Below are 45,585 nucleotides of genomic sequence, written 5' to 3' on the forward strand. Positions count from 1 at the left end.
AAGACCGATCCGCTCCATGGCCACGCCGTGCTCGGCAAACCAGGCGATCAGCGCATCGGGCTCGCTCAGTACCTTTGCTTCACGCACGATGCGGCCATCTGCATCCACCACGCACACACTTGAATATTCCAACGAGACATCGATTCCGGCATACTGCTTCATGGTCGTCTCTCCGTGATGCTATGGAGCAGGCCACTCCTGACTCCGCGAAACCATCATTGTGAGGGACGACCACCAGCCTTTCAAACCTCGCTGGCCGAGCTCCGCCCGTTACACCATCTAGGTTCAGACACAGGAGCAGACATAGAAGTTCACCGTGAGCTCATTCATGCTCAGGCACGAATAGACGCTCGGCATAGCCCCCGCCAGATGGGGTTGTTTCACCGCTTACATAGTATCTTAAACTGCCGTCAATTGACCTTCGCGTGGCACGTCAGTGGCGGATGATCTCCTGCTATTGGCGACATTGAGTGCGTTTCGGGAGGCGGGACAAGGCAAGTTCCTGTCCCGCCACCGCCGAGGCCCTACCTCTTAACCGGTGCCGCGACAGCACGAGTTATCGCGTCGGTCTATCCAAAGTCCTAGCACCCGCATCAACGAGGTCGCTTTGGCGATCATGGCAGCGACGTAAAAAGCCAAATGACATGTTGAACCCAACAGATGGCGGCGCTTGCGTGAGAAACGACTGAAGGTGTTTCATAGTGGGGGTATGCCGCAGTCGATCCTTCGCGTACGAAGGTACCGAACCGGTAATCTCTTATCTAACGCGCAAATCTCTGTTCGAATCCCATCAAGACCGGCACTTTTACAAGTCTCCGTGCTATCAGGCCCCCGCAACCAAAACAAACTTGTAAATTCTTCCCCAAAATTCTCCTTACCGGCGCACCACAAGACGTCTTTCGGAAACCACGCCATGCTCGTCTGGAGCAGGTTCTCGATGCTTATCTTGATCGTGGCGCGTCGATGTTGGTTTGTGGAAAATAGTGCTTAGTGCACCATGGCAGGGCGCCGTCCAGTCTCTTCATGCGATGGCCGCAAGGCGAAACGACATAACAGTGGTATTGCGGGTGACGGCGTCATCGACGCCGTCACCCGTGAGTAAGGAAGTCAAGCAGCAGCCCGAGGCGACGGCGTTCACCGTAGGCTCGCGACAGCCGGGCTGAAAACCAATAGGCTCAGGATCTCGAACAATACCTGCGCACCAGCCTGTGCGGTGTTGGTGGTATTGTCATACTGCGGAGCCACCTCCACGACATCGCCACCGACGAAATTGAGACCTTTGAGGCCGCGCAGCAGTTCCAGCGCCTCACGGCTCGTCAGGCCACCAATTTCTGGCGTCCCGGTGCCCGGCGCGAACGCAGGATCGAGACTGTCGATATCGAAGGACAGATAGGTCGGGCCATCCCCGACGATCTTTCGGGCCTTCTGGATGATGGCGGGGATACCCATGCCACCGACCTCTTCGGCGTGGATGACCGTCATTCCGGACTCGTAGGAAAACTCCCAGAGATATTCGGAAGGCCCCCTAATGCCGATCTGGATGGTGCGGGTCGGATCGAGGACGCCGTCCAGAACGGCGTTGCGCATCGGGCCGCCGTGATGGAATTTCGTCTGGTCGAACGGGCCCCCCGTGTCGCAGTGGGCATCGATATGGATGAGGCCGACGGGCTCTCTGGCGCCGACTGCCTTGAGGATCGGGTATGTGATTGAATGGTCGCCGCCGACGGAGAGCGGAATGACGCCGGCTTCGACGATCTTGCGGATCGCTGCCTCAATATTCTCGTGGCATTGCTCCAACCGATAGCGGCTCCCGAACGGGATATCACCGATATCGGCAGCGCGTAGATCATAGGCCGGTGCGCAATCGAGCACGTGATTGTAGGGACCGATGCGTTCGATACCGCGCACAGCCCTCGGTCCAAATCGCGAACCCGGCCGATTGCTGACGCCGAGATCCATCGGAATGCCGACTGCCGCGACCTGCAGGTCGCCGAAGTCAGGGGCCGCGAAATTGACCTCCCTGTAGGGCAAGCCTGCGAAGGTCGAAATGCCCGAATAAGGTGCAGCGCGTGTGCCGCCCCTAAAGATCTTCTCGGCCACACGGCGGAAGCGCGGATCGAAGAACTCGGCGCTATCGGCGAACTTCTTGCGTAGATCCTCAAGGTGCTTCTTCAACTCAACCATCGTTTTTGTCTTTCCTATGAAATTTCCCGGCAATACGACCAAGGGGCGCAGACCCGGGCAAAAAGCGTTGTGGGCGGTTCCGATCGTCGCCTCAGGGCTGCGGCGAAAGGTGCTCGTGGATCGCCAGCCATTCTCCGCTCGCCTGTTTCTCGAAGACGATCGTCTCGCGTTCGGTGCTTGTCGACGGCTCACCGTTGAAAGCAAGATCCGTCTCGACGGAATGAGTGAATATGGCGACGGAGCCGGCAATCTGAACATCCTGGTCACTGGAACGGCAGGCCCGCACACGAAATCCGTCGCGCGTTTCCCACAATGCCCATTCGGCCTCATATTCCGCACGCGTATGAAGGCGGCGGTCGAGATTGTGAAATATGAAGGTGGCGGCGGGCGCAAAGGCCGCGAAGTAGCTATCACGATCATGCCTGCCAAAGGCTTCGACGAGGCGATCCGCTGCGGCAAGCACAGCTTGTTGCTGGTGTTCCATCCCTGATGTTCCCTGCTATTGAATTTTGGGGCTGCTGATTAAGACGGCAAGCGGCCGGTTCTGCCGTGCTACGCGTTCCTTGAGCCTATCCGGCGTCATCGCTTCGTCTTTGACGAACTCAAGGAACATCATGTTGAGGTTATTGAAGACCATCTGGCCCACCGCAATCGCATCGATCCCAGGCATGACAGCGCCGCGAAGCTGCAATTTCTGGACCAGCGTCGAAACCTGATCGCACAGGCGCCCGTCGAGTTCGGTATATCGACGGCTGAATGGGCTCTCGGGTTGCTGGATGGAGATCGCCATGGCCGTACGCCACATCTCCTTGCTGAGATAGACCAGCGAATGGTCAAAATACTGGTCGATCAGTACTTGCAGGGCTTCGAGCGTAGTGGTCGGCGGATTTTCAACGATGTCCTTGCCGGAAGCCAACACTTCCTCGACTTCCATCGAAACGGTGGCGACGAGAATGTCGCCCTTGTTTTCGTAGTAGTTGTAGAACGTGCCAACCGACACTTCCGCGCGCTCGGCAATGTCTTCGATGCGGGCGCTGTCATATCCGACCTCCCGGAAAAGGCTCGTCGCCGCCTCCAGTATGCGGCGATTGCGATCGGCTTTCTGCTTGGCGCGCAGTCCCGTCATATGCGACTCTCTCAAATAATGAATGTCCTCAAAAATCATATTGACTAAAAAAATGAACTCATTCAATCTTTTTCATGAAGGCGCCGAAATGAGCGTCACCGACAGAGGGCCACATGATGATTGATATTACTGAAGGCGCTTTTGCGCGCAGACTCCTCGCCTCCGCTGCCATCCTCGCATTGGGTGCCGCAACAATAACGATCACCCCGGCGCCGGTACTGGCGCAGGAGGAATTGAATGCGCTTGTCTGGTGCGATCACACCGATCCCGCACTGATCGAGCCCTTCGAGCAGGCGAACAACGTAAAGGTCAATTTGAAGGAATATGAGGGTACCGGTGCGGGTCTCTCCATCATCGACCAGTCGCGCCCGGGAGACTGGGATGTGCTTGTTATCGATGGCGTCGACGTGCAACGCGCGGTCGACAAGGGCATTCTTGCGGAGATGCCGGCCGACGCGCTTCCTAATGCAGATATCTTCCCTGAAGTTCGCATGGAACCCAACAACACCCGCGACGGCAAGACCTATGCGGTCACCGAAAAGTTCGGCTACAACACGGTTTCCTATGACAAGACAAAAGTCGATCCGGCCGACATGAAGGATATGTCGAAGCTCTGGTCCGACAAATACAAGGGACGCATCGCGGTCTATGACTACTACCTGCCGATGATCGGCCTGACCGGTATCGATTTGGGCAAGGCAACGGCGAGCCTGACGGACGCCGACCTGCCGGCAATCAAGGACAAGCTGTTTGCTCTCAAGGCCAACGCCAAGCAGGTGAGCGACGTCGTCTCGTCGCAAACGGCACTTGCGACGGGCGAGGTTGATATCGTCTTTGGCGGAGGCGAGTGGCTGACGGCCGGTCTGGTGAAAGACAAACCCAACCTCGATTGGGTCATCCCTGAGCAGGGCGCAGTGCGCTGGGCACAGTCGATCGGCGTTATGAAGGACTCCACGAAAAAGGACCTCGCCCTCAAATTCGTGCAGTACATTGTAAGCCCGGAAGGGCAGGCGCGACTTGCGACGTCCTCTTGCTATTGGGCGATGCCCGCAAATGCCAGGGCCGGCGAGAAGCTGAGTGCCGAACAGAAAACCGCTTTGCGCTGGGACGAGCAGGCCGACTATCTCAAGCGCACGCAGCTTTACCCGATCCCAAGCGCGGAACTGGACGCAAAGATGCAGGACGCCTGGACCGAAATGCTGCAAAACTGACAGCTTCGACCCTTCTATACTGAATCTCTATACTGAATCACAAGACCCTCTCCCCGTAGATGGGAGAGGGAGGTCGGAGACTTGCCTGTGGCTGCTCATTCACTTGAAGATGCCGAACGTCGAAAGGCCTGGGGTTTCGTGGCACCGGCGCTCGTCTGGACGATCGTCTTCTTCGTTGCTCCTTTTCTGTTCATGGCGGCAATGAGCCTCTGGGCGCAACAGGGCGGCTCGATCGTCCGCGTTTGGAACCTTGGCAACTACATCGCCTTCTTCGAGAAGGATGCGCTGTTCCGCGGGCTGACGAATTCCCTCGAGATCACCGCGATCGTGACGGCCCTCTCCATCCTGCTCGCCTATCCCCTGGCCTGGATCATTGCAGAGCGGGTGCCGCAAAGGTTCCAGCGAACGGCGTTAATTCTTGCGGTCCTGCCATTCTGGACCTCTTATGTTGTCCGTTCCTATTCGTGGCTGCTCGTGCTGTCGCGCAATGGCGTCATCAATCAGACACTCATGAACATCGGCGTGATCAGCGAGCCGCTGGAGCTTGCCAGCAACCGTACGGCGACCGTTATCGGCTTCGTCCACTTCTTCGTCATGCTTTTGACGCTGACGATCTACGCAAACCTTGTGCAGCTCTCGCCAAATTACCGCCGCGCTGCTGCCGACCTCGGCGCAAATGCATTTCAGACGTTCTGGCACGTCATTTTGCCCCTGACCATGCCGGGCATCATGACGGGAGCCTTCCTCACCTTCGTGCTCTGCATCGGCGACTATGTCACGCCGCAGATCCTGGGCGGCAACAACGAACTTGTCTTGCCTCAGATCATCATGCTGCAACTTGGTCGCCGCGCGGACTTTCCGATGGCCGCGGCGCTCTCGATCATTCTGATGCTAGCGGTCACCGCAGCCTATGTCGCTTGCGCGCGCTGGCTGAAGATTGAGAGAACGTGATGATACGCAACCGGATCACCAGTATCGCCTGCAGCGCCTACGCGGTTCTGATCTTCGGCTTCATCTTTTTGCCTGTTATCGTGCTGGTGCTATTTTCGTTCCAGGATGGGCGCCTGCCGGTACCGCCATTCAATGGCTTTTCCCTGCAATGGTATGAAGCAGTCTTTGCCGATCGCAAGCTGATGTCGGCACTGCTGCACTCCTTCTTGGTGGCGACGATATCGTCGTTCGTCGCGTGTCTCCTCGGCTTCCTGGCGGCCTACGCGCTGGCCCGCTTCAAGCTGCCGGGCTCGGCCTGGCAGCGCGGCTTGCTGATCGCGCCAATGACAGTCAGCTACCTCATCATTGCGCTCGGGCTCTTGACCGTCCTCAACGCGTTCGGAATTGGCCTGTCGCTATGGACGGTCGGCATCGGTCACGTGGTGATTAATCTGCCGCTGTGCTTTGCGATCATCTACTCGTCGATGGGGGACCATCACATCAACATTGAACGCGCCGCACGCGATCTCGGCGCCAGCGATATCAAGGTGATGGTGCTGGTGACCGCGCCAATGCTGCTGCCGTCGCTGCTCGCCTCCTTCTTCCTGTCGATGACGTTTAGCTGGGATGAATTCATCATCGCTTTTCTGCTGTCGCGCTTCGAGGTCACGCTCCCGGTCGAAATCTGGAGCCTGCTTCGTTCGGGCCTCAATCCTAAGACCAATGCCATCGGATCGCTGGTGTTCCTCGTTTCTGTCACCTTGCTGATCATGCTGGAACTGTTCCTGTTCAAAAGGACGAAAAAATCATGACCGCTCCGGTTTTAATCGAAAACGCGACGAAGACTTTCGGCAGTTCCACCGCTCTCGACGATGTCTCTCTCGACATTGCTGCAGGCGAATTCATTGTTCTGCTGGGACCGTCCGGCTGTGGCAAGACCACGCTTCTGTCCATTCTCGGAGGCTTTCTGTCGCCGAGTAGCGGTCGAATTGCCATCGGCGGCAAGGAAATGACCCACGTTCCACCGGCAAGACGTCCAACGACGACGATGTTCCAGGACTACGCGCTGTTCCCGCACATGAAGCTAAAGGACAATGTCGGGTTTGGCCTCAGAATGCGCGGCATCGGCAGGGCCGAGCGCGAGGAGCGCGCAAAGAGCTTTCTCGACCTCGTTGGGCTCAAGGCTTCGGCGGACAAGAAACCACATGAGCTTTCGGGTGGGCAACGCCAGCGTGTTGCACTTGCCCGGGCCCTCGCCGTCGACCCTGACGTCCTGTTGCTCGACGAACCGCTCGGCGCGCTTGATCTCAAGCTTCGCCGGCAGATGCAGGATGAGCTGAAAGCCATCCAGAAGCGTGTCGGCACGACGTTCGTCCACGTAACCCACGATCAGGAAGAGGCCATGGCAATTGCCGATCGGATCGTGGTGATGAACCAGGGTAAAATCGAAGACTTCGGACCACCGTCGGAAATCTACATGCGGCCACGCTCGTTGTTTGCGGCAGGCTTTATGGGCGAGGTCAACTTCGTTCCCGGCAAGATCAGAGATATCGACGGCACCGGGGCGGTCGTCGAAACAGCGCTGGGGAAGGTCACATTGCCAAAAGCCTGCTTCACGGCTGGCTCGCCGTCCGCCGGGCAGGGGACAATGCTCTGCATCCGGCCGGAACATTTCCGCCGTGCAGGCGAAGGCGATGGCGCCGTTACGGCGCTCGGGCAGGCCACGGTGTCTAACAGCGCCTTCTTCGGAACCCACTATCGATGCCATCTGGCGCCCAATGGCGCTCCTGATATCAGCATCGTCGCGCATATGCCGCAATCAACCGTCGTCGCCGAAGGCCAACTGCTCACGCTTGCGGTCAACGTTGGTGATATCGTCGCCCTGCCGTCGAAACAGGCATAGGCGCAGACGATGGAACGGATCGCTGCGCACAGATGGTATGAGCTGAAGCGGCTGGCCGACGATGTCACGCAGATTTCCGAGCCCTTCATTCAGGAGTTCTATCGCTGCAACGTCTGGCATGTGCGCGGACGGGATCGGGATATGCTGGTCGACAGCGGCATGGGGGTCGTTTCGCTGCGCGAATGGGTGCCGCTCGTCACCGAGCGGGATCTGATTGCCGTCGCGAGCCACACCCATTTCGACCATATCGGTTGCCATCACGAGTTTGAATGCCGGGCCGTCCATTCGGCGGAGGCCGATCTGCTCGCCGACCCTACCCGGCAAAACACGCTTGCTGATCCTTACGTGACCGACGATATCTTCGACGCGCTGCCGCCCGAGCCCTATTGCTCGAAGTGCTATGGCGTGAAAAAGGCGCCGGCCACGCGCATTCTGGAGGATGGCGATGTGATCGATCTCGGCGACCGTAGGTTCGAGGTTATCCACACGCCGGGTCACTCACCGGGCGGAATCGCGTTGTGGGAAGCCGAAACAGAAACGCTGTTTTCGGGAGACATCCTCTACGACGGGCCGTTGATCGAGGACACCTACCACTCGAACGCCGATGATTACCTCGCATCGATGGAGCGGCTCCTGGGAATTCCGGCCAGAACGGTACACGGCGGCCATTTTCCAAGTTTCAGCGGCGAGAAGTATCGCCGCCTGGTCACGGACTGGCTGAACGCAAAACAGAACAAAGTATGACGGGAGTAACGACATGCTCGACAAGCGCAAATTCTATATCAATGGCGAATGGGTAGCGCCGCTTGCTGCCAACGATCTGGAGGTTATCAATCCGGCGACCGAGAAGCCGGTCGCGGTGATTTCCATGGGCACGCCCGCCGATATCGATCGTGCGGTTGCTGCCGCGAAGACTGCGTTTGCCACGTACAGTCGCACGAGCGTGGAGGAACGACTTGCGCTTCTCGAAAGGCTGCTTGAGATCTACAAGCGCCGCTACGAGGAGATGGCACAGACGATCACACTCGAACTCGGCGCGCCGATCACCATGAGCCGCGAGCAGCAGGCTGATGTTGGCGTAGGTCACCTGCAGGGCTTCATCGATGCACTGAAGCAATTGAAGGTGCGCGACGTGTTGTCGAACGGCGACGTGCTCTTGCGGGAGCCGATCGGTGTCTGCGGCCTCATTACCCCCTGGAACTGGCCGATCAACCAGATCGCGCTGAAGGTGGTTCCGGCGTTGGCAACAGGCTCGACCTGCGTGCTGAAGCCCTCCGAGTTCACTCCGCTCAACGCCATGCTCTATGCGGAGATGGTACATGAGGCGGGCTTCCCAGCCGGCACCTTCAACCTCGTCAATGGCGACGGTGTTAATGCCGGCGCCGCCCTTTCGAGGCACAGGGACGTCGACATGATGTCCTTCACCGGATCGACGCGTGCTGGCATCGCCGTCAGCAAGGACGCAGCGGATACCGTCAAGCGTGTCACCTTGGAACTCGGCGGCAAATCTCCCAATCTCGTCTTTGAGGACGCCGATCTCGAAGACCGCGTCACTGGCAGCGTCCTCGAATGTTTCAACAATTCCGGACAATCCTGCGACGCGCCAACTCGTCTACTGGTACAGAAATCGGTCTACGACAGGGCCGTCGAGATCGCTCAGCGCGTTGGCGGCAGTGCCACCGTGGGAAACCCCGCGGAGGAAGGTGGCCACATCGGGCCGCTTGTCAGCGACGTCCAGTATGGCCGCGTGCAGGCATTGATCGAGGCCGGCATCGCGGAGGGCGCGCGCCTCCTCGTCGGTGGTGCCGGCAAGCCGTCGGGCTTCGAAACCGGCTATTTCGTCAAGCCGACGATTTTTGCCGACGTCAACAACTCCATGCGGATTGCCCGGGAGGAAGTGTTTGGTCCGGTCTTGGCTATCATGCCGTTTGAGACCGAAGAGGAGGCGATCGCAAACGCCAACGATACCAGCTACGGGCTGGCGGCATACGTGCAGACCAGCGATCCAGCCCGCGCCGAGCGTGTGGCAGGACGACTGCGCGCCGGCATGGTTCATATCAACGGCGCGCCCCATCGCTATGGGAGTCCGTTCGGCGGCTACAAGCAGTCGGGCAACGGCCGCGAAGGCGGGGTATTCGGATTGGAAGATTTTCTAGAGGTGAAAACACTTCACCGTCCCGACGCTGCTTAATCTAATGGCTGGCTCAGTCGTGAACTCGGCCGTGACTGAGCTGGCTTGCCGATCACTGCGTAAGCTGCTGATGGGTGCGAGCTCATGCGTCCAGCCAGTTCGCGGCCATTTGTGTGATTTTGGAAAGCATGTCGCGTAAAAATTGCAGGCACGGATGGCAATAAGGTAGCCCGATTAAGACGCCTTGGGTCGATCATCGGTAATGATCAATCCAATTTACAAGTCTCTGTGGCTTCAGGCCCTGCAACCAACAAAACTCGCAAATTCTCACACTGCGGATATTTGCACAGAAGCTCCTCTGCGTAAGCGTCGAGGAGCTTTTTCTTTTTGGACTCCGTGTCGATCTCGCCGGCCTCCAACTTGTCGATGAGATCCGCGTGCACTTCGGTGACGAAGCGGGTTGATTTCGTAATAGAGTTTCTGTCTAATTGTAAGAATAGTAAGTATATTCCAAATATTGAAGTATATTTGTTGGATAAGGTGCTTGGGTGGATGGTATGCGCATATTTTCGGACGAGAACCTTGAGGTGATACATCGTCCAGGGTCATCTCCATATTTTCTGGTCACCTTTAATGAGATGGAAATGACGGCGAACGGGAGCCGGTTCTGGGCGCAGCGATTCTGCGAGAAAGCCAATATTTCGGCGCTGGGCTTCATCAGTCGACGACCGAACTGGTTTCCGGCGGCGAGCGTCGTCAAGGCAGTCGAAGCTGCCGCACCCATTCTTCGTGCGGCACCGGAGCGAATACTTTACGGGCACTCGCAGGGCGGTTACGCGGCGTTGCGCTACCGTGGGCGCTTCAACGCCTCCGTTGCCATCGCCTTTTGCCCGCAAGTTTCGATAGATCCGAAGGTCGCTCCCTTCGACGGGCGGTTCACACGGCATTTCTCGCCCGACCTGCACGCCAATATGGGGATCGCGCCCGATCACGCGGCTGGGCGCGCCTATCTCTTCTTCGATCCGTTCCACGCCGTTGACCACCGGCACGCCGCGCGGATTGCGACGCTGCAGGAGAGGACGCACCTCGTGCCGGTCCACATGACCGGCCATGGCACCGTTCGGGCTTTTACCGGAACCGAGCGCGCGCTGTCGTTGATCGAGGCCTGCCGCGGAGACGATCTTCGGGGGCTACGCGCTCTGGCCCGAGCTGCCCGCGTGGTGGCGCCGATGCGACCCTATCAGATCGCGGTGACGGCGATAGCCCGCCATCCTGCGTGGGCCGACCGATTTCATGCGCGCTTCGGTTCGTCGTTTTCTTCGGTCGAGCGAGCAAACTTCCTCTATCATCGGGCCAACCGCCATATTCGAGACGGTGAGCTTGCGACAGCGCGGACCATGCTTGTGGACGCCATGACGTGTCAGCCGGAAAATGCTGGCTTCGCCGGCCGGCTTACGGAACTGGACGGCCGTATTGCACGTAGCCGCAGGGCGGATGGCACCGCGCTTTCGTGATCGAAATGTTGCCTCGCGGTGGGTGAAGCCCATCTCCGTTCCACCCGCGGGCTGGCCGTCTGACCAATGCGGGTCTGCCAAAGGAGTACACTGGTTTTTGGAACTACGAGGAAAACAAGTGCAAAGGCCGGAAGCAGATCCCGTGATCCGTCTCACGCGACGTCTTTCCAATGCGCTGTTCAGGTGACCGACCACCCAGCGGCGAGGGGCTCGATCTCCACGCTGACGGAGGAACCGACGTCGGCGCGGGTGAGCCTGGTCAAAGCGCGTGCGAGAGAAGCGCAGGATTTTCCGCCATGGCCGCATCGCGTTTCTGCCGCAGCAGCGTGCGGTAGAGCTTGAAGTGGTCGCGCGCGCAACCGAGGTGGTCGGCGGGTTGTCGCATGGACGCGCGTAGCCGATCCCAGGTTTGGTTGTCGCCCAATACTTCAACGATGCGGTCCGCGAGATCCTGGCTGCTTCCTGCGCGGAAGTGCAGGCCGTCCTGTCCATTCCGCACCTTCTCGGCCATCCCGCCGATGTCGGAGCAGATCATCGGCCTGCGATGTAGCAGGGCCTCCTGGATCACAACGGGCGAATTTTCCCACCAGACGGACGGTAGAACCACCCAGTCGACCGAACGCATCAGGCGCGGCACGTCCGCGTTCTGGTAAGCACCATAGAATCGGACGCGCTGGCCCGCGTCTGCAATAAGCTTCTTCATCCGTTCCTGGAATTCGACCGGCTGTCGCTCGAGGTTGCCGCCGAAGATCATCAGGCAGGAGTCGTCGCCCCATATGTCCTTCGGGATGCGCAAAATAGCGTCAATCAGAACGTCGACACCCTTGAATGGGGTCATCTGGCCGAAATAGGCAAAGCGGTTGCGACGCGGCTTGAGACCTTGCAGTTCGCGCGCGGGGGCAACAGCTTCCAAAGCGATCCCGTTTTCGATCACGCAGAGCTTGTCCTTATCAATGCCCCATTTGATGTAGCGCTCTGCAAGAAACCGGCTGGGCGAAACGAAGGCGTCGGCAAGGCCAAGCATCCCGCGTGCAAACAACTCCCGCTTCAGGAAATGCGAGACAGGGATGTCGGGAAAACAGCCGTGGCAGGCGATGGGGGAGGCCGTTTCGCAGAGTTGGCCGGAAGGTCGCTTCACCATTTGCCCGTGATTGTGGCAGATCGAAAGGTATTCGTGGAATGTGACCAGTATGGCCGCGTGAGGAAATGCCTCTCTAAGGGCATAGAGCGCTTCGAGACCAATACCGAGAACATGATGGAAATGCACGACATGGGGCCTGAGATCCCGCGCGAAGCGCAACAGGTCCCGAGTGATCGCCTGCGTATCGCCATTGGACAACAAGAAGTGGTCGTAGTCGTCCGTGTGAAATAGTAACTCATCTTCGGCAAGGCGATAGCTCATCAGCGCGGACGCGGCATGCCGGGGTACCGGGTGGCCGACCCGGGCCAGATAAACCGACCTGACGTCCGGCAATGCGTTCAGGCCACGATGCAGGTTGTGCGAAGCGATTTCTGCGCCGCCGAGCGACACTGTCGGGTGAGCATGCGAGACGACAAGGACACGAAGCTGCTCGTTCATGCGGGTCTCTTTTCTGGGCGTTTTTCACCTACGAGGACAGGCGACCATTGGCTCTTGAAGATCTTTTGATCTATCTCTGCCACCAGAGCCGCCATTGCCGGACTGTTCCAGTCGCATGCGTCGTCGCAGCCCCATAACTGCACCGATGGCAGCAAATAGGAGTTGATGCCGGACCGACTGAGACGGAGACCGAGATCCAGGCCTTTCTCCTGCACGCCCAGATAGCCACCGGAAAAACCGCCCAAGCGTGTCAGGGCGTCGCGGGGCGTGACGCAGCATTCGAGCGAGGCCGCCGCGATGCGGATCAGTTTCATTTCGGTCACTGCTTTGAGCGGATATCCGGCATAGCGACCCACAACTTGCCGATCGCCGTTGTCAACATCGATCCAGTTTCCCGCCCAGCGAACGGAATGGTCCTCGTAAGCCAGGACAGGCGAGATGATGCTTCCTTTCACGGTCAAAGCCGTGGCCAAGAGCTTGCCGTACCAGCCTGTCCCGCGCGGGACCAGTGAGGCGGAAAGCGACACGACCGTTTCACAGGAGAGTGCCTGCGTGCCTGCTTCAAGCATGTCGTAAAAGTCGCCTGCGCCCTTGACCGATACGAACCTGGCCGAGAGGCCATAGAATCGTACGAGTTCCTTGAGGCGGGCGGCTTGTCTGCGAAAGCGATCGGCAGGCATGGCGATCACGATCGGCGCGCGTCGGGTCTCCGGATCCAGCGCGAGCAAGGCCAGCAGCGGGGCGATGTTCTCCTCTCCCTCCCCAGCGCCGATGACGATCGGCGGGCTGCTCTCCTGATCGAAGGCGCCAGCGTCCAGGACGGCGTCGGTGACCGGCGTCGACCGTCCGGATTCGCTGAGGAACGGTACAATTTGTGCGTCGACGATCGCAGGCAACGCACAGTTCGTCGGATCGATGGAACCGATCTGGCGCAATGCCGCCAGGCGCGCCGAAACCCGCGTTGGTTTGACTGGCAAGAACGCACGACGCGAATCGCGTAGCGTCAGTTCGAAGTAGAGAGGCGCACCATGATCTTCACTCGGCAAATGGGCGTGGGCGATGAACCCATGGGCACGCTGTTCACCTCGAATGCTCGGCGCGAAGTGCTGCTGGTCATTGAAACTGTCGGTGACATCGGGGCGATCGAGGCGCGTCCAGCGTTCGTCGAGGCAAGCCGCGCCGTCACCCCTACGAAGTCTTACCGCCGTGACGTGGGCGTCGGGATCATAAAGCCAACCGGAGACGAGGAGCTTTCCTCCATCAGCCTCAAACATATTGTCTATTCCCATCCGGACGGGAAGCGGCAGGCTGGAGACGGTTTCTTTGCCATCAAAGCTGTTAGCGGTCGCTCGCAGGGATAGGAGCATGTCTGGCGCACCGTGTGCGCGCGGCAGGATTGACCTGACGTGTTCGGGCGTCTCCAGCGGGCCGAGGATGCGCTTTCGGGGGTGGACTGGGGCATACCTCCAGCCAGCGCGCCCCCGAAAGGCCAGACCTTCGATGTCGTGCGCGCGGACATCCTTGGTTGCCGCGAGAAGACCGACAAAACCCGGGGCGCCATCGGGCACATCCTGGCGGGAAAAGACGGCGATGCCGCACTCCGTTGTAAACGGTGTCGCGTTGCCAACCACCGATACTCGGCAAGGGCCGGGCACCATGCCGCGGCTCCAGCCCTGCAGGAACGTCGCGCCTTCATGGCTTTCACCAATCAACTCGATGAAACCATCGTTTGCGTGGGCTGCCTGTAGAAGCGTGGTGATGGAAAGAAGTCCACGGCGGTTAGGGTTGCCGGCCATCATAACGTCCACAAGGCGGTCAATGACGGCGGCTGACTGAGGTCCAGCGGTTTCGGCCACGATCGCGGCTGCTTCCTCCGCGGAGGCAAGTCGGGGCGCAAAGATATAGCGTATGCCCGTTTCCTCCTCGCCGAACCGTGTCGCAGTCATGGCGCGGTCTGTGCCCTCGGTCTTCAGGAGCGCCGCGAAGCCGTGCTTTGCCCTTGGGGAAGGAGCGGCCAGTCGCCATTCCGAGACAAACGCGCTTCGCGTGCCCGTTTGATCGCCGTCGACGCCGACTATCACTTCGCCAGCCATCGCTTCGCCTGCCAGGACACGACCGAGACCGATGATCAGCAAGGTGGTCTCGTCTACGCGGCAGCCAATGACCTTTCCAGGGCGCAACATCCTGCTGGCGCCATGCTTGAGCGCCATGGGGTTCGCGGGGGACTGTTCTGTAACAAGCACGCCTTAAACTCCCCGTGTCAGATCCTGGCAATCAGCGCGAGGCCGGCGCCCGCGGTAAATCCCACAAGAGCGAACAGCAACAGCAGCAAGGGTTTCAACTCGCCGTTCTTGCGCTTCTGCAACGCGCTCAGGTTCTTCTCCAATCCCGCCACCACACCATCCAGCCGCATCACGTGGACATCGAGATCATTCAGCCGTTGGCCGATATTCACCCAGAGACTTTCGACGGCATTTCTGACGTCGGTCAGGCCGGTCTCAGTCTGGTCCACATCAGGTGCGCGCTGTAGAGCGCGCTGCGAGACTTGCAGTTGCCGCTGCGACGCCATCAATAGGTCGAGCTTGTCGAGCACTTTCGCCAGCGGCGCGGCGATCAGGGCTTCGGCCGCCTGCTCGTCCGGTTGGGGAACGCGCAAGGGCTGCTCGGAACCGCTTCCGTTTCGCGCCACCACCACGAGATCGTTCGCGCGCGACTGGACGGGATCCGGTAGCGCTATTTCAAATGCGTGATTGCCGTCGCCAATACCGTTGCGCCGCAGGTCGGGTCGATTGCGATCGGCAACCGTTTCGGCAATCATCTTTCCATCGAGCAGGACACGGATGGTCAGTCGTTGGTCCGGCGAAACCGGGTCGAACGCCCAGCCGAAGATCCGGCCCATGTCGATGGCATCCACCCGGCCGTTCATCGGCTTGGCGTTGCCCTGTTCGGATGCGGCATCCGGTCGTTCAGCGGGACTTGCCATGAGTTCTCCTATGCCGGAAGCAGTGCCGGCTCGATCCGCTTGAGGTAGCGGCGGGCGGTCGTATCGATGTCGTCGGGCTTGCGAGCGTTTTCGGCGAACTGGCGCAGCAGGTTCGGCTGTTCCAATATGCTCCGCATAGCCGCGGCGAGTGCTCGCGCATCGTTGGGTGGCACAGTCAGGCCGTTGACGCCGTGCTCGATCATTTCAGCCATGCCCCCGATATTGCTGGCGATGACCGGACGCCCCTGAGCCTGGGCTTCCTGAATGACCAACGGCGCGTTCTCCCACCAGATGGAAGGAACAATGGTGCAATCGACCGCGGCCACCAGGTCGCCGATATCTTCTCGTCGATAAGGACCCCGGGGCTGAACGCATTCCGCCGTTTCGGCGAAGCGGCGATCGACCTCGTCGACGAAGGTCTTGCTCTGGAAGGGCGCGCCGCCATGGACGCGCAGCTCGAATTCGTGGCCATCGGCCAGAAGCTGGCGCGCGGCGTCGAGCAATACGGTCACCCCTTTCCAGGGATTGAGATTTCCGAAATAGCCGAAGATAGGCCGCCCGCCTTCGAGCAGCTCCCGTTGCGCGCCGGCCTTTCGGACGGGGATGCCATTCGGAATGACGCTGACCGCATCTTTGTCCAATCCCCACTGCACGAAGCGATCCTTTAGAAAAGCGCTTGGTGATACGAAGTGGTCAATCGTGCTCATGAGGGCCTTCAGGTGCCGTTCGCGCAGGACAAAGCGATCGATGGGAATGTCCTTGAAGCAGGCATGGCAGCGGTCCGGGCTGGCTTGATGGCAAAGCTCCTTGCTGCCGGTGCGCACCATCAGCCCGTCATGATGGCAAATCGGGTAGTAGTCATGGAGCGTCATGACGATCTGGCAGTGGGGCAGGGTGCGGCGGATAATGTGAGGAAATTCAGCGCCAAGCAGCAGCAGGTGGTGGATGTGGACCACATCCGGCCGGAATTCGCGCAGCAACTCCGTAATGTCGGGCACTACGCCATAGAGGTCGATCTGGCTCATGAAAAAATGGTCGAAGTGTCCCGACCATAGCAGGACCTCGTCTCCTGCCGGGCCGATGCCCTGAAAGCTCGTGCCCGGCCTCGCCTCGCGATGGATCTGGTTCGTGGCACCGAGAAACAGAGCCTCATTGCCCGCGCGCTGGTAGGCGCGAAACAAGTCGTGGGCGAATATCTCCGTTCCACCCGGATGGAGCGACGGATGGTTATGGGCGGCCACCAGAATGCGCTTGCTCATCGACCATTTCCCCGGCGCTTCGCCACGATGAAGTCCTGATGGTGGCCAGCGCTTGTGCCGCGCCAACGGCCAAGCGATTTGAGCGCGACGGAGAGGCCGGCCCGTTCCAGCGCCTTGTCCAGAAAGCCATCTTCGAAGCCGATCGCGGCTAGTGGTGGCTGGTTGGGTACGAACCAGCATGGGCTTTCGCGATAGCGACGGAAAGCGAGACGCGGATCGCGCCGTTCGTTCTCGTTTGCCGCGGCGATGCCGTCGACCACGAACGCGGTCATGAACAAGCGCCCCCCGGGTGAAAGCACTCTGCGGACCTCGGCGAGATAGACAAGCACCTCAGCGGGCGGCAAATGAGTGACCACGGACGTCATGATGACGAAGTCGAAGTGACGATCGGGAAAGGGCAAAGCCAATGCCCTTCCGTTGATCTTGCCGTTCGGGTTGTAGAGTTCGTGCGCGATATCCAGTCGCTGAAAGGCGAAATTGGGGTAGACGGGCGTGATCGTCCGCTGGCACCAGCCGATGCCGCCCTCGACCGGATCGATGCCATCGTAGCGGCTCCCTTGCGGATCGAGATACTGGGTGAGCGGCACGGCCATCCGGCCGATACCGCAACCGATGTCGAGCACGCGGCTGTCTTCGCGCAAGCCGCCCATGCGAATGAAGTAACCGAGGAACTCCGACCCTATCGTGCGAAAATCACCGTCTCCGACGACGACGTCGGTCGAATCCGGTTGCGGCAGAAAACGATTGCACCGAATGGATTCGAGGAGCCAGCGAACACGGTCTTCATCGATCAGCCGCGCCGGCGTGGGATGCATGAGTGCCACTTGCGTCATGCCGCGTTCCTCTCCCGGATTCTCCCACCCGCGGTGGCGGGTTGATCCGGGTCTTTGCCAAATTGGTTCGCCATCAGCTCGGTGATGTCATCATCCCACCGCTGGGTATGCAGCCACGAATTGTATTGGCTTGCCACGCCGCGCATGTAGTCCTGGCTGCGGCGGATCGAGCGACGCTCGAAATGATAAAGGCACGCTGCGGGCTCATAGACGATCTGGAGCCCGAGGCGACGGATCTTAAGGCACAGATCGCTGTCTTCATAGTCGCCGATCACGTAGTCTTCGGTGTAACCGCCAACGCTCTCGTAAGTGTCCCTGCGGCTCACGAGGCAGGCACCGGTGACGCCAGGAACCTCGCGGGCATGTTGCGCCGGCGCGTAGTCGCGTGGCATGCCCTTGTGGAAATGGTGGTTCAGCCAGATCCCGCGCTGGTCGCGGCCGAAGTAGAGCCCGGCATGCTGCAGCGATCCGTCTTCGAAAATCAGCTTCGGGCCGATCGCGCCCAGTTTTGGCCTTTCCAGCAACGGACGCGACAACACCTGCAGCCAGCCTGGCGCGGATGGCACGACATCCGAATTGAGCATCACCAGAATGGCGCCACGTGCAAAACGTGCGCCGGCATTGCAAGCGCGCGCGTAGCCGCCGTTGCGGTTCATCACCACGAACGTCATCGCTAGCCCGTGCAACAGGTGCAGGCCACCCAGCAGGTGCTCCGTCTCGTCCTGAATTTCCGGGGAATCAAGGACGTAGATGATCTCTGCGTTCTCGGCGAGCCATGGATCCGTCGCCATCCCGGATAGCTGGAAACGCAGGAAGTCGAGGACCCGGTACAGAGGGACTACGATGGAAACGAGCGGCGCACGTTTTGGAGTGCCGTAGTCTTTGGTGCGGTCGACCTCGATGGTCTTGCCCAATCGGGCCTCGACGGTCTGCAAGGCGGGGGCGAGGATTGTCCGGAAGGCGCGGTCGACCGCATGCTGTGGGGGCACGGCGCGCAGGACGTGGTTTCGTTGCATTGCGGCCTCGAAGGCCTGTGGATTCGGCACAAGAGGCCTTGCTGCTCCGGAAGCGAGGCGCATCTGAAATCGGGGCTGCAGGAGCGGCCCCGGCGATTCCGTCAGAGGGACCCAGGCAACGAAACCGGTCACATCGGTCTTGCTCTTTTCATCGGTCCTTTGCGCCCAAGCCGGAAATTCGTAGCTGTTCCCGTCGAGGGGCACGGCCGTACCGTCCTCTTTGACGTAATCGATGCCGGCGAACGCGGTTGACGGCGCATGGAACCAGCCGCCGGCCAGCAGGCCGCCGTCGAGCGCCAGAGCAAGATCGACCTCTCCGGACGGATGCATCGATGACTTGGCGATCCGGCTTGGCTTCAGCGGTGCGCGAACTTGCAGGTCGATCGCCGTGGCGGCGCCGCCTTCCGGCAACGTGGCGAGCCGACGGACAATCATTTCGCGCAACTCGACCGCCTGCAGGTTTTTATCCCACCAACTCTGGAGGCCGGAATAGCGAGACTTGCTGTCGGCGAGCTGGCGGATGGCAACGCCATTCTTGCTCAGAAGGACGATGAGAAACGGAGGGGAGGGGGACGGCGCCTCAGTGATGAAATGGCACGACCGAGAGCCGTGTTTCCCATTCCGCCCCAGGACGATCCTTACGGCCAAGCGTGTGATCGACGCTGCGCCGACGGCATAGATTGCTGTAATGTCGCCCAGATCCGGATTGATGGTCGTCTCGATCAGATGGCGCCCTTGCACAACCTGGCACACGATGCTGGCGGGTTGCGGTTCGGGTACGAGCAGGTGAAGGGCGTCTTCAACCACCATGCTGAACAGATCGTCGCTGGCAATGCGGAAGGCGCTTCGCCACACAGTCAGGAGGTTGTTGACGAACTTGATGCGAGCATCTGGCGCGAGATCAGCGAACAATGCCTCAATATCGAGTGGCGCAAGTGTGCGCGCGGGCGGCATCACGATAGTATCAATGGTGCAGCCGTCTTCAGTGCAGATATCCACGTTCGCCGGCTGGTTTCCCGGCCTCATCGCCCAGAACATGCGTTGCCTCCCGTTGCGAAGCGGGAGCGTCATGCTGACCAGCGGTACCGGTGACTGGTCCATGGACAACAGGCACCTTGTGGCGGCGGGAAGGGCTGGGGGGAGATCCGAGATAAGGACGGCCAGGTCGGCGCCGAGCCGAAAAATCTCCGCATTCCTGAAATCGCCCGTGGCGTCTATCGATACGTCGAACGTCACACGCTATCCTCTGTATTGGAATGGCGCGCCCCACGGGAGGAAGCAGGGCGCGCGGTTCACGCTCAGTGAACTGTGAAGTAGTGCTCGGGATTTGCCTGGATGTCGTCGGCATCGACATTGACCAGAGTAAGCGTATCGCCATGTCCGAGATCCACGACGACATTGCCGCCGACCTGGGTGATGCGCGAGGCCAGGTCGTCGGGCGAAGACACGTCGAGGCCATTGATGCCCTTCGAGATCTGCAGCAGATCCTCGCCCGCGGTAAAGTCGAGAATGACGTCATTGCCGCCGCCGCCGTCGAAGACGAAGACGTCATGGCCAGCACCGCCTGCCAACACATCGTTGCCGGCGCCGCCGTCGAGGATGTCGGCACCGTCACCGCCATAGAGGATGTCGTTGCCCTTGCCGCCGGACAGAAGGTCGCTTCCGTGTCCGCCGAACAGGGTATCGTGTCCCTTGTCGCCGTAAAGAAGGTCATCACCCCAGCCGCCGACGAGAGTGTCGTTGCCGTCTTCACCGTTCAGCAGGTCGCTGCCTTCGCCGCCGAACAGGGTATCGTGTCCCTTTCCGCCGAACAGCAGGTCGTCACCATCATCACCGAACACGATGTCGTGTCCGTTGCCGCCGCTCACGAAATCATCGCCCCCATGGGCGCGAATGAAGTCGTTGAAACGGGAGCCGAACAGGGCGTCGTTGTATGCACCGCCTTCCAATGTTGCCATCTGCCTCTCCTCTTCGGGTTTCTATGCACGCGTTGCTCGCACGGGTGCGACAATTGCGCGCCAGGAATGTGCATTGCAACAAAGAACAACGCAAGCGTCCCATGAAGAGAAAACGTCTATTTTTGAGAAATAAATTTCTGATTTTACGTCATACTGGTACATTGTTTCGTAAATACCGGAGTTTATGAAGTAAAAATTCAGCAATTTAATTGGAAACAACTTCAAAAATTGAAACAAAATACATGCGATTTGTCCGGAATTTAATTTCAGTTCCTAATCTTCTCTGAAGGCGCGATTGAAACTCTCGACGACGGGAGAGGTAAGGTACTCGATTGCAAGGCGTGACTTGTGGATGATCAGCACCTCCGCGGGCATGCCTGGATAGAGGCGGACATCGGGGTTGGCCTTGAACGATGCCGTGTCGATTTTGGCGCGCGCGACGAAAAACGCCGAATTTGACTTCTCATCGACCGACTGGTCCGCGGCCACATATGTGATTGCGCCTTCCATGGGCAGGCGGGAACGTTGATTGTAGGCTGTCAACCGGATCTGCGTTTTGGAGCCCACGGCGATGCTGTCGATGTCACGAGGATTGACGCGCATTTCGATCAGGAGGGGCTCATTTTCCGGAACGATCTCGAGCAGAGCCTGACCGGGCGTGACCGCGCTGCCAGGGGTGCGCAGGAAGATGTTGCTGATGATCCCGTCTTGCGGAGAGCGGATCTCAAGACGCCGCAGCACGTCGTTTGAAGCCGTGATCTGCTCTTCGACATCCGCGAGCTCGACACGCGCCGTCGTAATTTCGCCGGCAATCGTCGACTGAAACTCGCTTTCTATTCCGGTCAGCGCAAGCTGTGCGCCCGCTCCGGCCTTTTCCGCCCGGGCCCTGTCGCCTGCGAGTTCGCCCCGCTCGCGTGTCACCCCGCTGAGCCGGGCCTCGATCTCGATGAGTTGCGTGCGGGAAACGGCGCCTTTTTTCTCCAATGTCACCATCGCCGCGCGCTGCTCGTCAAGCAGGCCGAGCTGCTGGTCGGTCGCCTGGATTTGAACGCCAAGTGACTTCGCCTGTTCGAGGTGCTCCTCGATGGTCTTTCTCTGGACCTCTATCCGCCCCGCCTGCATCTCGCGCCGCTTTTCGAAAAACACCGTTTCCGCCCTGATGGCGTCATCGACGGCGACGTCCTTTGCATCGCCAAGTTCCTGGGGAAAGGTGACCCGCGGCATGTTGGTCTGTTCGTCCTTCAATCGCGCCAGTTTGGCAATCAGGCCGATGCGCCGGATCTGGAGTGACCGCAGGCTGGAACGGGCGCGTGTATCCTCCAGCTCGATCAGGGGCTGGCCGGCGGACACCTTGTCGCCCTCCTGAACCAGCAACCGGCTCATGACGCCGCCTTCAAAATGGCTGACGGTCTTTCGCTTCGAATCGACGATGACCGTGCCGCTGGCGACTGTCGCGCTGCTGAGTTCTGTTGAAAGTGCCCAGGCAAAAAATCCACCGAAGGACAAAAGGATCGTGGCTATCCCTGCGATGACAAGGCGGCGGAGCGGCGAGCGGCTATCAAATGGCTCGAATTCCAGGTGCGGAGGGCTGACACTTAGCGGCACGGGCTGATGCGTCTGTAGACGACGTTCGGAAAGGTCGGGGCGGGCTGCAAACGGCTTTTTCTCCGTCATTTCGCGGCCACCTCGCGTACTTCGCCCGGCGTTGGGACTGGGATCACGTCCGTTCGCGGTCCGAACTGAGCGACGCGGCCGTTTTCAAGCACGAGCAGTTTGTCGGCGACCTGCATGATGGCTGGTCTGTGAGCGATTATGATGACGATGGCGCCGTCGTCGCGCGCGTACTGGATCGCGCGGATGAGAGCCCGCTCGCCAATCGCGTCCAGATTTGCGTTGGGCTCGTCGAGGACGATGAGGCGAGGCCGGTTGTATAGGCAACGCGCCAACGCTATGCGCTGCCGCTGTCCTCCGGAAAGCGTCAGGTGGCCGTCGCCGACAGGCGTATCGTAGCCGAGTGGCAGGCGTCCGATCATGTCGTGGATGTCGGCCAATCGCGCCGCCTCGAGCACCTTGTATGGATCGCTGTCCGCCATCCGCCCGATGTTTTCTCGAATCGTGCCCTCCAGAAGGGAGACGGATTGCGGAAGATATCCGACCACTTGGCCGAACGAGCTGCGCTCCCAGAGATAGGTGTTGTTGCCGTCGAGGAAGACGCCGCCGGACGTGGGGCGCAAGATTCCGACGAGCAGTCGGGCGAGGGTAGATTTGCCCGCCGCGGAGGGACCAACCACACCCAGGACCTCGCCCGGAGAGAGGGAGAACGAAATGCCCTTGATGATCGGTACATCCAAACCAGGGGCTGCGTATACCAGTTTGTCGACGACGATGTCGCCCGACGAGTGGGGCGTCGGCATCGTTTGGCGGATGGCAAGATCGGCCTTGAGGGTGGCTTGAAGGCGACGCCAGCCTGCGATCGCCAGCACCCATTGCCGCCAATTGTCGATGACCGAATCGAAAGGGATCAGGAGGCGTCCGACAAGGATGCTCGATGCCATCATCGCGCCGGGCGTGATTGCCTGCTCCAGCACCAAGAACGCTCCCGCCGCCAGGGTGATGATCTGGATGCAATAGCGGAGGCTGCGGGTGATGGACGACATCGCCTTGCTCCTGCTCCCGCTCGCTTCAAAGCCGTCGAGAGCCTGCATTTGCAGGGCGCGCCAACGATTTGCCAGCGCCGGCAGCATGCCCATTGCCTCGATAGCCTCGGCATGCCGGAGTGATGCGCCAATCTTCGAGATGGCTTCGACATTTGTCTGGTTCGCTTCCTTCGTGAGTTGGCGCGTCAGCATGTCGGTGATCAGACCGCCGCAAAGGAGCAGCGCCGCCGAGACGGCCCCGATGAGGCCGAATAGCGGATGCAGAACGAAAAGAGCGCCGAGAAAAATCGGCGACCAGGCTGCGTCGAGAGGCGCCGTCACCGCTGACGAGGTCAGGAAGCTTCGCAGTTCCGTGATGTCCCGAAGCGATTGGGTCGCGCGCGACAGTCCCTGGTCGACCGAGGCCTGAACGGCGGCGGCAAGGACTGGCATGTTCAAACGGCGCACGAGTGCGCCACCGATGGCTTGGAAAGAGAGGGCGCGGATGAATTCCAGGACGCCGAGCACCACAAGCGCGCCGATCGCCAAAATCATGAGCATGACCAGCGTCTCCATGCTCTGACTGTTGAGTACCCTGTCATGAACCTGCAGCATGAACAGAGGCATCGTAAGTTGTAGCAGATTCAGGCACACGCTTAGCGCCGCCGCATAAATTAGCCCGGACAGGAATACCCGCTTTGCTTGAGCGATCAGCAAGCCTGGGTTGTTTTTGTCGTTGCCTCCCAATATTTGACCCTTGCTTCTTGTCTCATTTTGAACAGTATCACGCATGGCGATTTGCCTCGAATTAACGTTATGGCTATCTGCTGGAGGACGGAATTGGTTATAACCGGGCGGGAGTGTAGTATTGCTTCGGCCAATCTGGCATAGAAGGGCGGGGGTGTGCAAGGTCACGCTAATTGGGGTCGATGGACATATTTGAAGATTACTTCTAATTTTGAAGTATTTTTGCCAACGCGGAGAATATAGTGAACGACGATAGTGTGCTTAATCTTTCCGATCTGAATGACGATCTGAGAATTGGAAATAGGGGGCGGGCTGTGCAAGCAGATCCCGGGCATGCTCAAGATCTCGAGTTCGGTGACCTCCGGCAGATTACGTATTTCGAGCTCGCTCGCCTGATGGAGCGAGCAAGTCGACGGTTTTCGGGCTTGATCCGAGCGGAGCTCACCAAGCTTCGTGTAGATGATGTTGGGCCGGCACAGGCGATGATACTGCTCGCAATCGGCGATTCAGAGCTTTCGGTCGCCGAGCTTCTGGAACGTGGGCATTATGTTGGTTCCAATGTTTCCTACTATTTGAAGCAGCTTGCCGACGGCGACTACATTGATCGCGTTGCCTCCCAGCGCGACAAGCGGTCCGCACGCATCAAGCTGACGGAGAAGGGAAGGCAGCTTAGGGCAAATCTCCGCGACGCGGCGATGGCCTACGAGCGTGCGGTAAAACGTGGTGATCAGGATCAACGGATGCTTGAGACGGCCTTCCAGACGCTGCACGAGCTTGAACTGGCCTGGGCCAACGCTTCACGGTTCGGCGTCTAAGCGGTGAGTGGTACCGCGGGACAGGCCAAAGCGGACTAGACGCGATGCATGTGGCGTTTGTCCATCGCAGGGGCTTCGGCCAGTTCGCTGCCCTGGCCGCTCAACTCGCGCAGGCGGGCAACGAGGTCAGCCTTATCACCGAGGCCATAGACAGGAAGATACCATCCGTTCGGGTCGTTCGACATCGAACGGAACCAGGCCCGCGCGCAAATCCGCACATGGCCCGGCACATGGGTATTCCGGATCACCACGCGCGAATCGGCCATCGTGTTGCCGAAACGCTCGATGCCATGGTGCGGCAAGGGCTGGCGCCGGACGTTGTCGTCGGCCATATCGGCTGGGGCAGCATGATGTTCTTGAAAGACGTGCTGCCACAGGTGCCCGCATTGGGATATTGCGAGTTCTTCTACCGGCCGGAAGGCGCCGACATCGGGTTTTCGCCCGACGATCGGCCTGATCTGGAGACGCGCAAGAGGCTGCGCCTGCGCAACATCGCGCAGCTCTTGTCCCTCGAGGCCATTGAGGCGGGTATCAGCCCCACCCATTGGCAGAAAAGCCTGTATCCCGTCGATGCCCAGGGCCGCATTTCAGTGTGCCACGAGGGTATCGATACGGTGCGGTTTCGACCGGATCCGACAGCATCGGTGACGCTTCCGGATGGACGCGTGCTCACTGCAGGCGGGCCTCCCATTGTCACCTTCGTCGCGCGCGACCTCGAGCCATACCGCGGATTTCCACAGGCTTTGGAGGCTGCCGCCAAGGTTGCGCGGCAGTGTCGCGATGCGCTCTTCGTTTTCGTCGGCGGAGATGGCGTCAGCTATGGTGTGCCCCCGCCAGGCGGTGGGGCTTGGAAGGACCATCTCCTGGAGACGCTGGATATGCCACGGGAGAATATTCTCTTCCCTGGCGTGGTGCCGCATTCCGTTTTGCGGCGGCTTTACCAGATTTCGTCCGCGCACCTCTACCTGACCTATCCATTCGTTTTGTCTTGGTCGGTGCTTGAGGCAATGGCGTGCGGAGCCCTGGTCATCGGGTCGGATACCGCTCCTGTCCAGGAAGTCATACGCGACGGCCGGAACGGCCTGTTGGTGCCATTTTTTGACACAGACGCGCTTGCCAAGGCCATTCTCGACGCCCTGAAGGAGCCGGAACGCTATTTCGGGATACGCGCAGCGGCGCGCCGGACGGTCGAAAATCGCTTCCGGCTGACGGACTGCCTCGATCGGCAATGGGGTATACTCGAAGAGATGATTGGAAAATCGTTTATCCGTCGCTCATGAATAGAAAGTAATCAATTATTACTTCGATTTTTAAAGTATATATGAAGTTCTTTTCTTATTCGGCGCCGCTTTTTCTTATTGTGCACCGCAATCGTAGTTGTTAGATTCTTGCTCGTGACGCCGCGGTGATTTGAAAAAGAAGCTGATTGTCTGGTGTCTTTGGTTTTTGTTCCGAAACAATTCTTCAGAGGTCGTAAGTGCGAGAGTTGATGTCCTCCGGCATTGGAAAACGACTGGCGACGAGAAAGCTGATAGCAGCATCGAATCGGGATCGGTCATGCTTCGAAGGTAGCGATATCGAGCATCTGATCGTTCACCTCGAGAATGGCCACTCTTCAGCGACATTGCAGAATGCATTTCCATTGATCGCCGTCGCCTTTTCCGACGATGGCGAGGCGGATCTGCAGGAGCGTCTGGCGCTGCTTGGATCGCTGGGGACGGTCCCTGCGGTTCCCCTCCAGCGGCTTGATCCCGTCAACAAGTCGGACAGTTTCGCGCTTCTGCGGACGCTGGCCGAGGGCGGCGTCGGGCGGCTCGCCCAGTACAGCGCCTCGATCACCTCGGAGCTCGCGATCCTGCGCCGGGAGCGCGAAACGCTGCTGGAAAACTACCGGGCCCTTGAAGATGCGTTTCAGGCGCGAAACTGGGAGCCGGTTTCCGAGATTTTTTCCCACGATCCCTATGCCGATCCAAAGGACGACGGGATCGGGCAGCTGCTTGCCACCGCCTTTGTCGAGCAGCTGCTGCCGGTATCCAGCCTTGGCGTGGCCGGTTTTGCTCTTCACCTGCATTCGGTGCCCAGGGTCAGTGGAGAGCTCGTCGTCGCGCTGAGCTACCTCGAAAGCGGCGAAGGGGTGGCCGAGTGGACCGTGCCCTATGCGCAACTCGTGCCGAACTGGAATTTCTTCTCGTTGCCCCGTGCCTGCGGAGGCGCAGCGCGCACGCTTCGGCTGCGAATCTCCGCGACCGGACCCGAGACCGTCGGCGTTTCGCTCGGCTATCCGATTGCCGGCGAGCGCTATTCGGCGCGATCGGAACTTCCGCATCCGGATCTCGACCTGCGCCCGCTGGCGTTCAAGGTGTTTACGGGACTGCCCGGCGTCAAGCCCGCCAACGCACTCAACATGATTGCGCCGAGCAATCTGCTAGAAGGTCAGTTCATCATCGATTATCGTTTGCCGGTCGACACATTGAGCCAGATCGCAGACGTTTCGGTCACGCCCATCGTCCCGGAATTCCAGACCGTGCGCTTCCTTGAGCATGAGCATGCGATCGTCTGCCACCCGTTGCCGAGCGGCATATCCGCGGGCGCGGTCAGCCGCGCCATCGAGCCCGGAACGATATCCTTCTCGGCAAGCGCGGTCATTGATCATCCGCAAGGTCAGCCCGCGGCGGTCAGCTTCCTGCTCGCCCCGGCGAATTCGAATGCGCGTTCCGAAGTGGCCGAGCTCGCGCGAAAGGGCGTGGCCAGGCCATCAGCATTCTTCAGCGGATGGCGCGAAGTCACGTCAAATCAGGTCGTCAACATCAACATCCAGCTGGAGCAGCCGGTCCGCGGACCGATGGATCTCATGATCCTCAGCCGCGCAGTGACGGATTCGGTCGATTTCTCCTGGCTCAAGGTGTCCGGCTTCAGGCTGGTCAAGCAATCGATGGAAGCCGCCGATGTCCGGTAACAAGGAGCTCCCCGAACTGATCGCCGTGGCTATGCCCCTCTATGGTCACGCGGCACTCGCCCTGGAGGCGATAGAGTCCGTCCTTGCCTCGAATCTGAGTAGCTGCCGGGTCGTCATTGTCATCTCGGTCGACGGCGATCCGCGGCATGAGACCTTCGACCAGCTGTTGCTCTATGCCGCTGCCCATCCTTGCGTCCATGTCGTGATCGGCCAGAACGCCGGTCCGGGCGGCGCACGCAATCGCGCCATCGAATACGTTCTCGAGTGTTTTCCCGAGGCGAAGGCCGTCTATTTCCTGGATGCCGACAATCGCGTCCTTCCCGGCACCATCCAGACGCTTTACCGGCAGCTCCAAGCCAGTGGTTGCGGGTGGGTCTACACCAATATCGATACGTTTTCTGTCAGCTGGCGCGCCCACTACGGCAACCGCTATTCACGGTTGGTCCACTGCATAACCGACAATATCTGCGACACGGGATCGATGATCTCGATCGACGTCTTCCAGTCGGGCGTCCGCTTCAACGACGACAGGCAGAACGGCTTCGAGGATTGGGAGTTCTGGCTGTCCTGCATCGAGCATGGCTTCGTCGGCACGCCGTGCCATGACACGGTCTTCGAATACAGGCTACGGGCGGAGAGCCGTTTCAAGGAGGCGAACCGAGACCGCGCCACGTCGGTGAGCTTCCTGCGCAAGCGCCACAAATCACTATTCCAGCGACCGATGCTGGTGGATTTCGAGCATGAGGAGTGCCCGCGCTACCTGTTTGCGCGAACGGAAGATACTGCGATCTCCTTCTTCACCGATCCCACCAAGCCACCGGCGATGCTTCGCCTCGACGACATCATCCCGGCGTTCTGGGCCAATATCGGCGAACCCGACAATGAACACTTCCCGCCGTTCATGGTCGCCGGAAGCGGCGCGGCGCTCGACCTGCTCCGGCGTTCGCGCATGTTGCCGAACGTGCTTGCCCATCTTGAGCGCCTGAGCGAGAGCAGCAACGTCGTCTTCGTCCAACTTGCCAACGATGCCGCCCAGCGCAAGATCGAGCCGATCGTTCATGGAGCGGGCGCAGAACGGATCGGCTCCGCCGATCTCATCTTCCTTTCGACCCGGCTCATCCAAGACGTGGTCCAGAACAACGCGGTGGACTGGTTCGCTTCGATTGGCAGCCAGCAAGTATGGCCGACATCGACTGTACTGAAAGTGCGCTTCCCGTTTCCAAGAAGTCTCCCGCGCCGGTCTCTGATCACGCCTCAGCAGGTGATGATCAATTGCGTCAACGCGATTGCCGCGAGCCCCCTGCGCGAGACGGCGGGCAGGCGGTGGACCTGGCGCCCAGCACGGCTCGTGCCCTACGCCGATCTGCACAAGGCGCTGCGCAAGGAAGTTGGGGGATCACCGGTTCTACCGCTCGGACACAGCGACGGCAAGCGGACCGTAGCACTACTCGTGCCGAACGCCTCGTTCGGCGGGGCCGAGAAAGTCGTCTACGCGGCAGGCCGGGAGTTGAAGGCGGCCGGTTACGAAACCCATCTGTTCGTGCTCGGCACGTCTCGGATGGATGTGATCGATGAGTTCGATTCCAGCTTCGACTACATTCACTTCTGGGACGCGGGAATTCCGGCCTGGGGAGGCTCGGGTTCCTTCCTGGGGCAAGACTTTATCGCAGAGGGGCACTCGGTCGATTGGGAGGCGCTGAAGGGACAGCTTTCCGGGTTCGACCTGGTCATCAACAACCACGTGATGGCCGTCCATCCCCTCATCGCACGACTGCGCGCCGAAGGCACGCGCACTGCCTGCTATCTGCACGTTGTCGACAATACGGCCTTCAAGAGGCCCGCCGGGCAGCCCTTCGCGGCGATTGCCCACGAACATTGCTACGATGCCTTCCTGACCTGCTCCGAACAACTCAAGATCTATCTGCACAGCTACGGCGTCCCGCATGAGAAAGTTTTCGCCGTTGCCAATGGGGCGAGTTTCACGGTGCCGCCCAAAGCCCTGGCGGAGGTTCTGGCGGTCAGGCGGATCGAGCGCAAGGACGACCGGTTGCGGCTTCTCTACATGGGGCGGCTCGATCAGCAGAAGGGCATCGATCGACTGGCGTCGACGCTCGCGGAACTGCGGGCCTCCAACGTCTCCTTCGACGCCCGGGCCATTGGAGGGGAAATCCTTGCCGATTCCAGCTTGTCTTGGAGCGAACGATTGAAGGACCTCGGCGTCGACGTGCGTCCGCCCGTCTTCGCCAGCAAGGATCTGATCAAGGCGCTGGGCTGGGCCGACATTCTCGTCATGCCGTCACGCTGGGAGGGCGCGCCGCTGATGATCGCCGAGGCGCAACAGCTCGGTTGCGTGCCAATCGCGACTGCGGTCGGCGCCGTGGACGAACTCATTTCCGACGGCGAGGACGGCATACTCGTCAACGCGGCTTCCGATCCTCTGGTGGTGAGGGAGATGGCGCGGATCATCGAAGAGGTCGCGCACAATCGCGAGAGGCTCGCGCCCCTCATGGAGGGCTGCCTCCGGACTGCAGCGCGCCGGTCATGGGCTTCCTCCTTCTCGGACTTCATCGCGTGGAGCGATCGCTCTGTGAATAACTCATCACTGTCCCGCGCCGCAGTCTTTCGCGAGCCGCCAGTGACAAATCCCGTGGTTGCGGCGATCGGCTGATTGCCGGGCCGCCCCCTTGAAACAGAAAGGTCTAGTCGAATGCGTCCACGAATTCTCGTGACGGGTATTCCTGGTCACTACACACGCCTTGCCAATGGCGCCCATGGCTTGTCCGTCTCCTATGCAGAGCGACAGAAGCAGCCGGAATCGAAAGATGATTTCCTGCAGGAGCTGCGCAACATCAGCAACACCGGCAACTACCTCATCGGCGAGGGCGCTCTGCGCGCACTTGCGCCGCATGCGAAGCAGGTTCCCTTCTGGCATCTCTACAATTTGAGCAAGAGCGGCGGCGGGTTCGACGAGTTCAACGCCAACTTCGACATCTGCGTCTTTACCTGCGCAAACCTGTTGCGCAAGGGGCTCTCCGCGGACGCCGAGGCGGAGGTCCTCAGCCGGCTCAACATGCCGATCGTCATGCTGGGCATCGGCCTGCAAAACCGCAAGGACCTGGAGAACAATCTTCCTGAAGGAACCAAGCGGCTCCTGGCCATCCTGAAGGAGCGGGAGCACTACTTCCTGACGCGCGGCCACGAATCGGCCGGCTTCCTGAAGGACCAGGGCTTCTCCTTCGTGCGCCCGACCGGCTGCCCTTCCGTCTATTTCATGCCGGACAACATGCGCCGGTCCATGACGAAGCTGTCGAGCGTAAAGATCGGCAAGGCGCGGACGATCTTTTCAGGCTACCTCGGCGGCAATCAGGATGCGATCCTCGACGCCAATGCGCTGGCCCCACAGGACACAGTTCCGCAATACGTCGTTCAGGACGAGTTTCTCCACTTCGACATGAAGGTGGAGCCCAACGAAGAGGGTCGCGTGTATGATTCCGCATCGGGCCTGATGATCGGCGATCTGGCGTACCCCGGCACGGAGCGGGAGAAGCAGCGGTTCGAGGTTCGTACTTTCTACGACACCAACCAGTGGCGCGCCTGGGCCTCGTCGATGGACTTCAATCTCGGCCGTCGTTTCCACGGATCGATCATCGCCATGCAGGCGGCGGTGCCAAGCCTGATGGTGGCGGTGGACGACCGCATGCGTGAGATGCTCGGCTTCACCGGCCTGCCTGCCGTCGACATCAACGAGATCGACAAGGCGGAGAACCGCGCCGAGTTCGTGGCCGATCATCTGGCAAAGCTCAACACGAGCGAACTTGTCGACCGGTACTCCGATCGTGAACGCGCCTTCCGCACCACGCTACGTGAAATCGGCATCGGACACTAGCGGCCCCAAGGCCATCTCTTTTCGGTTCAGAGGACAGCTATGCGTATCTTGCTTACGGGAATCCCATCCTACCTGCAGCGGACGATTGCGGACGTCTCCGGCACGACCGTCATCCATCGGCCCTATTTCGACGAGGCCAGGACCAGGAAAGGCCTGATCGCGCAGGTCAGGAAGATCGCCAACACCGGCAACTACCTGATCGGCGAAGGCGCGGCCGAAAGCCTGCGCGGCCATGACGTTACCTATCTGCCGTTCTGGCATCTCGCCAACAATCGGGATTCGAACGAGCTTTACGAACGCGTGAACCGCGAATTCGACTTGTGTGTCTTCGCCTCCGCCAATCTCCTGCGGCCGGGTTATTCCGCCGATCTCGAAGCGGAGATCTTCGCCAAGCTGAAGATGCCGGTCGTGGTGATGGGCATCGGCATTCAGCGCAAGGAGGGCCTCAAGGAGCAGCTGCCGGCTGGCACGCTAAAGTTCCTGGAGGTCTTGAGAAACAAGGAAAGCTTCTTTCTCACGCGGGGCTATTTCACCGCCGAGTTCCTGAGGGAGCAGGGAATGAAGTTCGTCAAGCCAACCGGCTGCCCGTCGCTCTACTTCTCGCCGAACGACATGAAGCGCTCGCTCTCGGCGCTTGCCGATCCGGGACTGTCTGAAGCCCAGAAAATCACCTTTGGCGGCTATCTCGGCAGCGTCGCCGATACGATCGTCGATGCCCACGCGCTTCTCAAACCCGACAGCGTCGCAAGCTATGTCGTCCAGGACGAAGTGGTTGCTTACAATCTCTCTCTGACCGGCGACGACAACGACATCGTCTATGACCGGGCGAGCGGGCGTATCACCGGGGGGACCGAATACAAGCATTCGGAGAAATGGCAGCGGAAACACGAGCTGCTGGTCTATTTCGACACGAACCAGTGGCGAACCGCGATGTCCGCGCGCGATTTCTGCTTCGGTCGCCGTTTCCACGGCTGCATTATCGGCATGCAGGCCGGTACCCCCGCGCTCATGATCGCGGTCGATGACCGAATGCGGGAAATGCTGGAGTTCATCGGCTTCCCCTATATCGAGGCGGCCACTTGGAACAGGGAGGTGGACAAGCGCGCTTATCTCGCCAATTTCCTCGGCAAGATCGACACGCAGGCCGTGATTGACCGCTATTCCGCCTGCGAGGCGAATTTCCGAAATGCTCTGGGGCAGATCGGACTTTGAGCAGATGACGGCGAGGCTGCGCTTGCGCGCGCTACTCGCTTGCGCGCTGGCACCGCTCTGGACCCTAGCCCCGGCGCGGCCGGCGGACGCGGACGATGCGCTCGCCGGTCGCATCGGCATTAACCGGGTAAACCTTGCCTGGCTTTCCCGCGCCGATCAGGAGCGGGTGCTGAAGGAGATAGCGGCAAGCGGCATCACCCATGTCCGACTTTCACTGTCGAGACCGGTGGGCAAAAGCATCGAAGCGCTCGAAATTGCGGATCGGCTCGGGCTGAAGATCCTCCTCGAGATCCAGCTCGGGAACAAGGACTACTATCCGCCAGAGACGCGCCCTCGGACCGGTTTCGGCCGCGTTTGGGACGTTAAACGGCTTTCGGATCTCGACCTCGATCTTTACCGTGCGCACCTGCGCGCGGCGCTTCGCCGTATCGACGGCATGGGCATCCGCATCGACGCCGTCGAGCCCGGAAACGAGATAAATTACAGCGCCTACAATGGCGACCTCGTGGTCTACGAAAAACCCGGACGGCGCACGCCGCGCAGGGTTTCGGAAGTCGCAAATCGCTCGGCCTTCGAGCGCGGCCTCGACGCCTATATCGGCACCGTCCGCGTGACCCGGGAAGAATTGCGGGCGACGGTCCACAGCGGCGACGCGCTTTTGATTTCAGCCGGGCTTTCCGATGTCGGCACTGCCGAGGCAGATCGCCGTGGCATGGAACGGCTCGATCCCTCCGCGGTTATATCGCTGCTGCGGGGGCGGGGGATCGACGCGCTGGTCGATGGCTACGGCATCCATGTTTACCCAGGGCGCAAAGGTGACGCGGCGCTTGCGCGCTACGTGACGACGGTCCTTGATTTTTGCCAGCCCGAAGGGCAGGGCAGGCCCTGCTGGGTGACCGAATGGGGCATTGCCAACACCGCGCTGTCCTGCCCGCTCGACGACCGTGAGCGGGAAGAGGCGGTCCGTGCCGTGCGTCGCGCCTTCTCTGAGATGATGGAGGAAGGGAGGCTGGAATCAGCCTTCTACTACGACTGGGACACGCAACCGGTCTACAGCGTTTGGCGCTGCGGCGTCTTAGGCCCAGCCGGAGTCGCGGCCACCGAAACGAATGCCGGCGGTGGGGTGGCAAGAGGATCGCCGTAGCCGGGAACCGGGCCAAGTCGCCTCGCTTTGACTCGCGTTATTTACGCGCCAGGGCGGTTGCCGAGGCGGCGAACCGTCTCGCCCAAAACTCCGCGGCGCGCTGTCGACAGACTGTAAACCCGAATATGCCCGGCGGCCCGAAAGCCCTCTCACGAAAACAACTCTCGGAAAAAGAGGGGGCCAGCCTCTTCCTCCTCGAGGGCCGCGCTGTTGGCAGCCTCGCTGAGTGCCTGGAAGGCGGATTGGTCCCCGACCCTGGTGCCGCCAAACCGCACCGTCACGGATATCTGCCGCTCTTGTCCGGCTATGAAGGTGGTTTCGTATACCCGAGCGCGGATGCGCTCGCAGATTTTGTCGACATTTTCCATTGTTGCGCTTGGCAGATAGATCCCGACTTCGTCGGAGGCAACGCGGGCGACGAGATCACCATGGCGCACGGAAGAATGGACGATCCAAGCAATCGATTGAAGCAGCGTATCTGCCCATTGCGGTCCATAGCGACGACCGATCTCATCGAAGTTGCCGACCCTGACAACGAGAATGACGCCATCCGGGTTTTCCCCGGTGCTCACGCGCCTGCGGTCTATCGCATGCTCGACGGGGGTCGCAAATGAGTCGGCGCACAGTGTAACTATGATGGGATCATGGTGGAGGGCGTCTTGAAGTTCTTTCTGGAGATCACGAAGCGCTTTTTTGCGTCGTTGAAGCGCAAATTGCAGCGGAAATGTAACAGCCACCGATATCAACGCCACAGCCGTTAATTCTACCCAAAACGGACGTTCGGGAACAAGCAGGCTTAACAAGCAGACGACCGCGGTCATCCCAGCCGCCGAGGTAAGGGCGCCGAGCGTTGCGCTCTTGATATGCGCGACAATTGCGGCTGGGCGAAATCGAAATTGCAGGGTCATCGGTAAAAACGGAGCCATTACAGTGGTCGCTATATTTGACAGATTCGCCGAAAATAGCAGGTGAATAAATCCGACGGCATTTTAGCTTTAGCCACCCAAAATTTCATGGTCACGCCAACCCGATCGATCGCGGTCTGACAGGCCAAGGCATATGCGCTCGTTCAAAATGCCCGTTCGCACTTCGACGTTGGCATCCTGAATGTTTGCTCCTAGCACATGAATCCGTGGAGCCCCCATCGAGCGACTTTAGCACCTCGCCCACCACGGCGTCGTGCTCGATCATGCCATCGGCATATTCCGTCCGCGCAGTGAGTCTAAGCTTATTACGATGCTCTTCGCGGACTTGTGTCCGCGAATGCATGCGCGTGGTGTTGAACCAGGTGGAGAAGCCTTCCCTTCACATGCTGACGCTTTATGAAGTCTATGCGGCACAGCCGCAAATTTGCGCCAGCTTCATGCGTTCGGACGCATTCCAACCATCGATCGGATCGGAACGACTTGGCAACTATAGGGAGAGCAATGACTTGGCATGAACATGCGGCACTGCTAATAAAACACCAGGGCACACCACAATCAGCAGGTAACAATGGATAAAGACCATATTACGCGCCGGAGCCTACTCTTGAGCTGTCTGGCGATGATGGCGACCTCGTGCAGCACGTCGAATTCTTCAGTCCGGAATCCCTATGCCTCAAGAACTTCCCCTATTCAACGACGGGAGGTTGCGTATTCGGGCGGCGAGGCGCCGGGCAGTATCGTCGTCAACACCTACGAACGTTACCTCTACTACGTTGAGGATGAAGGCCGCGCGACACGCTATGGCGTGGCAGTCGGCGAGGAAGGTCTTACTCTGAAGGGCAATGCCGTTGTCGGGCGGAAGGCCGAGTGGCCATCGTGGACGCCGACGGCCAGCATGATCGAACGCAAGCCCCGGTTGGCTGAGTACGCTGGAGGCGTTCCAGGAGGGGAGAACAATCCGCTCGGTGCAGCTGCGCTTTATCTCTACCGCGGTGGACAGGATACGTACTTCCGGATCCACGGCACAAACGAACCCTGGCTGATCGGACAGGCGGTGTCGAATGGTTGCATTCGCATGACCAATGAAGACATTCTTCATCTTTACGGCAGGGCACCCGTAGGAACCCACGTCTTGGTCATATGATGCTCGTATCCCTCAGTGAGGGCATCGCCCTCACAAACTGTACTAGCGACGGTAGGGAGCGTGCCTTAACCAAGTGTCACTCCCTATCGGGGCGAACCTTCCCGCCGTGGTCATCGAGATTTCCGAGGGCGCGGGCACTTGCGAGTGTTCAAACCATCGATCCGCCCATGCCGTTGGACTGTGCTGTCAGGTTAACTGGTGATGAAGCTTCTGGCTAATATTCGGCCGTCATGATTGAGCCCTCCGCCAGTTACAAGCGTCATCGTGATCCGCCGTCCGTCATTAGCTACGCAGTCTGGCTGTGTTTTCGATTTCCGCTGAGCCTGCGTCTGCTGGAGCGTGGTATCATTGTTTTTCACGAGACGAACCGATGCTGGGCGACGAAGTTCGGCCCGGACTACGCCCGCCGTTTGCGGCGCAAAGCGCCGAGCCCAAACGATGTGTGGCATCTGGACGAGGTGGTCGTGATGATCGGCGGCCAAAAACACTGGCTGTGGCGCGCAGTCGACCAGGATGGTTACTCGACGAGATCATCCAGACCCGCCGCCCACCAGTGGGTGAGGCGATCCCGGTCAGTATATTTAACCCAAACAATGATGCTGGATCACAAGTTGTAAGGAGGGTATGATCTCTGCGCGCTCCTTTAAGCGTCCGAGAACCCCGAGAACGGTTGAAATTGCATACCGGTATCAGGAGAAGGACGTCGGCGTTCGCCCCAGACCGCCTGACGCGACTACTGCCCTTTCGCGGTTGATCGACGGCAATCGCGCATTCGCCGACCTGCTTGACAGTGTGAAAGACGAAGGCACTTCAGCGCGCCGCGTCGTGCAAGTCGCGCGCGTGATCTAGGGCTGGCGTCCGGCATGGCCGCAGCGCCTTCACAGCGTCCGTTCGCGGCTGTCCTGGGCTGTTCCGATGCCCGTGTCCCCCTCGAACTGATCTTCAACGAGGGACCGAACGACCTGTTCGTCATCCGCGTGGCCGGCAACGGCCTCGGCTCCGACGTCTTGGGCAGCTTGAAATACGCTGTTGAGCACTTGGGCGGCACCCTCAAGCTCATTGTCGTCCTTGGACATAGCGGATGTGGCGTGGTGTCCGCAGCCGTGGATGTCTTCCTCAATCCTGGAATGTACCTCTCGCTGGTCGACCGACATTCGTTGCGAGAGATCCTCGACCGCCTGCTGGTCGTCGTGCACGTCTCGGCGCAAAAACTTCAGGCGGCGTTCGGGCCAGACATTCTCCAACGTGCAGGGTACCGCCAGGCGCTGATTGAGACATCGGTCGTCGTCAATGCTGCATTGGCTGCTTGATCTGCCCAGCAGGAGATCGAGACACAGGGCGAACTGCGTGTTGTTTACGGCGTGTACCTTTTGGAGACGCGCAGGGTGTGGACGCCCAGTACCGGCCACCCTGACGGCGTCGGCTTGGCACCTGCACCCCGCGACGTGGCCGAATTTCAGCAGCTTGGAGACACCATTGTTGGGTCGTCGCGGGTGACCGCCCTGCTTGGCGCTTAGCCCGAGTGGTTGCCGCAGCGCCCGGGCACCCCCTCGGCGCGAGGTCCACACAGGCTTGCAGGCGGCATCACGGGAGGGCGAAGAATGTCATGGAATCGGTGGTACAGCATTAAGAGCTACCTAAGATCCACACTGTGGGTCGTCCCGTTCATCGCACTGCTATTCTACGTAATGGTTATCTAGGTTGTAGACTGGATAAATGCGAGATTCATTGTGATCCCATTGTGGCCATGGGGGACGCCAAGGGCGCAGCGCATACTGGAGACCATCGTCACCCTTACGCTGACGTTCATCGTCTTCACCTTCGGGTCATTGCTTGTCGCAATTCAGGTTGCCAGCGGTCAGCTGAGTCCGAGAATCATTGCAACAGCCCTACTGCGTGACAATGTGATACGGACAACTGTGGGCATCTTTATCTTTAGGCTCCTGTTTTCAGTAGGCGTGCTGGGACGACTTGAAGCCGAAGCACCATTCTTTCTTGTCGGAATTGCCGGAATTCTTGGATTCGCTTCCCTAATCGCCTTCCTCTATCTGATCGACCATGCTGCGCGGTTGCTGCGGCCCGTCAGCATCGTTCAGCGTATAGGCGACCTCGGATGTGACGTAATCGAAAAGGTCTATCCTGACTTGTTCGACGGTCATGACTCGCACACAGACTCGCGACGAACAATCAATCTGCCAGACCGCACCATACCCTATAGGGGCAAGTCGGGGTCATACTAGCGGTAAATCTGAAGGGTCTTGTGAAAGAGGCGCAGCGGTTCGGGCTCGTCATTGAGCTCCCTCACTTTGTCGGGAGCTTCTTAGAGTCAGGCGAGCCACTTTTTCGGCTCTATGGCGACATTGCAAAAATCGAGAAAAGACGGTTCCCCCAAAATGTGGCGATCGGGCCCGAGCGCACGATCGAGCAGGATCCCAACTTTGCCTTCCGTATCATCGTCGACATAACGATAAAGGCCCTGTCCAAAGCTATCAACGACCCTACCACCGCCGTACTCGCCGTCGACCAACCTAATCGACTGCTTCGAAAGGTTGGCGAGCGGCGGCTGCACGGCGACCAGGCTTTCGACAAATCCGGCCAATTACGACTGATCCTTCAGACGCCAAACTGGGAGGATTTCGTGCAACTGGCCGTGAGGGAGATTCGCTTCTATGGGGCTGAGAACTTCCAGGTCGCGCGGCGGCTACGCGCAAGGCTGGAGAACCTATTAAAGACCCTGCCGGAGGCGCGTCACCCGACACTGCGTACTGAGCTCAACCGGCTCGATGACGCCGTAAAGACTATCCATGTCCTGCCCGCCGACCTGGCGCTTGCTTCTATTGCCGATCTCAAGGCCTCGGAGCAGGTTTGAGCCATAGAGTTTGAGGCGCCTCGGCGAGGAGCGGGATCGCAGTCCTGGCGATGCCCAAGTCTTAGCCTTCGCAGACCAACTCAGGCGGAGCATCCGACACCATGGGCGGAGAGAAACGGGCGATGTTGCCTCTTGGGCGCCTCCGGGAGGCCAGAAGGCGTCTTTTCCGAGTGCCACACTTCAGAGCGAGCTTTGGCTGGATATTGCAAGTTGGCGGTGGCATAATGTCTATCACTGGTGGTGCACAAGCTGGGGTATTGGGCACTCAGAATCCAAAGGGTGGTAGTGGACTGAAACGCGCAGAATCCGACCGGGGGAGACGCGCATGTCAGCGGGCGCAGAAGAATCTCTGGGTTTCTGGGCCGAGCGCCTAGTAGGCCTGCTTATCATAGGCGTGATCATTTTAGCTTGCTTCTGGATCGCGTGGCCGCTGATAGGTGTGCTCGCATGGGGAGCGTTAATTGCTGTCGCGCTATATCCGGTGCAGCGCCGCCTCGCGAGCGCAATCGGAGGTCACCCGAAAACGGCGACGATGCTCATCGTCCTCTCCCTCCTGATCCTGGTGATAGTCCCGCTCTCTTATCTGCCGGGCTCCTTCGATCACGCGACCGAAGCGATAGCGACCATGACCAACAATTGGACGGAGCTGACCCTGCCTCCGGCACCGTCCTGGGTGTCCGACTTTCCACTCGTTGGGTCGACGATTGGAGAGAAGTGGAATGCGGCCGCGTCATCCTCGCGCAATGTACTGATTATTTTGAAACCCTATCTCGGGCCGGCTTTTCAATGGCTTGCGGCTCTTGGTGCATCGTTAGGACTCACCGTTGTGCAGATGCTGCTTTCCATTATTCTTGCCGGAGTTTTTCTCGCCACTCAAGGAAGCACGGCTTCAACATTCCGAACAATCGGGCGGCGCCTTGGAGGCCCCACCGGGGAGAGCCTGGTCGATGTTGCGGTTCGCACCATTCGAAGCGTCGTGCAGGGGGTGATGGGGACGGCGCTCATACAGAGCATACTATCAGGCATTGGCTTCGCGATCGCGGGGGTTCCGTTTGCCGTCCCGCTGGGCGTGCTCTGCTTTGGCACGGCAATGCTGCAGATCGGCACATGGTTAGTATGGATCCCGGCTGCTGTTTGGCTGTCTTATCAAGGCGAAACTGGTTGGGCGATCTTCACCACAGTTGCGGGCATAATCATCAATATCCTCGACAATGTCATCAAACCGTTGCTGATCGGCCGCGGCGCTGGCTCTCCCATCTGGATCATCTTTATCGGCGTGATCGGCGGTGTTCTGACGATGGGACTTATCGGCATCTTTGTCGGCCCCCTTGTCATGGCTATTGGTTACTCGATCGTCAGGAACTGGCTGGGAGAAGAAGAGTCCTTAAACGCCTAGAGAGACGGACAGGGATGGTTGTTTGTGGGAGTGGGGGTCGAGCATTTCATGGCGAAAACACGTCAGGTGTCAGATCGGAGAAGAAGGAGGCGACTCTTTTTTGCTGCGCTCCTGAAGCAGCTTTACGTATTGTGGCCAATTTTCTCCGGGATCCTCGTCGTCATGGTCGGATCCGGGATTGTCATCAGCCGCATTGAAAACTGGAGTATCGGCGAAGCACTTTACTTCACTTTTGTTACGGGCTTGACCATAGGGTACGGCGATCTCACGCCCAAGCATGCCCTTGCGCGAATTCTTGCCTTGGTGATTGGATTTTCCGGTATCGTGCTGACCGGGATAGTCGCAGCGGTTAGTGTGCAGGCGCTCGGCGAGGCGGCTCGCGACCACGCGGAACGGAATTGATAGCCCGGCAATGTTGGAGTTGCGCTTGACGTCAGACGGCGGGCTTGACAGCGCCGCGGGAAGCTATCTTTCCCGAATTCTGCCAGCCGTTCCCTTGCTCGGCCACAGCAACGTTGCAAAGAACAGCGTGTAGACAATTGCAAGCGCTATATATCCGACGCGTGTCGCAAAGGTTTCGGCTGCGCCGCTAGAAAGTGGTGAGACAGCGGAGCCCAGCACCAGCAGAAAGACAGTCAGGGCTCCTGCATTGATCTTCGCCACGACAGTTGGCGTCGCCGCGCGGCCGCCGAATACGAGCCCGGCAAGCAACACCAGCAGAAACAGCGTCGCCAACGAATGCCTTAGTTCCAACACTGCGAACCCTAGCATGGCCGCCACGCCACCTAGTATGTTGACGAGGACAGTAGCCAGAGCAGGCCTGCCGTTAGCCTCTACGTCCAACTGCGACAGCAGCGACGCGACGGTGATGGGAATCACTACCGCGGTGGCAAGCCGGTCCTGGGTAAGGCAGAGCGTCACCGCCAGAAGCAGAATCAATGCGTCTGCAGCAGCGCGCCAAACTGGTTTCGGGGTTGAGGATGTAGATGGCCGCGCAGCTTCGACCGTTTCGATATCCGGTATCAATGCATAGGCCAGCCACGTTACGATGGCGCCGGCTGCAATGCTTTTGACGAAGACCGTCAAAATGGAGCTGCCCAAGTCAATGTTCAAAATAGTCAGCAGAGGGATCATGACGCTGACCACAAGGATGAGGAAAACGAGTGGATTGGGCTTGCCACTCGCCTGCCTCAGAAAGCAGGCGAAATAAATCAGGCCAAGCAACAGCAGCAGAACCGGTGGCCGCTCGGCCAGAAACGTGGTCAGGAACTGGACGATCAACGCGGCGATTAGGATGATCAGGGTCAGCAAGAATGCGCTTTGGAGGGAAATCGCTCGAGAACTTGAAATGAGCATCTGCGCCGCAAACAGTGCGCATAGAAATGGGAGGGGATCGCTTGTGGCGACCGCCCAAGTGAATGCAGCCGCGACGGCGAGGGCAACGCGCAATCCCTTGCGCTTTTGGTTCGTGATGGAACTCAAGTTGATGTCTCGCGAATCCTCACTAGCTGACATAGGTGAGCACCGAGAGTAGCCGCATCCAACAGTACCCAATCCAGTTGGTAATCGGGTGCTCACCGGCATAGATCACCACATTGGCTTGCGAACCATAGCGGACGCCCCGCGGCAGTCCTTCGTCCAGGACCAGTTTTACCGGAAAACTCTGGGGCGTTCGGATCCAGCCGCTTTCCGTTGAAATCTTCGGCAGACCGGTGCTGGGATCGATCGAGCCTTGGGCGACGCCCAAGCCGACACTCTCGACCTTGGCCGGGAACAGCTTTCCGGGCAATACATCGAACAACACTTCGGCCCGATCGCCGGGGGTCACGTTCTCCAGGCTGTTTTCCTTGTACGCGGCGGTGATCCACACCGTATCGACGTCGATGAATGTCAGCGCTCCCTGGCCGACCGCCACCATGCCGCCCGCGGTCAGTTGAAGATTGGTCACGACACCTTTGCCCGGCGCTTCGATCGTGGTCCGACTGAGATCGAGTCTAGCCTTTTCCAATGCCGCAAGCGCCCCTCGCAGTTGGGGATTGTCGGCGCCCACCGGCCCCAGTTCCTGCTCGGCACGCTTTAGCTCGGCTTCGGCGGCGTCTACGGCTGCCTCTGCCTGATCGTAGCCCGACTTTGCCTGGTCGTATCTGGATTTGGGATAGACTCCCTGCTCAACCAGCAGCTTTGCCCGATTGGCCTGTTCGAGACTGAGGTCGCGAGAGGCCCGCGCCTCCACGAGCTTGGCCTGGGCAGTGTTGACGGCCTCCGTTGACGCACCGATGGACTGGCCTACGCTATCGAGCTGCGCCTCGGCCTCTGATACCGCAATCTGGTATTGATGGGGGTCGATGCGAAACAGCATTTGCTTGGGGGACACGCGCATGTTGTCGATCACGCCGACTTCAACGACCCGCCCGGCAACTTCCGGTGCGATGCTGATGACAAATGCCTGCACGGTGGCCTGCGACGACATTGGTGTGCGCCGCTCCATGAAGACACCGAGCGTAAAGAGAAAAGCCGCCAGCAGCAGCACACTCAGCGCCACCCTTCGCAAAGGATTGTCGGGCTCCTTTTTTGGCTCAGGAACCTCGACCCCTTTGTTGGGCTCAAGGGCCGGTTCCGCTGTCATTTGTTCCCTCCTTGTGCGCCAGGGAGCTCAGTCAGACTGGAATAATTGTCGGCTATTCTAATCCGTCGCACGACAACAAGCTATGGCTGTGGGCGGCGCAGGCAGGGGCGGCGTAAGTAGCCTCATCGAAACGGCCGCTAACCAGTTGAGCAGCGAGGACGACCGCCATAGGTTCCATACTTAGACTAGCTGCGGTCGATGCTGCCGCCTAAGTAGCGCTGCAGAGCGGCAAGCATGTTGAAGAAAAGCCGCTCGCGGCCGAGTTTGTCGGCGAGACCGGAGGCCCGAACGTAGTCGAGCACATCGGGATTCAATCCTGCCAGCCACACCGTGATGCCCTGTGCGGCAAGGCGCCGTTCGCTCTCAATCATCATCTGCATGGCGGAATACTCGATGTCAAAGACACCGCTCATGTCGAGCGCAAGCACATGCGGCTTATGCTTGGCGACCAGCGACTGGATCTGATCCGCAACCTGTTGAACGTTAGCGAAAAAGAGCCGGCCCTCCGGACGGAGGATCAGCAGGCCCTCGAACGTTTCATCGTCGGGATGGTCAGGTGACAGCGGCCGGAGCACATCAGTGCCCCGCTTGCGGCCAACAACGGAGACCTTCGGCTTGGCCGACTGACTGGCCAGGCCGACTAGCGAAAGGGCGATCGCGACCACGATGCCTTGAAGCGTGCCGAAGACAAGCACGCCCAGGAACGCCGCCAGTGCCCAGCGGAACTCCATCCGCCGAACCCTACGGATGGATGCAAATTCGGCGGGGGCGATTAGTCCGGCCGAGTAAATAATCACGATCGCGGCGAGCACGGCTTGCGGCAGCAAGCCCAACAGCGGGGCAAGAAACAGCATGGTGGCCGCCGCCGCCGCGGCGGTGACCAGAGAGGCCTTTTGCGATTGTCCACCAACGGCGCGAACCACCGCCGTCTGGGACGTGCCACCGCCCGCGGGCATGGAGCCAAAGAAAGCTCCGGTCAGATTGGCGGCTCCCGTTGCCAGAAGTTCCCGGTTGGGCCTGATGGACGGCTCTGCAGGGGCCGCGAAGGCCCGTCCGGCGGCAATCGTTTCGGTAAAGCTCATTAGCGCGATGCCGAGCGCCCCGGGCAGAAGTTGCTCGATCAAGCCGGGACTAGGAAGAGTGATTGATGGGAGCGACCGCGGGATGAACCCCACAGTTGCAACGCCCAGGGCATTCAGGCCGGCGAGCCAGGAAACCAAGATGCCTGCGCCGACAATCACCAGCGGGGCCGGTGAATGGGGCCAGAGCCGCTCCATCGTCCACAATGCGATCAACGCCGCGGCTGCAATTGTCAGTGTGAGCAGCGACGTTGCCGGTACATATTGCAGCACGCTGACGATATCGCGGAAAAAGCCTGCCTTAGCGATATGCACGCCGAGCAGTTTCGGCACCTGGTCCAGCACGATCACTAACCCTATGCCCGCTTTGAAGCCGGTCAACACAGGCGACGAAATGAAGTTAGCCACGAACCCCAGGCGAAGGACCGAGGCAGCTATCAGAAGGGCGCCGGTGAGTCCGGTGAGCGTTGCGACGGCGGTGATCAGCTTGCCGGGATCACCATCGGGAACGACGGTCCCAAGCTGGGTTCCAGCCAGGATTGCCAGCGTGGTCGTCGAGCTGACGCTCAACACGCGTGACGTTCCGAGCAACGCATAGACGATCATCGGAACGAAAGCCGTATAGAGGCCGACGCTCACCGGCAGTCCGGCAACAGTGGCATAAGCCATCGCCTTGGGCAGGACAACCGCCGCTGCTGTAAGTCCGGCTACCACGTCGAGCCGAAGGCCTGCTGTCAATGAGGTACTGCCATGCGTTGTTTCGGGGGTCACTGGAATCTGCTCCGAGCAGGCAACTACCTCCTATTTATAGCATTTTACGCGGCAAGTTGACGATCCCAAAATCTCGTCGCTGCTTTTGGCGGCGCGGTAGTGGAGTAGAATAGTCGCAAATTCAAGATTCCCTGATAAGTATAAGAATTATCTGGGTTCTTAATAGCGCGAAGATGAGTATCACGTGGCCGGAATTTTGGGCGCGACTTACCGGCAATACACGCCTGCCGGACCTGCACGGCCTCAGCCGGTGAAGAAATTCTCGGCCGTCCCATTATGGCCAACGGCGCCTCACGGCGAGTCCATCTCGAACAAATGGTACCCCCAGGGCGGCAAGTCGACGTAGAGCCCTGTCGACGAGAGATCGCTCGCCGCGGTAGGGTACCCGTGATACGGGCTTTGGTACTCATGTCTGCGACTTGCCGACCAAAATGCTCGGCCCGGGCATCGTCGTCTTCACCATCTTCTGGACAACTAGTAGCGCGTTTTCGTGGTTCGAATCATATCAAGCAGCCTCGGCGAGCTTGTATGACCAAGTGTGGATGACGGGATGACGATTGATGTCGTCGATACCGGCCATAATGCGTTCCTTGAGCTCGTGTTTTGAGGTCACCCGGATGTGGCGCAGGACGGAGCGGGCGAACTTGGAGAAGAAGCCCTCGATCAGGTTGAGCCAGGAGCCGTGTTTGGGCGTGAAGGTAAATTCGAAGCGGCCTGCCGGTCGTTTATCGAGCCAGGCTCTGGTTTCTTT

At 59.6% G+C, this 45,585-nt stretch carries 37 protein-coding genes and 3 pseudogenes; 21 read left to right on the plus strand and 19 right to left on the minus strand.

Features of this window, described 5'->3' with window-relative positions; all coding sequences use genetic code 11:
• Positions 1-162, minus strand: a pseudogene (locus tag RHIBUN_RS37560) (IS110 family transposase); the annotation flags it as partial.
• A 702-nt stretch (positions 163-864) separates the two neighbouring features.
• On the opposite strand from RHIBUN_RS37560, the pseudogene RHIBUN_RS37565 reads away from it, so the two are divergent.
• A pseudogene (locus tag RHIBUN_RS37565) lies at positions 865-984 on the plus strand (amino acid ABC transporter ATP-binding protein); the annotation flags it as partial.
• A gap of 150 nt (positions 985-1,134) precedes the next feature.
• Here the strand turns inward: RHIBUN_RS37565 and speB are convergent.
• The 3 genes from speB to RHIBUN_RS0127370 form a co-directional block, all read right to left on the minus strand.
• Positions 1,135-2,184 (minus strand): agmatinase, encoded by a 1,050-nt coding sequence (gene speB / locus RHIBUN_RS0127360; protein ID WP_025662016.1) that lies wholly within the window; start codon positions 2,182-2,184, stop codon positions 1,135-1,137.
• A 91-nt stretch (positions 2,185-2,275) separates the two neighbouring features.
• The gene (locus RHIBUN_RS0127365; protein ID WP_018859531.1) at positions 2,276-2,668 is read right to left on the minus strand and encodes a nuclear transport factor 2 family protein; all 393 of its coding nucleotides are present in this window, start codon (positions 2,666-2,668) and stop codon (positions 2,276-2,278) included.
• Positions 2,669-2,683: 15 nt separating this feature from the next.
• On the minus strand, positions 2,684-3,310 hold the full coding sequence (locus RHIBUN_RS0127370; RefSeq protein ID WP_025662017.1) for a TetR/AcrR family transcriptional regulator: 627 nt from the start codon (positions 3,308-3,310) through the stop codon (positions 2,684-2,686).
• 113 nt (positions 3,311-3,423) lie between these two features.
• Between RHIBUN_RS0127370 and RHIBUN_RS0127375 the strand changes: the two genes are divergently transcribed.
• The 7 genes from RHIBUN_RS0127375 to RHIBUN_RS0127410 all read left to right on the plus strand — a co-directional run bounded on the left by RHIBUN_RS0127375 (position 3,424) and on the right by RHIBUN_RS0127410 (position 10,999).
• Entirely contained in the window at positions 3,424-4,521 is a 1,098-nt protein-coding gene (locus tag RHIBUN_RS0127375; RefSeq protein WP_198021183.1) for a spermidine/putrescine ABC transporter substrate-binding protein, read from the plus strand.
• 87 nt (positions 4,522-4,608) lie between these two features.
• Positions 4,609-5,472, plus strand: a complete 864-nt coding sequence (locus RHIBUN_RS0127380; RefSeq protein ID WP_018859534.1) for an ABC transporter permease — start codon at positions 4,609-4,611, stop codon at positions 5,470-5,472.
• Complete coding sequence (locus RHIBUN_RS0127385) at positions 5,472-6,263, plus strand: ABC transporter permease (RefSeq protein WP_025662019.1); 792 nt, start codon at positions 5,472-5,474, stop codon at positions 6,261-6,263. Before RHIBUN_RS0127380 ends, RHIBUN_RS0127385 begins: the two co-directional genes overlap by 1 nt.
• Positions 6,260-7,354 (plus strand): ABC transporter ATP-binding protein, encoded by a 1,095-nt coding sequence (locus RHIBUN_RS38065; protein WP_025662020.1) that lies wholly within the window; start codon positions 6,260-6,262, stop codon positions 7,352-7,354. The genes RHIBUN_RS0127385 and RHIBUN_RS38065 overlap by 4 nt, the downstream gene beginning before the upstream one ends.
• A 9-nt stretch (positions 7,355-7,363) precedes the next feature.
• Positions 7,364-8,098, plus strand: coding sequence for an MBL fold metallo-hydrolase (locus RHIBUN_RS0127395; RefSeq protein ID WP_025662021.1), 735 nt, complete (start codon positions 7,364-7,366; stop codon positions 8,096-8,098).
• Positions 8,099-8,111: 13 nt separating this feature from the next.
• Positions 8,112-9,545: an aldehyde dehydrogenase family protein gene (locus tag RHIBUN_RS0127400; protein WP_025662022.1), complete on the plus strand. Its 1,434-nt coding sequence runs from the start codon at positions 8,112-8,114 to the stop codon at positions 9,543-9,545.
• A 497-nt stretch (positions 9,546-10,042) separates the two neighbouring features.
• The gene (locus RHIBUN_RS0127410; protein ID WP_025662023.1) at positions 10,043-10,999 is read left to right on the plus strand and encodes a hypothetical protein; all 957 of its coding nucleotides are present in this window, start codon (positions 10,043-10,045) and stop codon (positions 10,997-10,999) included.
• A 259-nt stretch (positions 11,000-11,258) separates the two neighbouring features.
• On the opposite strand, the gene RHIBUN_RS0127415 is transcribed toward RHIBUN_RS0127410, so the two are convergent.
• From RHIBUN_RS0127415 to RHIBUN_RS0127455, 9 genes are all read right to left on the minus strand, one after another.
• Positions 11,259-12,578: a glycosyltransferase family 4 protein gene (locus tag RHIBUN_RS0127415; RefSeq protein WP_025662024.1), complete on the minus strand. Its 1,320-nt coding sequence runs from the start codon at positions 12,576-12,578 to the stop codon at positions 11,259-11,261.
• The gene (locus RHIBUN_RS0127420) at positions 12,575-14,788 is read right to left on the minus strand and encodes a hypothetical protein (RefSeq protein ID WP_037217724.1); all 2,214 of its coding nucleotides are present in this window, start codon (positions 14,786-14,788) and stop codon (positions 12,575-12,577) included. The genes RHIBUN_RS0127415 and RHIBUN_RS0127420 overlap by 4 nt, the downstream gene beginning before the upstream one ends.
• A 50-nt stretch (positions 14,789-14,838) precedes the next feature.
• On the minus strand, positions 14,839-15,561 hold the full coding sequence (locus RHIBUN_RS0127425) for a hypothetical protein (protein WP_025662026.1): 723 nt from the start codon (positions 15,559-15,561) through the stop codon (positions 14,839-14,841).
• Positions 15,562-15,569: 8 nt separating this feature from the next.
• Positions 15,570-16,820 (minus strand): glycosyltransferase family 4 protein, encoded by a 1,251-nt coding sequence (locus RHIBUN_RS0127430; protein WP_025662027.1) that lies wholly within the window; start codon positions 16,818-16,820, stop codon positions 15,570-15,572.
• Complete coding sequence (locus RHIBUN_RS0127435; RefSeq protein ID WP_025662028.1) at positions 16,817-17,653, minus strand: class I SAM-dependent methyltransferase; 837 nt, start codon at positions 17,651-17,653, stop codon at positions 16,817-16,819. Before RHIBUN_RS0127435 ends, RHIBUN_RS0127430 begins: the two co-directional genes overlap by 4 nt.
• Entirely contained in the window at positions 17,650-19,905 is a 2,256-nt protein-coding gene (locus tag RHIBUN_RS0127440) for a glycosyltransferase family 2 protein (RefSeq protein ID WP_025662029.1), read from the minus strand. Before RHIBUN_RS0127440 ends, RHIBUN_RS0127435 begins: the two co-directional genes overlap by 4 nt.
• 62 nt (positions 19,906-19,967) lie before the next feature.
• Positions 19,968-20,627 (minus strand): calcium-binding protein, encoded by a 660-nt coding sequence (locus RHIBUN_RS0127445; protein ID WP_025662030.1) that lies wholly within the window; start codon positions 20,625-20,627, stop codon positions 19,968-19,970.
• 273 nt (positions 20,628-20,900) lie between these two features.
• Entirely contained in the window at positions 20,901-22,301 is a 1,401-nt protein-coding gene (locus RHIBUN_RS0127450; RefSeq protein WP_025662031.1) for an HlyD family type I secretion periplasmic adaptor subunit, read from the minus strand.
• Positions 22,298-24,055 (minus strand): type I secretion system permease/ATPase, encoded by a 1,758-nt coding sequence (locus RHIBUN_RS0127455; RefSeq protein ID WP_025662032.1) that lies wholly within the window; start codon positions 24,053-24,055, stop codon positions 22,298-22,300. Before RHIBUN_RS0127455 ends, RHIBUN_RS0127450 begins: the two co-directional genes overlap by 4 nt.
• 269 nt (positions 24,056-24,324) lie before the next feature.
• Between RHIBUN_RS0127455 and RHIBUN_RS0127460 the strand changes: the two genes are divergently transcribed.
• From RHIBUN_RS0127460 to RHIBUN_RS0127490, 7 genes are all read left to right on the plus strand, one after another.
• Positions 24,325-24,825: a MarR family transcriptional regulator gene (locus tag RHIBUN_RS0127460; RefSeq protein ID WP_244423833.1), complete on the plus strand. Its 501-nt coding sequence runs from the start codon at positions 24,325-24,327 to the stop codon at positions 24,823-24,825.
• 44 nt (positions 24,826-24,869) lie between these two features.
• Positions 24,870-26,105 carry a glycosyltransferase family 4 protein gene (locus RHIBUN_RS0127465; RefSeq protein ID WP_025662033.1) on the plus strand — a complete coding sequence of 412 codons (1,236 nt, stop codon included), beginning with the start codon at positions 24,870-24,872 and terminating at the stop codon, positions 26,103-26,105.
• Between the two features lie 209 nt (positions 26,106-26,314).
• Positions 26,315-27,781: a DUF6212 domain-containing protein gene (locus tag RHIBUN_RS0127470; protein ID WP_025662034.1), complete on the plus strand. Its 1,467-nt coding sequence runs from the start codon at positions 26,315-26,317 to the stop codon at positions 27,779-27,781.
• On the plus strand, positions 27,771-30,449 hold the full coding sequence (locus RHIBUN_RS0127475; RefSeq protein ID WP_025662035.1) for a glycosyltransferase: 2,679 nt from the start codon (positions 27,771-27,773) through the stop codon (positions 30,447-30,449). The genes RHIBUN_RS0127470 and RHIBUN_RS0127475 overlap by 11 nt, the downstream gene beginning before the upstream one ends.
• 39 nt (positions 30,450-30,488) lie before the next feature.
• Positions 30,489-31,667, plus strand: a complete 1,179-nt coding sequence (locus RHIBUN_RS0127480; protein ID WP_025662036.1) for a polysaccharide pyruvyl transferase family protein — start codon at positions 30,489-30,491, stop codon at positions 31,665-31,667.
• A gap of 39 nt (positions 31,668-31,706) precedes the next feature.
• A complete protein-coding gene (locus RHIBUN_RS0127485; protein ID WP_025662037.1) occupies positions 31,707-32,879 on the plus strand; it encodes a polysaccharide pyruvyl transferase family protein in 1,173 nt (390 codons plus the stop codon).
• A 4-nt stretch (positions 32,880-32,883) separates the two neighbouring features.
• On the plus strand, positions 32,884-34,023 hold the full coding sequence (locus RHIBUN_RS0127490; RefSeq protein ID WP_051420109.1) for a hypothetical protein: 1,140 nt from the start codon (positions 32,884-32,886) through the stop codon (positions 34,021-34,023).
• Positions 34,024-34,172: 149 nt separating this feature from the next.
• Here the strand turns inward: RHIBUN_RS0127490 and RHIBUN_RS37580 are convergent, their stop codons facing one another.
• The gene (locus RHIBUN_RS37580; protein WP_245271730.1) at positions 34,173-34,595 is read right to left on the minus strand and encodes a GGDEF domain-containing protein; all 423 of its coding nucleotides are present in this window, start codon (positions 34,593-34,595) and stop codon (positions 34,173-34,175) included.
• Between the two features lie 922 nt (positions 34,596-35,517).
• Here RHIBUN_RS37580 and RHIBUN_RS0127505 point away from each other — a divergent pair.
• The 3 genes and pseudogenes from RHIBUN_RS0127505 to RHIBUN_RS37585 all read left to right on the plus strand — a co-directional run bounded on the left by RHIBUN_RS0127505 (position 35,518) and on the right by RHIBUN_RS37585 (position 37,403).
• Complete coding sequence (locus RHIBUN_RS0127505; RefSeq protein ID WP_025662040.1) at positions 35,518-36,093, plus strand: L,D-transpeptidase; 576 nt, start codon at positions 35,518-35,520, stop codon at positions 36,091-36,093.
• 230 nt (positions 36,094-36,323) lie between these two features.
• Positions 36,324-36,614, plus strand: a pseudogene (locus RHIBUN_RS34100) (DDE-type integrase/transposase/recombinase); the annotation flags it as partial.
• 342 nt (positions 36,615-36,956) lie between these two features.
• The gene (locus RHIBUN_RS37585) at positions 36,957-37,403 is read left to right on the plus strand and encodes a carbonic anhydrase (RefSeq protein WP_025662042.1); all 447 of its coding nucleotides are present in this window, start codon (positions 36,957-36,959) and stop codon (positions 37,401-37,403) included.
• A gap of 720 nt (positions 37,404-38,123) precedes the next feature.
• Here the strand turns inward: RHIBUN_RS37585 and RHIBUN_RS37940 are convergent.
• Entirely contained in the window at positions 38,124-38,252 is a 129-nt protein-coding gene (locus tag RHIBUN_RS37940; RefSeq protein ID WP_280949583.1) for a hypothetical protein, read from the minus strand.
• Positions 38,253-38,353: 101 nt separating this feature from the next.
• Between RHIBUN_RS37940 and RHIBUN_RS37945 the strand changes: the two genes are divergently transcribed.
• The 3 genes from RHIBUN_RS37945 (at position 38,354) to RHIBUN_RS0127535 (ending at position 40,760) form a co-directional block, all read left to right on the plus strand.
• Entirely contained in the window at positions 38,354-38,962 is a 609-nt protein-coding gene (locus RHIBUN_RS37945; RefSeq protein WP_198021185.1) for a DUF2254 family protein, read from the plus strand.
• Positions 38,963-39,287: 325 nt separating this feature from the next.
• A complete protein-coding gene (locus RHIBUN_RS0127530; RefSeq protein ID WP_025662043.1) occupies positions 39,288-40,358 on the plus strand; it encodes an AI-2E family transporter in 1,071 nt (356 codons plus the stop codon).
• Positions 40,359-40,406: 48 nt separating this feature from the next.
• Positions 40,407-40,760, plus strand: a complete 354-nt coding sequence (locus tag RHIBUN_RS0127535) for a potassium channel family protein (RefSeq protein ID WP_025662044.1) — start codon at positions 40,407-40,409, stop codon at positions 40,758-40,760.
• Positions 40,761-40,823: 63 nt separating this feature from the next.
• On the opposite strand, the gene RHIBUN_RS0127540 is transcribed toward RHIBUN_RS0127535, so the two are convergent.
• The 4 genes from RHIBUN_RS0127540 to RHIBUN_RS34115 all read right to left on the minus strand — a co-directional run.
• Complete coding sequence (locus RHIBUN_RS0127540) at positions 40,824-41,669, minus strand: hypothetical protein (protein ID WP_245271731.1); 846 nt, start codon at positions 41,667-41,669, stop codon at positions 40,824-40,826.
• A gap of 193 nt (positions 41,670-41,862) precedes the next feature.
• The gene (locus RHIBUN_RS0127545) at positions 41,863-42,984 is read right to left on the minus strand and encodes an HlyD family secretion protein (protein WP_025662046.1); all 1,122 of its coding nucleotides are present in this window, start codon (positions 42,982-42,984) and stop codon (positions 41,863-41,865) included.
• Between the two features lie 185 nt (positions 42,985-43,169).
• Positions 43,170-44,834, minus strand: a complete 1,665-nt coding sequence (locus RHIBUN_RS0127550) for a SulP family inorganic anion transporter (protein WP_280949584.1) — start codon at positions 44,832-44,834, stop codon at positions 43,170-43,172.
• 505 nt (positions 44,835-45,339) lie between these two features.
• A partial coding sequence (locus RHIBUN_RS34115) for a transposase (protein ID WP_037217726.1) occupies positions 45,340-45,585 on the minus strand: 246 nt, incomplete at its 5' end.

Origin of the sequence: Rhizobium sp. IBUN, assembly GCF_000510625.1 — a bacterium.
Classification (GTDB): Bacteria; Pseudomonadota; Alphaproteobacteria; order Rhizobiales; family Rhizobiaceae; genus Rhizobium; species Rhizobium altiplani.

Bases quoted from the DNA above. Each gene is read 5' to 3' on its own strand.
- speB (WP_025662016.1), bottom strand. From the start codon at position 2,184: ATGGTTGAGTTGAAGAAGCACCTTGAGGATCTACGCAAGAAGTTCGCC.
- RHIBUN_RS0127365 (WP_018859531.1), bottom strand. From the start codon at position 2,668: ATGGAACACCAGCAACAAGCTGTGCTTGCCGCAGCGGATCGCCTCGTC.
- RHIBUN_RS0127370 (WP_025662017.1), bottom strand. From the start codon at position 3,310: ATGACGGGACTGCGCGCCAAGCAGAAAGCCGATCGCAATCGCCGCATA.
- RHIBUN_RS0127375 (WP_198021183.1), top strand. From the start codon at position 3,424: ATGATGATTGATATTACTGAAGGCGCTTTTGCGCGCAGACTCCTCGCC.
- RHIBUN_RS0127385 (WP_025662019.1), top strand. From the start codon at position 5,472: ATGATACGCAACCGGATCACCAGTATCGCCTGCAGCGCCTACGCGGTT.
- RHIBUN_RS38065 (WP_025662020.1), top strand. From the start codon at position 6,260: ATGACCGCTCCGGTTTTAATCGAAAACGCGACGAAGACTTTCGGCAGT.
- RHIBUN_RS0127395 (WP_025662021.1), top strand. From the start codon at position 7,364: ATGGAACGGATCGCTGCGCACAGATGGTATGAGCTGAAGCGGCTGGCC.
- RHIBUN_RS0127400 (WP_025662022.1), top strand. From the start codon at position 8,112: ATGCTCGACAAGCGCAAATTCTATATCAATGGCGAATGGGTAGCGCCG.
- RHIBUN_RS0127410 (WP_025662023.1), top strand. From the start codon at position 10,043: ATGCGCATATTTTCGGACGAGAACCTTGAGGTGATACATCGTCCAGGG.
- RHIBUN_RS0127415 (WP_025662024.1), bottom strand. From the start codon at position 12,578: ATGAACGAGCAGCTTCGTGTCCTTGTCGTCTCGCATGCTCACCCGACA.
- RHIBUN_RS0127420 (WP_037217724.1), bottom strand. From the start codon at position 14,788: ATGGCGCTCAAGCATGGCGCCAGCAGGATGTTGCGCCCTGGAAAGGTC.
- RHIBUN_RS0127425 (WP_025662026.1), bottom strand. From the start codon at position 15,561: ATGGCAAGTCCCGCTGAACGACCGGATGCCGCATCCGAACAGGGCAAC.
- RHIBUN_RS0127430 (WP_025662027.1), bottom strand. From the start codon at position 16,820: ATGAGCAAGCGCATTCTGGTGGCCGCCCATAACCATCCGTCGCTCCAT.
- RHIBUN_RS0127435 (WP_025662028.1), bottom strand. From the start codon at position 17,653: ATGACGCAAGTGGCACTCATGCATCCCACGCCGGCGCGGCTGATCGAT.
- RHIBUN_RS0127445 (WP_025662030.1), bottom strand. From the start codon at position 20,627: ATGGCAACATTGGAAGGCGGTGCATACAACGACGCCCTGTTCGGCTCC.
- RHIBUN_RS0127450 (WP_025662031.1), bottom strand. From the start codon at position 22,301: ATGACGGAGAAAAAGCCGTTTGCAGCCCGCCCCGACCTTTCCGAACGT.
- RHIBUN_RS0127455 (WP_025662032.1), bottom strand. From the start codon at position 24,055: ATGCGTGATACTGTTCAAAATGAGACAAGAAGCAAGGGTCAAATATTG.
- RHIBUN_RS0127465 (WP_025662033.1), top strand. From the start codon at position 24,870: ATGCATGTGGCGTTTGTCCATCGCAGGGGCTTCGGCCAGTTCGCTGCC.
- RHIBUN_RS0127470 (WP_025662034.1), top strand. From the start codon at position 26,315: ATGTCCTCCGGCATTGGAAAACGACTGGCGACGAGAAAGCTGATAGCA.
- RHIBUN_RS0127475 (WP_025662035.1), top strand. From the start codon at position 27,771: ATGTCCGGTAACAAGGAGCTCCCCGAACTGATCGCCGTGGCTATGCCC.
- RHIBUN_RS0127480 (WP_025662036.1), top strand. From the start codon at position 30,489: ATGCGTCCACGAATTCTCGTGACGGGTATTCCTGGTCACTACACACGC.
- RHIBUN_RS0127485 (WP_025662037.1), top strand. From the start codon at position 31,707: ATGCGTATCTTGCTTACGGGAATCCCATCCTACCTGCAGCGGACGATT.
- RHIBUN_RS0127490 (WP_051420109.1), top strand. From the start codon at position 32,884: ATGACGGCGAGGCTGCGCTTGCGCGCGCTACTCGCTTGCGCGCTGGCA.
- RHIBUN_RS0127505 (WP_025662040.1), top strand. From the start codon at position 35,518: ATGGATAAAGACCATATTACGCGCCGGAGCCTACTCTTGAGCTGTCTG.
- RHIBUN_RS37585 (WP_025662042.1), top strand. From the start codon at position 36,957: ATGGCCGCAGCGCCTTCACAGCGTCCGTTCGCGGCTGTCCTGGGCTGT.
- RHIBUN_RS37940 (WP_280949583.1), bottom strand. From the start codon at position 38,252: ATGACCGTCGAACAAGTCAGGATAGACCTTTTCGATTACGTCACATCC.
- RHIBUN_RS0127530 (WP_025662043.1), top strand. From the start codon at position 39,288: ATGTCAGCGGGCGCAGAAGAATCTCTGGGTTTCTGGGCCGAGCGCCTA.
- RHIBUN_RS0127535 (WP_025662044.1), top strand. From the start codon at position 40,407: ATGGCGAAAACACGTCAGGTGTCAGATCGGAGAAGAAGGAGGCGACTC.
- RHIBUN_RS0127545 (WP_025662046.1), bottom strand. From the start codon at position 42,984: ATGACAGCGGAACCGGCCCTTGAGCCCAACAAAGGGGTCGAGGTTCCT.